41 protein-coding genes and 1 tRNA gene (1 of these 42 running past the window's edge) are annotated in these 57,671 nt (G+C 69.9%); 26 read left to right on the plus strand and 16 right to left on the minus strand.

All coding sequences use genetic code 11. From position 1 onward, the window contains the following. Together ASC65_RS15805 and ASC65_RS15810 are read left to right on the plus strand one after the other, a co-directional pair. Positions 1–944, plus strand: the 3' portion of a protein-coding gene (locus ASC65_RS15805) for a cupin-like domain-containing protein (RefSeq protein WP_056455448.1). It extends 79 nt beyond the left edge of the window; 944 of the gene's 1,023 nt are visible here — the last part of the coding sequence; its start codon lies beyond the left edge, outside the window; the stop codon is at positions 942–944. After that, complete coding sequence (locus tag ASC65_RS15810) at positions 941–1,906, plus strand: glycoside hydrolase family 5 protein (RefSeq protein ID WP_082526100.1); 966 nt, start codon at positions 941–943, stop codon at positions 1,904–1,906. Before ASC65_RS15805 ends, ASC65_RS15810 begins: the two co-directional genes overlap by 4 nt. Here the strand turns inward: ASC65_RS15810 and ASC65_RS15815 are convergent. The 3 genes from ASC65_RS15815 to ASC65_RS15825 all read right to left on the minus strand — a co-directional run bounded on the left by ASC65_RS15815 (position 1,903) and on the right by ASC65_RS15825 (position 6,863). After that, the gene (locus ASC65_RS15815; protein WP_056455450.1) at positions 1,903–3,153 is read right to left on the minus strand and encodes an MFS transporter; all 1,251 of its coding nucleotides are present in this window, start codon (positions 3,151–3,153) and stop codon (positions 1,903–1,905) included. The genes ASC65_RS15810 and ASC65_RS15815 overlap by 4 nt on opposite strands. A gap of 53 nt (positions 3,154–3,206) precedes the next feature. Then, positions 3,207–5,714: a glycoside hydrolase family 3 protein gene (locus tag ASC65_RS15820; RefSeq protein ID WP_056455452.1), complete on the minus strand. Its 2,508-nt coding sequence runs from the start codon at positions 5,712–5,714 to the stop codon at positions 3,207–3,209. 87 nt (positions 5,715–5,801) lie between these two features. Next, complete coding sequence (locus ASC65_RS15825; protein WP_056455454.1) at positions 5,802–6,863, minus strand: LacI family DNA-binding transcriptional regulator; 1,062 nt, start codon at positions 6,861–6,863, stop codon at positions 5,802–5,804. A gap of 108 nt (positions 6,864–6,971) precedes the next feature. Between ASC65_RS15825 and ASC65_RS15830 the strand changes: the two genes are divergently transcribed. From ASC65_RS15830 to ASC65_RS15865, 8 genes are read left to right on the plus strand one after another with little or no spacing between them, the layout of a single operon-like run. Beyond that, positions 6,972–9,260: a bifunctional salicylyl-CoA 5-hydroxylase/oxidoreductase gene (locus tag ASC65_RS15830; protein ID WP_056455455.1), complete on the plus strand. Its 2,289-nt coding sequence runs from the start codon at positions 6,972–6,974 to the stop codon at positions 9,258–9,260. Next, complete coding sequence (locus tag ASC65_RS15835; protein WP_056455457.1) at positions 9,257–10,021, plus strand: SDR family NAD(P)-dependent oxidoreductase; 765 nt, start codon at positions 9,257–9,259, stop codon at positions 10,019–10,021. Before ASC65_RS15830 ends, ASC65_RS15835 begins: the two co-directional genes overlap by 4 nt. Then, positions 10,018–10,512 carry a MarR family winged helix-turn-helix transcriptional regulator gene (locus ASC65_RS15840; RefSeq protein ID WP_056455459.1) on the plus strand — a complete coding sequence of 165 codons (495 nt, stop codon included), beginning with the start codon at positions 10,018–10,020 and terminating at the stop codon, positions 10,510–10,512. Before ASC65_RS15835 ends, ASC65_RS15840 begins: the two co-directional genes overlap by 4 nt. Further along, on the plus strand, positions 10,512–11,324 hold the full coding sequence (locus ASC65_RS15845) for an enoyl-CoA hydratase family protein (RefSeq protein WP_056455461.1): 813 nt from the start codon (positions 10,512–10,514) through the stop codon (positions 11,322–11,324). Before ASC65_RS15840 ends, ASC65_RS15845 begins: the two co-directional genes overlap by 1 nt. Positions 11,325–11,327: 3 nt before the next feature. Beyond that, positions 11,328–12,497, plus strand: coding sequence for an acyl-CoA dehydrogenase family protein (locus ASC65_RS15850; protein WP_056455463.1), 1,170 nt, complete (start codon positions 11,328–11,330; stop codon positions 12,495–12,497). Continuing rightward, positions 12,497–14,095: an AMP-binding protein gene (locus ASC65_RS15855; RefSeq protein WP_056455465.1), complete on the plus strand. Its 1,599-nt coding sequence runs from the start codon at positions 12,497–12,499 to the stop codon at positions 14,093–14,095. Before ASC65_RS15850 ends, ASC65_RS15855 begins: the two co-directional genes overlap by 1 nt. Next, positions 14,092–14,514: an acyl-CoA thioesterase gene (locus ASC65_RS15860; protein WP_056455467.1), complete on the plus strand. Its 423-nt coding sequence runs from the start codon at positions 14,092–14,094 to the stop codon at positions 14,512–14,514. The genes ASC65_RS15855 and ASC65_RS15860 overlap by 4 nt, the downstream gene beginning before the upstream one ends. Further along, positions 14,511–14,912: a RidA family protein gene (locus ASC65_RS15865; RefSeq protein ID WP_056455469.1), complete on the plus strand. Its 402-nt coding sequence runs from the start codon at positions 14,511–14,513 to the stop codon at positions 14,910–14,912. Before ASC65_RS15860 ends, ASC65_RS15865 begins: the two co-directional genes overlap by 4 nt. On the opposite strand, the gene ASC65_RS15870 is transcribed toward ASC65_RS15865, so the two are convergent. Beyond that, entirely contained in the window at positions 14,909–16,390 is a 1,482-nt protein-coding gene (locus tag ASC65_RS15870) for a histidine kinase (RefSeq protein WP_162245688.1), read from the minus strand. The two genes, ASC65_RS15865 and ASC65_RS15870, sit on opposite strands and share 4 nt — an antisense overlap. A 204-nt stretch (positions 16,391–16,594) precedes the next feature. Here ASC65_RS15870 and ASC65_RS15875 point away from each other — a divergent pair, with 204 nt between their 5' ends. The 3 genes from ASC65_RS15875 to ASC65_RS15885 all read left to right on the plus strand — a co-directional run bounded on the left by ASC65_RS15875 (position 16,595) and on the right by ASC65_RS15885 (position 20,105). Continuing rightward, the gene (locus tag ASC65_RS15875) at positions 16,595–17,230 is read left to right on the plus strand and encodes a response regulator (RefSeq protein WP_056455473.1); all 636 of its coding nucleotides are present in this window, start codon (positions 16,595–16,597) and stop codon (positions 17,228–17,230) included. A gap of 79 nt (positions 17,231–17,309) precedes the next feature. Further along, a complete protein-coding gene (locus ASC65_RS15880; protein ID WP_056455475.1) occupies positions 17,310–18,707 on the plus strand; it encodes a DUF1254 domain-containing protein in 1,398 nt (465 codons plus the stop codon). Between the two features lie 411 nt (positions 18,708–19,118). After that, on the plus strand, positions 19,119–20,105 hold the full coding sequence (locus ASC65_RS15885; RefSeq protein WP_082526102.1) for a formylglycine-generating enzyme family protein: 987 nt from the start codon (positions 19,119–19,121) through the stop codon (positions 20,103–20,105). Here the strand turns inward: ASC65_RS15885 and ASC65_RS15890 are convergent. Continuing rightward, entirely contained in the window at positions 20,095–20,484 is a 390-nt protein-coding gene (locus ASC65_RS15890; protein WP_056455477.1) for a DUF1622 domain-containing protein, read from the minus strand. The two genes, ASC65_RS15885 and ASC65_RS15890, sit on opposite strands and share 11 nt — an antisense overlap. Before the next feature lie 318 nt (positions 20,485–20,802). Between ASC65_RS15890 and ASC65_RS15895 the strand changes: the two genes are divergently transcribed. The 7 genes from ASC65_RS15895 to ASC65_RS15925 all read left to right on the plus strand — a co-directional run bounded on the left by ASC65_RS15895 (position 20,803) and on the right by ASC65_RS15925 (position 27,617). Further along, on the plus strand, positions 20,803–22,341 hold the full coding sequence (locus ASC65_RS15895) for an arylsulfatase (protein WP_056455479.1): 1,539 nt from the start codon (positions 20,803–20,805) through the stop codon (positions 22,339–22,341). 210 nt (positions 22,342–22,551) lie between these two features. Further along, a complete protein-coding gene (locus tag ASC65_RS15900) occupies positions 22,552–23,487 on the plus strand; it encodes an HAD family hydrolase (RefSeq protein ID WP_200939860.1) in 936 nt (311 codons plus the stop codon). 384 nt (positions 23,488–23,871) lie between these two features. Further along, complete coding sequence (locus ASC65_RS15905; protein ID WP_082526103.1) at positions 23,872–24,477, plus strand: DUF4136 domain-containing protein; 606 nt, start codon at positions 23,872–23,874, stop codon at positions 24,475–24,477. A gap of 131 nt (positions 24,478–24,608) precedes the next feature. Beyond that, positions 24,609–25,193: a DUF4136 domain-containing protein gene (locus tag ASC65_RS15910; RefSeq protein WP_056455485.1), complete on the plus strand. Its 585-nt coding sequence runs from the start codon at positions 24,609–24,611 to the stop codon at positions 25,191–25,193. An 11-nt stretch (positions 25,194–25,204) separates the two neighbouring features. After that, a complete protein-coding gene (locus ASC65_RS15915; protein WP_056455487.1) occupies positions 25,205–26,008 on the plus strand; it encodes a DUF2092 domain-containing protein in 804 nt (267 codons plus the stop codon). A gap of 10 nt (positions 26,009–26,018) precedes the next feature. Beyond that, complete coding sequence (locus tag ASC65_RS17265) at positions 26,019–26,792, plus strand: hypothetical protein (protein WP_056455489.1); 774 nt, start codon at positions 26,019–26,021, stop codon at positions 26,790–26,792. A gap of 60 nt (positions 26,793–26,852) precedes the next feature. Further along, the gene (locus ASC65_RS15925) at positions 26,853–27,617 is read left to right on the plus strand and encodes a hypothetical protein (RefSeq protein WP_156459714.1); all 765 of its coding nucleotides are present in this window, start codon (positions 26,853–26,855) and stop codon (positions 27,615–27,617) included. Between the two features lie 6 nt (positions 27,618–27,623). Here ASC65_RS15925 and ASC65_RS15930 read toward each other — a convergent pair whose 3' ends face one another. Next, positions 27,624–28,544 (minus strand): Na+-dependent transporter, encoded by a 921-nt coding sequence (locus tag ASC65_RS15930; protein ID WP_156459715.1) that lies wholly within the window; start codon positions 28,542–28,544, stop codon positions 27,624–27,626. Between the two features lie 119 nt (positions 28,545–28,663). Then, a complete protein-coding gene (locus ASC65_RS15935) occupies positions 28,664–41,311 on the minus strand; it encodes an autotransporter outer membrane beta-barrel domain-containing protein (protein ID WP_056455493.1) in 12,648 nt (4,215 codons plus the stop codon). Between the two features lie 256 nt (positions 41,312–41,567). Here ASC65_RS15935 and cysD point away from each other — a divergent pair, with 256 nt between their 5' ends. Beyond that, the gene (gene cysD / locus ASC65_RS15940) at positions 41,568–42,482 is read left to right on the plus strand and encodes a sulfate adenylyltransferase subunit CysD (protein WP_235561522.1); all 915 of its coding nucleotides are present in this window, start codon (positions 41,568–41,570) and stop codon (positions 42,480–42,482) included. Further along, positions 42,482–44,293, plus strand: coding sequence for an adenylyl-sulfate kinase (gene cysC, locus ASC65_RS15945; protein ID WP_056455495.1), 1,812 nt, complete (start codon positions 42,482–42,484; stop codon positions 44,291–44,293). Before cysD ends, cysC begins: the two co-directional genes overlap by 1 nt. Here the strand turns inward: cysC and ASC65_RS15950 are convergent. The 4 genes from ASC65_RS15950 to ASC65_RS15965 are packed head-to-tail and all read right to left on the minus strand — an operon-like array spanning position 44,290 to position 47,769. Further along, positions 44,290–44,553 carry a SemiSWEET family sugar transporter gene (locus tag ASC65_RS15950; protein WP_056455497.1) on the minus strand — a complete coding sequence of 88 codons (264 nt, stop codon included), beginning with the start codon at positions 44,551–44,553 and terminating at the stop codon, positions 44,290–44,292. The two genes, cysC and ASC65_RS15950, sit on opposite strands and share 4 nt — an antisense overlap. After that, the gene (locus ASC65_RS15955) at positions 44,550–45,023 is read right to left on the minus strand and encodes a low affinity iron permease family protein (RefSeq protein WP_056455499.1); all 474 of its coding nucleotides are present in this window, start codon (positions 45,021–45,023) and stop codon (positions 44,550–44,552) included. Before ASC65_RS15955 ends, ASC65_RS15950 begins: the two co-directional genes overlap by 4 nt. A 38-nt stretch (positions 45,024–45,061) precedes the next feature. Beyond that, positions 45,062–45,634 (minus strand): sortase domain-containing protein, encoded by a 573-nt coding sequence (locus ASC65_RS15960; RefSeq protein ID WP_056455501.1) that lies wholly within the window; start codon positions 45,632–45,634, stop codon positions 45,062–45,064. Continuing rightward, positions 45,631–47,769 carry a marine proteobacterial sortase target protein gene (locus ASC65_RS15965; protein ID WP_200939861.1) on the minus strand — a complete coding sequence of 713 codons (2,139 nt, stop codon included), beginning with the start codon at positions 47,767–47,769 and terminating at the stop codon, positions 45,631–45,633. Before ASC65_RS15965 ends, ASC65_RS15960 begins: the two co-directional genes overlap by 4 nt. A 175-nt stretch (positions 47,770–47,944) precedes the next feature. Here ASC65_RS15965 and ASC65_RS15970 point away from each other — a divergent pair, with 175 nt between their 5' ends. Next, entirely contained in the window at positions 47,945–48,679 is a 735-nt protein-coding gene (locus ASC65_RS15970) for a helix-turn-helix domain-containing protein (protein ID WP_056455502.1), read from the plus strand. On the opposite strand, the gene ASC65_RS15975 is transcribed toward ASC65_RS15970, so the two are convergent. Both ASC65_RS15975 and ASC65_RS15980 read right to left on the minus strand, forming a co-directional pair. Continuing rightward, entirely contained in the window at positions 48,676–50,322 is a 1,647-nt protein-coding gene (locus tag ASC65_RS15975; protein ID WP_235561523.1) for an amidase, read from the minus strand. The two genes, ASC65_RS15970 and ASC65_RS15975, sit on opposite strands and share 4 nt — an antisense overlap. A gap of 204 nt (positions 50,323–50,526) precedes the next feature. Then, positions 50,527–52,794 carry a S9 family peptidase gene (locus tag ASC65_RS15980; RefSeq protein ID WP_056455504.1) on the minus strand — a complete coding sequence of 756 codons (2,268 nt, stop codon included), beginning with the start codon at positions 52,792–52,794 and terminating at the stop codon, positions 50,527–50,529. Positions 52,795–52,954: 160 nt separating this feature from the next. Here ASC65_RS15980 and ASC65_RS15985 point away from each other — a divergent pair, with 160 nt between their 5' ends. Then, entirely contained in the window at positions 52,955–53,770 is an 816-nt protein-coding gene (locus tag ASC65_RS15985) for a ferredoxin--NADP reductase (protein ID WP_056455506.1), read from the plus strand. After that, positions 53,742–54,107 (plus strand): chorismate mutase, encoded by a 366-nt coding sequence (locus ASC65_RS15990; RefSeq protein WP_056455508.1) that lies wholly within the window; start codon positions 53,742–53,744, stop codon positions 54,105–54,107. The genes ASC65_RS15985 and ASC65_RS15990 overlap by 29 nt, the downstream gene beginning before the upstream one ends. Here ASC65_RS15990 and ASC65_RS15995 read toward each other — a convergent pair. Next, entirely contained in the window at positions 54,104–54,457 is a 354-nt protein-coding gene (locus ASC65_RS15995; protein ID WP_056455510.1) for an Hpt domain-containing protein, read from the minus strand. The two genes, ASC65_RS15990 and ASC65_RS15995, sit on opposite strands and share 4 nt — an antisense overlap. Next, positions 54,457–55,872: an amino acid permease gene (locus ASC65_RS16000; protein WP_056455512.1), complete on the minus strand. Its 1,416-nt coding sequence runs from the start codon at positions 55,870–55,872 to the stop codon at positions 54,457–54,459. The genes ASC65_RS15995 and ASC65_RS16000 overlap by 1 nt, the downstream gene beginning before the upstream one ends. Positions 55,873–56,045: 173 nt before the next feature. Here ASC65_RS16000 and ASC65_RS16005 point away from each other — a divergent pair. Beyond that, positions 56,046–56,121, plus strand: a tRNA-Lys gene (locus tag ASC65_RS16005). On the opposite strand, the gene ASC65_RS16940 is transcribed toward ASC65_RS16005, so the two are convergent. Next, positions 56,107–57,639 (minus strand): MFS transporter, encoded by a 1,533-nt coding sequence (locus ASC65_RS16940; protein WP_082526108.1) that lies wholly within the window; start codon positions 57,637–57,639, stop codon positions 56,107–56,109. The genes ASC65_RS16005 and ASC65_RS16940 overlap by 15 nt on opposite strands. Between the last annotated feature and the right edge of the window lie 32 nt (positions 57,640–57,671).

The raw sequence follows: 57,671 nt of genomic DNA on the forward strand, positions 1-57,671 counted from the left end.
TCGCCCGACCCGTGATCCTGCGCGGGCTGGTCCGGGACTGGCCGGTGGTGAAGGCGGGGCGCGCCTCCCCCGACGCTCTCGTCGGCTACATGACGCGGTTTGATCGCAGCGTCCCGGTCAGCGCCATGATGGGCGCGCCCGGCATCGGAGGACGCTTCCACTACAATGACGATCTGAGCGGCTTCAACTTTCGCAGGACCTCCGTGCGGTTGGCGGCGGGGCTGGACCTGCTGCTCGAATATGCGGGCCAGGACCGTCCTCCTTCACTGGCCATCCAATCTGTCCCGGTGCGCGAGAATCTGCCCGGTTTCGAAGCCGAGAACCCGCTTGCGCTGCTGGGTGGCGCGGTCGAGCCTCGGGTCTGGATCGGCAACGCCGTCACAGTCGCGGCGCACCACGATCCGTCCGAGAACATCGCCTGCGTCGTCGCCGGCCGTCGGCGCTTCACCCTGTTCCCGCCCGAGCAGCTGCCGAACCTCTACATGGGTCCATTCGAGCTGACCCCGGCTGGCCCGGCGGTCAGCATGGTCGACTTCGAGGCGCCGGATCACGACCGCTTCCCCCGCTTCCGCGAGGCCATGGCGGCGTCCGTAACCGCCGACCTGGAGCCGGGAGACGCCCTCTACATTCCCTACCTCTGGTGGCACCACGTCGAGTCGCTGGAGCCGATGAACATGCTGGTCAACTACTGGTGGGCGCCGCCGGATCACGGCCGCGGCCGGCCGCTCGACGCCCTGATGCATGCCATCCTGGCTGTCCGCGACCTGCCCCCGCCGCATCGCGCGGCCTGGAAGACTCTGTTCGACCACTACGTCTTCGAGGCCGACGGCCCCGCCGCCGAGCACTTGCCCGCCGGGCGACGAGGGGTCCAGGGCGCCTTCGACAACGCCATGATCCGCTCAATCCGCGCGGCCTTGGCCCGCACCCTGGGACGCCCCTCATGAAGCGCCTGCTGCTCATCGCCGTCGCCCTGCTCACCGTCGCCGCAACCGCCGTCCGCGCCGAGACGCCGGTGGAGAGGCACGGCCAACTGCGCGTCGAAGGCGGTCGCGTCATCGACCAGCACGGCGCCCCTGTGACCCTGCGGGGCATGTCCCTGTTCTGGAGCCAGTGGGCGCCGAAATTCTACAATGCCGAAACGGTCGACTGGCTCGCCGATGACTGGCAGGTCACCGTCGTCCGCGCGGCGATCGCCGTCCCGTCGGGCGGCTATCTCGAACATCCCGAGCGCGAGACGGCCAAGGCCGAGGCGGTGATCGAGGCTGCCATCGATGCAGGGATCTACGTCATCGTCGACTGGCACGCCCACGAGCCGGAACCCGAGGCGGCGGCGCGCTTCTTCGCCCACATCGCCGCCAAATACGGCGACCGGCCCAACGTCATCTACGAGACCTGGAACGAGCCGCTGGACACGCACGGCTGGGCCGAGGTGGTGAAGCCCTTCCACCTGGCCGTCATCCTCCGGATTCGCGCCCTCGATCCAGACAATCTGATCGTCGCTGGAACACCCACCTGGTCGCAGGACGTCGATATCGCCGCGGCTGATCCCCTGCCCTTCTCGAACCTGGCCTACACCCTGCATTTCTATGCCGGCTCCCACCGACAGGAGCTCCGCGACAAGGCCGAGCGCGCCATGGACCTGGGCGCGGCCTTGTTCGTCACCGAATGGGGCACGACGCCGGCGACTGGCGACGGGCCGATGGACCTGGCCGAGACCCGGCTGTGGTGGGACTTCATGGAGGCGCGTGGTCTGAGCCACCTGAACTGGTCGATCACCGACAAGGCCGAGGGCTCGGCGGCGCTGGAGCCTGGCGCGTCCGGGCGTGGCGGTTGGGGGGAAAACCAGCTGACGCCGTCCGGCCGACTGCTGCGCGACCGGCTGCGCGAAATGAACCTGACGCCCTAGGCGACCCGGCGGATCCTGAGCACGACCAGTCCGCCGGCCGCAGCGAAGGCGGTCGAGACGGCGAAGACCCAGGCCAGGTCCCGACCCAGAACCGTAAGCACCACGAGGCCGATCAGCGGCGCGATCACCTGGGGCACGGTGATTGCGATGTTCATCAGGCCGAGATCGCGTCCCGTCGCAGCTGGATCGGGCAGCACCTCGGCGACCAGGGCGATGTCAACGGTCGAGAACAGACCCAACCCTGCCCCGAAGACAATCTGGGCCAGCATGGGCGTCGGCCACTGCGGGGCCAGGGCCATGAGGGCCGCCCCCAGCGCCATGACCAGGCCGCCGGCGGTGACCAGCAGCCGGCGCTTGCCCACCCGGTCCGACAGCAGCCCGCCCGCCAGGCCGGCGACCAGGGAGGCCACTGTCGCCGAGGCCATCAGCCACCCCAAGATGGTCTCGGGGGACCCGGGCGCAGGACGCCCGCCGAAGTCGATCGAACCCTGCACATAGAACAGCAGATAGATGACGTTCAGGGTGATGGTGACCTGCACCAGCATCCGCGACACGAAGGCGATGAGGAAGTCGTGGTCCAGCAGAGCCGCGAGCGACAGCTGGGCCTTCGGCCGCGACGCCTGAACGGGCGCGACCGGCTCGCGACAGACCAGGGCGAAGGGCAGGATCATCAACGGCACGGCCAGGGCGGCCACGGCGAAGCGAGCGCCCAGGTCCGTCACCAGCATGGCTACGACGAAGGCCGAGAACAGGTTGGACGCCGGCAGCGCCAATCCTTGCAGCGCCGAAACCAGGCCCTTCTGACGCCCCGGCACCACATCGGGCAGGACCGCATTCAGGGGGGCGAACATGACGTTGATCGCCACCTGCAACACGATCATGGCGAGGATCAATCCCAGGCGATCAGCCGCGGCGTAGACCAGGCCGTGCCCGACCGCGACGGCCAGGGCGCCCCCCACGATCCAGGGACGACGACGGCCGAAACGACCACGGGTGGCATCGCTCAGCGCCCCAACCGCCAGATTGGCGATCGCCGCCGCCAAGGCGCCCCAGAGAGTGACCTGGCTCAGCAGGACCGCCTTGCCCGCTGGGTCGACTGCTTCGGCCTTCAGCGGCAGCAGCACATTCAGCAGGGGCATGAAGCTGATGAAGGCCCCGACCTGGGCCAGGGTGTAGGTCGCCACGAAGCCGGCGCCGACCGCGCGGCCCGGCGGCTCGTGAATCCTGACGTCTTCGATCACCCCCATGTCCAAGGTGTCGCCGGAGCGACGCCTTGGTGCAAGCGTTCAGACGACCCGGCTCAGGTCGCCGGGCAGACGGCGTCGCCCTCGTTCGAGGCCAACTCGATTTCAGACACCGAGACGGTGAAGGCGCCGCTCGACTCAAGCTCGAACGGCCGCTCGACCGCCGCCAGGTCCGCGCCGCGCGCGCCGAAGCACGACAGGCGCACCTTGAGCGTCCGCCACTCTCCAATCGGCGCGGTGCGGAAAGCGTCAGTCAGGTCGACGGCGCCGCGACCGCCACCCTGCCCGGAGGCCAGGGTCACCCGTCCCTGAGGCGAGGCGTCGACGCGGTAGCGGAAGGCTAGGGCCATTTCGCCGTTCGACTGGCGCGACAGGTCGACTGGTCCCCCCCAGATCAGGGCCCGCTGCCCTTCCCCGCCGGTGAAGGCGAAGCGCCGGGCACTCTCCTGCGCCAAGTCGTCGACGACCGTCAGGGTCACGCCGCCGCGCGGGCTGGCGACCGACTTCTCGGCCCCGACCCGGGTCTGGCCGCCGGAATCTTCCAGCGCCAGGGACCACGGCGACACGATGCGGCCGTCGATGAAGTAGGCGGTCAGGCTGGAGGCGGCTCCCGCGACGCCACTATCCTCCGACAGCGCCCCGACCGCGGCGGGACGGGCGTAGCTCAGGCCGTAGCCATAGGCGAACTGCGGGTCATAGCCAGGCTGGCCGCGGTTCAGCGGCGCCCCGGCCGCGTCTTTCGGCCAAGAGAAGCCGAGCTTCCCAGAAAAGTCATGGCGCGGACGGCCCTGCCCGTCGCTGATCAGGACATCGGCCAGGCCGCCGCCCTCCGATCCCGGCAGCCAAGCCGCGACGAAGGCGTCCGAGGCGTTGATCTCGGGATTGGTCCACATCGGCCGCCCGGACAGGAAGACCGACACCGTCGGGACGCCCGCAGCCTGCAGCCGCTTGAGAACGGCCAGCGGCTCCTCCGGCTTGAAGTCCAGGTCTTCGATGTCGCCCTGGAACTCGGCGTAGGGCGTCTCGCCGAAAACGACGATGGCCACGTCCGGCTTATCTTCGAAGGTCCCGTCGGCGCTGAGCGTCGCCGTGCCGCCGCCGGCGCGCACCGCCTCCTCGATGCCGCCCCAGATCGACTGGGCGTTGGGGAAGTCGGCGTTGGTGTTGCCCACGCCCTGCCAGGTCAGGGTCCAGCCGCCGGCGGCCTGGCCGATGTCGTCAGCGGCCGTCCCGGCCACCAGCACGCGGGCGCCCGGGCGGATCGGCAGCACGCCGTCCTCGTTCTTGATCAGCACCAGCGACTTGCGCACCGCCTCGCGGGCCAGGGCGCGGTGCTCGGGCGAGCCCAGCACCTCCAGCCGCCCCTCGACCGGACGCTCTTCGCGGAACACGCCGGTCTTCACCTTGGCGCGCAGGATGCGGCGAACAGCTTCGTCGAGCCGCGCTTCGGAGATCTCGCCCGAACGCGCCTGGGCCAGGGTGTTGTCGTACAGCGCCTTCCAGCTGTCCGGCGCCATGAACATGTCGATGCCGGCGTTGAAGGCTTGGGGGCAGCTCTCGTTCGAGCAGCCCGGAATCTGGCCGTGTGCGTTCCAGTCCGAGACCACGAAGCCGTCAAAACCCAGCGGCCCGTGCAGCACGTCGCGCAGGATGGTCTCGTTGGCCGAATGTTTGACTCCGTTCCAGCTCGAGAAGCTGGCCATGATCGACAGCACCCCGGCGTCGATCGCCTGGGTGTAGCCGCTCAGGTGGATGTTCACGAGGTCCTGTTCCGAGCCGATGAAATCGCCTTGGTCGCGACCCCGATCGGTGCCGCCGTCGGCCAGATAGTGTTTGGCGGAGCCGGCGATACGGCCCGGAGCCATCGGCTCGGTCGTCAGCGCGCCCTGCAGGCCCAGGGTCATTGGCCCGGCGTAGCTGCGGGCCACCTCAGGGTCCTCGGCGTAGCCCTCATAGGCGCGGCCCCACCGATCGTCGCGAGGCACAGCCAAGGTCGGGCCGAAGGTCCAGTCGGCGCCGGTGGCCGCCACCTCCAACGCCGTCGCCTCACCGATGCGGCGGATCAGGTCGGGGTCGCGCGCCGCGCCCAGGCCGACGTTGTGCGGGAACAGGGTCGCCCCGACGATATTGTTGTGGCCGTGCACGGCGTCGATGCCGAAGATCAGCGGCACGGCGGTCCCGCCGCGCTTCGCGTTCGCTTCGCGATAGGCCCGCGCCAGGTCGACCCAGGCCTGGGCCGCGGCCCGCTCATCTCCACCCGGCGAGGAGTTCCCCCCGGCGAGGATCGAGCCCAGCGGATAGGTCAGCAGGTCCTGGGGCGTGACTGAGGAGATATCGCCCTGGATCACCTGGCCGACCTTCTCCTCCAGCGTCATCCGGCTCATCAGTTCTGTGACGAAGGCCTCGGTGCGCGCGTCGCTCATCGCGTCGGGCGAAGCGGCGTGCGGCCAATTGGTCGGATGCGCCCGCGCAGCGTCAGCGACGGGGACATCGGCGGGGGCCTGGGCCCAGGCGGGGCTGCTGATGGCGAGCGCCAGGGCGATCAGTGAGACGGGGCTTCGCATCGGGGACCTCAGGGGCGGACCGCGACGACAGCGCCGCGAAGATTTAAACCAGTCGGAAGCGAACTGTCCTCGGCGCTGACAGCGCTGTCAAGCATCCCGAGGAGGCGGGGCGGTCGAGCCCCGCACGATCAGGGAATAGGGGGTGACGACGTCGGTTCGCTCCCCCTCGGAGCCCATGGCGGCGCGCAGCATCGGCACCAGCCGACGCGCCGCGGCGGCGGCCATCTCGGCCACGGGCTGGCGGACCGTGGTCAGCGGCGGCGTGCTGAAAACGGCGCTGGGCGTATCGTCGAAACCGGCGACCGACAGGTCCTCCGGCGTCTTCAGCCCGACGCTCGCCGCCGCCTGCAGCACGCCCAGGGCCATATCGTCGTTGGCCGCGAAGATGGCGGTCGGACGCACCGCCGCGCCGAGCAGTTCGCCGGCCGCGCGCAGGCCCGATTCGAAGGTGAAGTCGCCTTCCGCCACCGCCTCGGCCGACGGCGCGAGCCCGTGGTCGCGCAGCGCCTTTTCGAACCCCTCGCGCCGCAGCTTGCTGGCCGCGTAGGGCCGTGGACCCGAGACGTGCGCCAATCGCTGGTGGCCGAGACCGATCAGGTGGGTCGTGACGTCATAAGCGGCCTGCCGCTCATCCATGCGTACGCAGATGCCGCGGCCGAGATCCTGCTCGGGGCTGATGCGGGCGAAGGCCACCCCGGCCTCCTCCAGCACGTCCAGAACCACGGGGTGGTCCGAGTTCGGCGGCGTCAGCAGCACCCCGTCCGGCCGTATCGCCGACAGCAGGGAGGACAAATCGCGCCGCAGGTTGGCCGAGCCGTGATCCACCAGCTCCACCATCAAATGATAGTCGGCCTGGCGGCACTCCATCAGCGCCCCAAGCTCCAGCCGACTGAGGTAGTCGTTGCCGCGCCCGCTGCGCCAGTGCTCGATGGTCAGCTCGGCGTCGACCAGGGCGGCGATGATCGAGGACGAGGAGCCGGCCAGAGATCGCGCCGACAGGCTGCGCCGATAGCCGAGCTCGGCGACGGCGGCGTTGACCTTGTCACGCAGGATCGGGCTGACGTTGGGCTCGCCATTGACGACGCGCGACACGGACTTGATCGATACGCCGGCGCGCGCCGCCACGTCATAGATCGTCACCCCGGCCATGCTCGCCTGCCTTTCCTGACCCTGTCCTGACAGGCGCGGCGCACGATGGCAACCGCCCCGCTTATGCCCCCGCTGGACTTGAGTTCTGGATTATTTTAGGCTTGAAATATGTCATCGCGGGAAGCTGTTCAGAGCATCGCCGTCGTGGGCGCCGGACCCGGCGGCCTGTACCTCGCCATATCGCTGAAGCTGCGCGACCCGTCGCTGTCCGTGACGGTCTACGAGCGCAACAAGGCGGACGACACTTTCGGCTGGGGCGTAGTCTTCTCCGACCAGACCCTGGCCAATCTGAAGGCCAACGATCCCGAGACCGCGGCGATCATCGAAGCCGCCTTCGTCCACTGGGACGACATCGACGTCCACATCCACGGCCAAACCATCCGCTCCGGCGGCCATGGCTTCGCCGGCGTCGGCCGCAAGCGGCTGCTGAACATCCTCCAGGACCGCGCCCGCTCGCTCGGGGTCGAACTGCAGTTCGAGGCCGAGATCGAGGACGCCCGCGCCCTCCCCGCCGACATCGTCGTCGCCGCCGACGGCCTGAACAGCCGGGTGCGCAGCGGCGATCCGGAAACCTTCGGCGTCGATGTCGACGTGCGCTCGAACAAATACATCTGGCTGGGCACGACCCAGGCCTTCGACGCCTTCACCTTCGCCTTCGTCGAGACGCCGCACGGCTGGATTTGGGCCCACGCCTACCAGTTCGAGCCGGGCGCCTCGACCTTCATCGTCGAATGCACCGAGGCCACCTGGCGCGGTCTCGGCTTCGACGAGATGGATACCGACCAGACCTGCCGCACGGCCGAGGCCCTGTTCGCCGACTGGCTCGGCGGCCATGCGCTGATGAGCAATGCGCGCCACCTGCGCGGCTCGGCCTGGCTGAACTTCCCGCGCGTGGCCTGCGCCAACTGGCGCGACGGCAAGGTCGTCCTGCTCGGCGACGCCGCCCACACCGCCCATTTCTCGATCGGCTCGGGCACCAAGCTGGCCTTCGAGGACGCCATCCGCCTGGCCGACGCCCTGACCGGCGATGGCGACCTCGAGCGCTACGAGGCCGAGCGTCGCATCGAGGTCCTCAAGCTGCAAAGCGCCGCGAGGAATTCGACCGAATGGTTTGAAAACCTTGAGCGTTACGTGGGTCTCGCCCCCATTCAGTTCGCCTACAGCCTGCTGACCCGCAGCCAGCGAGTCAGCCACGAGAACCTGCGCCTGCGCGACAACGCCTTCCTCACCGGCGTCGAGAAATGGTTCGCCGAGGCCGCCGGCGCGCCGCCGTCCAAGGCTCCGCCGCCGCCGATGTTCGCGCCCCTTCGCCTGCGTGGCCTGACCCTCCCGAACCGCGTCGTGGTCTCGCCCATGTGCATGTACTCGGCCGAGGACGGCACGGTCGGCGACTTTCACCTGGTGCATCTGGGCGGGCGCGCCCTCGGCGGCGCGGGCCTGGTCTTCACCGAGATGACCGACGTCTCGGCCGACGGCCGCATCACCCACGGCTGCGCCGGCATGTACCGGCTCGAGCACCGCGACGCCTGGAAGCGGATCGTCGACTTCGTCCACATCCAAGGTTCGCGCATCGCCATTCAGCTGGCCCACGCAGGCCGCAAGGGATCGGTCGAGCGGCCTTGGGGCGAGCGCGCCGATCAACCATTGATTCAGGACGGCTGGCCGCTGATCGCCCCCTCTCCCATCCCCTGGACCGAGGACGATCAGGCGCCCCGCGAGATGACCCGCGCCGACATGGACCGCGTTATCGCCGACTTCGTGCAGGCCACGCGCTGGGCCGATGAGGCGGGCTTCGATCTGGTCGAGCTCCACTGCGCTCACGGCTATCTGCTGTCGTCCTTCCTGACCCCGGTCTCGAACCACCGCACGGACGAATACGGCGGCCCGATCGAGAACCGCCTGCGCTTCCCGCTGGAAGTCTTCCGCGCCATGCGCGCCGTCTGGCCGGACGACAAGCCGATGTCCGTCCGCCTATCCGCGACCGACTGGGTTGACGAGGGCCTGAGCCCCGACGAGTCCGTCGTCATCGCCCGCGCCTTCGCCGAGGCCGGCTGCGACCTGATCGACGTCTCCGCCGGCCAGACCACCCCGAACGGCACGCCGGTTTACGGCCGCATGTTCCAGACCCCGCTCAGCGACCGCATCCGCAACGAGGCGGGCGTGGTCACCATGGCGGTCGGCAACATCTACGAGACCGACCACGTCAACAGCATCCTGGCCGCGGGCCGCGCCGACCTGTGCGCCCTGGCCCGGCCGCATCTGGCCGACCCGAACTGGAGCCTGCGGGCCGCCGCCGAACTCGGCTGGCGCGGCATCCAGCCTCCGATCCAGTACCGCGCCGGCTTCGCCCAGCTGGCCCGCAATCTCGAGAAGCAACAGCAGGCGGGACCGGTATGAAGACGCTCGAAGGCCGCCATGCCGTGGTCACCGGCGCGGGCGGCGGCATCGGCCGCGCCACCGCCGAACTGCTCGCCCTGGCCGGCGCGCAGGTCACGCTGATCGGACGCCATGTCGGACGCCTGAACGAGACTGCCGACCGCGTCGGCGACGCGGCTTTCGCGGCTCCCGGCGACGTCACCGACCCGGACGCCCTGTCGGCCGCCATCGACGCCGGTCGCGACCACTTCGGACCGATCGACATCCTGGTGAACAACGCCGGCGGGGCTATCTCAGCCCCCTTCCAGAAGACAGGCGCCGCCGACCTGCGCGCCATGTTGGCCCTCAACCTGGAGGCCCCCGCCGAAGCGATCCGCCTGGTGCTGGACGGCATGCTGGCGCGGCGTCACGGCCGCATCGTCAACGTCGCCTCTATCGCCGGGCTCAAGGGCCACGCCTACACGACGGCCTATTCGGCGTCGAAGCACGGCATCGTCGGCTTGACCCGCTCCCTGGCCATGGAGGTCGCCGCCAAGGGGGTCACCGTCAACGCCGTCTGCCCGGGCTTCACCGACACCGACATGGTCGCCCGGTCGGTCGAGACCATCGTCGGCAAGACCGGCCGCAGCGAGGAAGACGCCCGCGCCGCCCTCGCTAGCGGCAACCCGCAGGGCCGGCTGATCACGGCGGACGAGGTGGCAGAGACGATCGTCTGGCTGTGCGGCGACGGCGCCTCGGGGGTCAACGGGGCCGCCATCACCATCGCCGGGGGAGAGGCATGACGCCCGGCGCGCTTCCCGACAGGCTGGGCGGCGCACCCGATGGCAAGCGGGCCCTACGGCTGTGGCTGCGCCTGCTGACCTGCTCCACAGCCATCGAACAGCGCATCTCCCAGCGGCTGCGCGACGAGTTCGGCTCCACCCTGCCCCGCTTCGACATGCTGTCGGCCCTGGACCGGGCCGGCGAGGCCGGCCTGACCATGGGCGAGGTGTCGCGCATGCTGATGGTATCCAACGGCAACGTCACCGGCCTGGCCCAGCGGCTGAAGGCCGACGGCCTGATCGAGCACATCCCCGGCGCCGACCGCCGCGTCCAGCGCGTCCGCCTGACCGCCGAAGGGCGGACGCGGTTTGACGCCATGGCCCGGGCCCACGAACGTTGGATCGAGGGCCTGTTCGCGGGCCTCTCCGACGGCGAGGCCGAGCAACTGACCACCCTGCTGGACGGCGCCAAGCGCTCGATCCACTCCGCCGCTCAAGAGGAGAGCCACTGATGAAGGCGCGCGATTACCGGGCCGAGCATTTCCTGTGGTCGGTCGACGACGACGGCGTCGCGACCCTGACGCTGAACCGGCCCGAGCGGAAGAACCCGCTGACCTTCGAGTCCTATGCCGAGATGCGCGACCTGTTTCGCGACCTCGTCCACGCCGACGACTGCAAGGTCGTGGTGGTCACCGGCGCCGGCGGCAACTTCTCCTCGGGCGGCGACGTGCACGAGATCATCGGCCCGCTGACCGAGATGGAGATGCCGGCCCTGCTGCGCTTCACGCGGATGACGGGCGATCTGGTCAAGGCCATGCGGGGGTGCCCACAGCCGGTCATCGCAGCGCTGGACGGCGTCTGCGTCGGAGCGGGAGCGATCATGGCCATGGCCTCGGACCTGCGCATCGCGACGCCAAAGACGAAGACCGCCTTCCTGTTCACCCGCGTCGGCCTGGCCGGCTGCGACATGGGCGCCTGCGCCATCCTGCCCCGCCAGATCGGCCAGGGCCGCGCGTCCGAGCTGCTGTTCACCGGCCGGGTCATGACCGCCGACGAGGGCGAGCGCTGGGGCTTCCACAACCGCCTGGTCGAGCCGGACGCCCTGATGGACACCGCGCTGGAGATGGCGCGCGCGCTGGCCAAGGGGCCGACCTTCGCCCACGGCATGACGAAGAACCAGCTCAACATCGAGTGGGACATGAGCCTGGACGCCGCCATCGAGTCCGAGGCCCAGGCCCAGGCCATCTGCATGAAGACGCACGACTTCCGCCGCGCCTACGAAGCCTTTGCGGCCAAGCGCGAGCCGGTGTTCGAGGGGAACTGAGCCATGGCTGACCGCAGCTTCCTCGACTGGCCCTTCTTCGAAGACCGTCACCGCGCCTTCGCAGCCGACATCGAGGCCTGGGCCGAGGCGGAGCATGAGGCGCTGCACGTGCACGGCGACCATGACCTCGACGGCGATTGCCGGTCGATCCTCAAGGCGCTGGCGGCCGGCGGCTGGCTGAGGAACGCAGTGCCTGACCCTGACGGCAAGCTCGATGTCCGCACCCTGTGCCTGACGCGCGAGACCTTGGCCCGCCGTTCGGGGTTGGCCGACTTCGTCTTCGCCATGCAGGGGCTGGGCTCGGGCCCGATCAGCCTGTTCGGCGCGCCCGAGCAGAAAGCCCGCTGGCTGCCGGGCGTGGCCGCCGGCGAGACCATCGCCGCCTTCGCCCTGTCCGAGCCCGAGGCCGGCTCGGACGTCGCCGCCCTTGCCATGACCGCCCGGCGCGATGGGGACAGCTGGGTGCTGGACGGGACCAAGACCTTCATTTCCAACGGCGGCCTCGCTGACCGCTACACCGTCTTCGCCCGCACCGGCGAGGGCGAAGGGGCCAAGGGCCTCAGCGCCTTCGTGGTCGATGCGGATACGCCCGGCTTCGAGGTCGTTGAGCGCATCCCGCTGATGGCCGCCCACCCGCTGGCCACCCTGCGCTTCAGCAACTGCCGCATCGATGGCGACCGGCTGCTCGGGCAGCCAGGCGAGGGCTTCCGCATCGCCATGGCGACGCTCGACGTGTTCCGCTCGACGGTGGCCGCCGCGGCGCTGGGCTTCTCGCGCCGGGCCTTCGACGAGGCGGCGAACCGCGCCGTGAACCGCCAGCTGTTCGGCGCCCCGATGAGCGACCTGCAGCTGGTCCAGGCCTCACTGGCCGACATGGCCCTGAAGATCGACGCCTCGGCCCTGCTGATCTACCGCGCCGCCTGGCTCAAGGATCAGGGCGCGCCGCGGGTCACACGCGAGGCGGCCATGGCCAAGCTCTACGCCACCGACGAGGCCCAAGCCGTAATCGACGCCGCGGTGCAGATCTTCGGCGGCCTGGGCGTCGTCTCGGGCAATCCGGTCGAGCGACTCTACCGCGAAATCCGGGCCCTGCGGATCTACGAGGGCGCGTCCGAGGTGCAGAAGATCGTCATCGCCCGCCAGGCGCTGGGCGCAATGCAGGGCGGGCGCTGATGGGCAAGAGCGCGCATCAAGACCGGTTCGTCCTCGACCATCTGCCGCCCGCAGACCAGCAGCCGGAGCTGATCTTCACCCTGCCGGAGCTGGCCTATCCGGAGCAGCTCAACGCAGGAGTCGAACTGCTCCGCCGAGCCATCAAGGCCGCCGGTCCTGACGCGCGCGCCCTGATCGACTTCGACCTCGAGATCAGCTGGGCCCGCGTGGACGCCATCTCGGACCGAATGGCCCGCGTGCTTGTCGAGGACCTCGGACTGATCCCGGGCGCCCGGGTGCTGCTGCATGGACCGAACTCGAGCTGGACCGTCCTGGCCTGGTTCGCGATCCTCAAGGCCGGCGGCGTGGTCGTCGCCACCATGCCTATGTTGCGCGCCGCCGAACTGGCCATCGTCATCGACAAGGCCCAGGTCAGCCACGCCCTGGTCTATGAGACGCTGGTCGGCGCCGTCGACGAGGCGAAAGCCAACGCGCCGTCGCTGACGAAGGTCATGAACTCCGCCGCACTCAAGGCGGCCGCGATGACCAAGCCGACCGGGTTCGCGGCCGCCGACACGGCCGCCGACGACCCGGCGCTGATCGCCTTCACCTCCGGCACTACCGGAAAGCCCAAGGGCTGCGTCCACGGCCATCGCGACATCCTCGCCATGGCCGACACCTTCGCTCGCCATACGCTCGACCTGGCGCCCGGCGACGTGGTCGTCGGCACCCCGCCGATCGCCTTCACCTTCGGCTTGGGCGGCCTTGTGGTCTTCCCGGCCAGCGCCGGCGCAGCCACCGCCTTCGCGCCGCGCGCGGGCTTCGACGCCCTGGCCGAGACCATCGCCCGCACCCGCGCCACGGCCCTGTTCACCGCTCCGACCGGCTACCGCGCGCTGCTCAAGCTGGCGGGCGAGCACGACCTCACGTCGCTGCGCACCTGCGTCTCGGCCGGCGAGGCCCTGCCCGCCGCCACGTCCGATGCCTGGCGCGAAGCGACCGGCGTGCGCATCATTGACGGCATCGGCTCGACCGAGATGATCCATATCTTCATCTCCGCCCGCGGCGACGACATCCGCCCCGGCGCGACCGGCAAGGCCGTGCCCGGCTATGAGGCGCGGATCATCGACGAGACGGGCCATCCCCTGCCCCCGGGCTCGACCGGACGGCTGGCGGTGCGCGGTCCGACCGGCTGTCGCTATCTCGATGACAAGCGCCAGGCCGCGTACGTCCAGAACGGCTGGAACCTGACCGGCGATGTCTATCGCCTGGATGAGGACGGCTATTTCTGGTTCGTGGCCCGGGCCGACGACATGATCATCTCGTCCGGCTACAACATCGGCGCGCCCGAGGTGGAGAACGCCCTGCTGCGCCATCCCGCCGTCGCCGAGGCCGCCGTCATCGGGGTCCCGGACGAGGAGCGGGGCCAGATCGTGAAGGCCTTCGTCGTGTTGAACGGGGAGCACGCGCCTTCCAGCGAACTGCGCACCGCCCTGCAGGAGCACGTAAAGGCGGTCATCGCGCCCTATAAATACCCGCGCGCCCTCGATTTCGTGGACGCCCTGCCCAAGACCCAGACCGGCAAGCTGCAGCGCTTCCGGCTCAAGGCGGACGCATGAGCGGCCAGGTTTTCTCCGTCGAGCGGCGGGTCCGCTTCGCTGATTGCGACGCGGCGGGGATCGTCTTCTTCCCGCGCTATTTCGAAATGCTGAACGGGGTGGTCGAGGACTGGTTTGCAGGCCCGCTCGACCTGTCGTTCGCCGAACTGCACCTGCGTCGCCACGCCAGCGTGCCGACCGCCGCAATCGAGGCCTGCTTCGTCGCTCCGTCGCGACTGGAGGACGACCTGACCTTCACCCTGGCCGTGACCCGGCTGGGCGGGGCCTCCTGCACTCTGCGCCACCGCATCACGTCCGGCGAGGCGCTGCGTTTCGAGGCGACGCAGACCATCGTCCATGTCGGCGCCTCGCTGAAGCCCGAACCCTGGCCCGAGGCCTTACGAGCCCGCATCGCCCCCTTCCTGGAGTCCGCCCCATGAACCGCGTCCTGCTGCCGGAAGGTTGGCCCCGGCCCAAGGGTTACTCGAACGGGATCGCGGCGCGGGGCGAGACGATCTTCGTCGCCGGCCAGATCGGCTGGACCCCGGACGGCGCCTTCCCGGCGGGCGGATTCGCCGCCCAGTTCCGGCAGACGCTGGTCAACACCCTGGCCGTCCTGGCTGAGGCCGGCGCCGGGCCGGAGCATGTCGTGCGCATGACCTGGTACGTGGTCGACAAGGCCGAGTATCTGGCCAGCCTTCGCGAGATCGGCGCGGCCTGGCGCGAACTGATTGGCCCCCACTATCCTGCCATGGCCGTGGTCGAGGTGAAGGGCCTGATCGAGGACGCCGCCCGAGTGGAGATCGAGACTACCGCCGTGATCGAAACGACCGCCTAGGCGCCGACCTCGGAGGCGCTCGCCTCGGCGTGGCGGGGCTGATCGGGCAGGGTCGCCCGGATCCGCAAGCCTCGCTCGGCCGACGTGATTTCAAGATCGCCGCCGAGATGCTCCATCCGCGCCTTCATGCCGGCGATGCCAACGCCACCCGTGCTGTCGGCGAGCAGGCCGTGGATGTCTTCGTCCGACAGGCCGACGCCATCGTCCCGGATCTCTAGGGTGGTCGCGTCGCAAGCCGCGATCAGGCTGACCTCGACGGACCGAGCGACTGCATGCTGGTGGACGTTCATCAGCGCTTCCTGCGCGATCCGGAACAGGGTCAGCTCGGCCGCCGGCCGTAGGTCGCTCAGGTCCTCGTCGATGTCCAGGCGGGTATCGAGGCCGGTCCTCCGGCCAAACCCTGAGACGAACTTCCGGAGGGTTCCGGCCAGTCCCAGGCGCTCCAGATCCGGCGGGTGCAGAAGGTAGGAAAAGGTCCGCACCTCACTATGGGCCGCGGTGAGGGCTTCACGGATGTCCCGCACCGCCTCGGCCGGCATCTCGGACCGGGGGTCGCGTTGCAGCCGCGACAGGGACAGATCGATGGCCACCAGATGCTGGGCCATTGAGTCGTGCAGTTCCCGGGCGATGCGACGGCGCTCCTCGGCCTCGGCCTTCAACAGCGCCGCAGACATCTCGCCGAGTGACTCGGCCAGCTGGCGTTGCTCCGTGACGTCGAAGGCGAACCCCAGGATCTGCCGGACCGCACCCCGGACCGACCGGGTCAGCACCTGCTCGCGCACCTCGATCCAGCGCCAACCGCCATCCCTGTGCCGCATGCGCGCGCTCGCGCGGACGATGTCGCCGTCAGGGGCCGAGGCCAGACGGCGCCGATGCATCATGAACTCAGGGATATCCATGGGATGGATCAGGCTGCGCCCCTCGGGTCGACCAACCTCACCGTCGGCGGGGCTGTAGCCCAGCAGCACCGACAGGTTGAACGGCATCCACGGCGCCCGGTCGTAGACATACGCTGCGCCGGCGTTGATCCGGTTCAGATGGTCGATCAGGGCGCGCCGACGGGTTCCGCCCGCCGGTCCTTCCTCTGAGGTCGTCTGAACCTCGATCAACACGCCGCGACGGGGCGTCGCGACCGGATGGATGGCCAGCGACAGCCGCCGGGTCCGACTGACGTCCAGATGGATCGGCACCACCGTCTCAACGCGCTGTCCATTCGCCAGCGCCCGACGGATCGCCTGGTCGAACGGCAGGTGCGTCTCCCGGGACAAAACGTCCCCGATTCGGCGCCCGATGATCGAATCAGCATGAATCCCGAGGTCGGCGAGAAAACTTCCGCTCACTCGAGTGAACCGCGGACCCTCCTCGCCATCGACCGCGAGGGCCACCCGGAGGCTTGAATTGTTGATCCAGTCAAAGACCGAACCAAGCGGAGCCATAACAAGTTTATGGTCAAGCTTCTCGCCATATTCCTCAGGCATATCATGCCATGAGACAGGTTCTTCGAAAGCTTTGCTGATTTCCGGTCCCACAAGCCACCCATCAGATCGACCAGCATGCGACCACATGCTTAACTGCAGCCAAGTCATGCAATACGATTTCTATCGTATCAGTTGTTTACCCCATATACTACCTAGGTAGTACAGTGTAGATCGAGTACCGGAGGACCACACGGAGGGCTGGGTATGCTGCGCGTCCTGATCGCTGACGACCATGAAATCGTGCGCCATGGAGTGCGCGACGTGGTTGCCAACCACTTGGGGTGGGAGGTCTGCGGCGAGTGCAGCGACGGAGCGGAGGTCCTCGCCCTGACCCGGGAGCGCCGGCCCAACGTCATCGTCCTCGACGTCTCCCTGCCCGGCCTCAACGGCATCGCCGTCACCCGCCAGATCCGCCAGACCTTCCCGGCGACCGAAGTCCTGCTGTTCACCATGCATGACGACGACGAGACCGTATCCGGGGGACTCGCCGCCGGAGCCCGGGGCTATCTGCTAAAATCAGAGGGCGACGCCCAGTTGGTGGCCGCCATCTCGGCCCTGGGCGCCCACCGTCCCTATTTCTCGCCCGCGGTGGCCGAGATGCTGCTCGAGTCCGCCGTCCACGAGCGCAAGAAGTCGCGCCTTGAGAGCTTCACCCTTCGCGAACTCGAGGTCGCCCAACTGATCGCCGAAGGCGAAAGCAACAAGCAGATCGCCCGCAAGCTGGGCATCAGCATCAAGACCGTCGAGAGCCACCGCGCGGCCGCCATGCGCAAGGCCAGGGTCCGGACCGCGGCCGAATTCGTCCGCTTCGCCATCAAGCACAACCTGATCCAGGCCTGACCTCGCCGGGCTATTCAGGGTTCGACCGGATTGCCGAGCACCGCTTTCCGGCGATCATGAATCGGCTGGAGGGACGGCTATGACCGACCAATACCCCGTGCCGACTGTCGACGAAGCCTGGCGCACGGCGCTGGACGCCTGCGTGGCGGGTTTTCCCCTATTGGTGCTCGACGCCGCACGACGCGCGCACCCCGCCGGGCCGAACCAGTTCGTCCACGCCCGGGCCGGTGAAACCCTGATCGGCCTCTGCGCCCCCAACCCGCACGTCGTCTATTCAAGTGCATGGCTCGACCTGCGCGACGGCCCGGTGATCGTCAGCCTGCCCGACCTTCGCGCCCGGCATTTCGCCATGCCGATGATCGACGCCTGGGGCTCCATCTTCACCTCCATGGGCGTCCGCCGACGCGGCGAGGCGGCCCAGCACCTGGTCGTGGTCGGCCCCCACTGGAGCGGCGCCGCCACCGACGATGTCCCCGTCGTCCGCGCCCCCACGAATGCCGTCTGGCTGCTGGGGAGAACCCTGACCGACGCGTTCGACGACGGGCTGGAAGGGCCTTGGCACGAGTTCTACCTCACCCTGAAGGGACGCCGCACGCCTGCGCCGCCCGCGCCCCCGATAGAGCCCGAAGCCCGGCCGGCCTGGCCGGCGGCCGAGTTCCTGCAGCTGGACGCCGAGGACTTCCTGAGCCGCATGGCCGACCTGATGGACGTCCACCCGGCCCCGCCGACACGATGGCCCCTCGCCCAGCGGCTGGCTCGCATCGGGGTGAACCGCGGCGCGCCGGTCGACCTGTCGCGGCTGCCCCGGGAAATCTCGGACGCCGTCCGGGCGGGTGTGGCCGAGGCTCTCGCGCGTATCGACGCGGCCGCCTGGCCCCAGTCCGCGCCGACGAACGGCTGGTCCGCCCTGGCGCGGCCCGGCGACGGCCGCCTCGAGCCGCTCGCCCGCGCCGCCATCGCCCGGCGAGGCTTCGGCTTCAACCTGCAAGAGGATGTGACCTACTTCCTCGCCTGTCAGGACGTCGACGGCGCGCCGCTGGACGGACGGACCGACTATCGTCTGCGCTTCGAGCCGCAGCGCCTGCCGCCGGTCGGCGCGTGCTGGTCCCTGGCCGCCTATCGACCCGACGGCTCCCTGGCGACCCCGGAAGGCCCCCGCGCCGGCCTGTCCAGCCGCGAGCCGCTCCGTTTTGACCTCGACGGCTCCCTGGAACTGCATATCCAGCGCCGCAAGCCCGCCGGACCGCGCGTCATGAACTGGCTGCCGACGCCGGACGGTCCCTTCCATCTGGTGCTGCGCGCCTGTTGGCCGGGACGAGCGGTCCTCGACGGCCGCTGGTCTCCCCCGCCGATCGTTCGCAGCGCCGCCGAACGTCCGGCGTGGCGTGATCAGGCCGGGACTAGGCCTTCCCCGTCAGGCGGAAACCCGGCCTCTCTCCGGGATAGGCCTGATTCCTCGGCAGCCTGCCATCCGTAGACTGTACGTGCATGGGCGGCGGGTTCGCCCCCCGACCACCTGCCACATGCAGGGCGCTGCTCATGTGCGGGGCCGCCTTCACCGCCGTCGGGCCTTCCAACGACCCGGGGTGAAGGCGGCCCGGCTACATCCCGTATCAATCCGGGTCACCCCCTCGAAGCGAATCGCCTTTCCCGTCAGGGTTTCGCCCGATCGAAGGCCCACGGCATGGGCGTATCTTGCTGGTCCGCCCCTTTGGATCGCGGCATCCTCCTCCTGATCCCGTGTGTTCCGGTGCGAACCTTTACGGCCCCGCAGTCCGCTGCGGGGCCGCTCTGTTTCACCCGCCAGATACGCATCTCAGGGTTCCGCCTGATGTCCGCCCCGACCGCCACCTGCTCAAGTGCGAGCCTCATCCGGGAGGCGGACAGAATGACCACCCAGGCGCCCGATCTACAGGACCCCCAACCCGCCTCGCCGCGGCCGACCCCGACGCGCCGCGGCATGGTCTGGATCGATGGTGGAACCTTCCGCATGGGTTCGGACGAACACTACGCGGAGGAGGCGCCGAGCAAGCGGGTCACCGTCGATGGCTTCTGGATCGACAGCCGCCCTGTCACCAACGCCCAGTTCGCCTCCTTCGTGCGCGCCACGGGCTGGAAAACGGTCGCCGAGCGACCCGTGGACCCGGCCCTCTATCCGGACGCTGATCCGGCCCTGCTCCAGCCCGCTTCGATCGTCTTCATGCCGCCCGAGCGCGACCACCCTCTGCGCGAGGGCGAGTGGTGGCAATACATTCACGGCGCGGACTGGCGCCATCCGACGGGCCCCGGCAGCAGCATCGACGGACTGGAGACCCACCCTGTCGTCCACGTCGCCTGGGAGGACGTCACCGCCTATGCCGTCTGGGCCGGAGCCGACCTGCCGACCGAGGCCGAGTGGGAGTTCGCCTCGCGCGGGGGGCTGGACGGCGCCGCCTTCGCCTGGGGTGATGAACTGCTGCTGGAAGGCTGGCAGCACATGGCCAACGTCTGGCAAGGGATGTTCCCGATCGAGAACCGGCGCGAGGACGGCTGGCTGCGGACCTCGCCGGTCGGGTCCTATCCTCCGAACGGCTACGGCCTGTACGACATGATCGGCAATACCTGGGAATGGACCAAGGACTGGTGGTCGCTCGCCGCCCCGGGCGCGGTCCCGGCCAGTCCCTGCTGCACGATCAAGAACCCGCACGGCGGCTCGTCCGAGCAGAGCTACGAACCCGGCATGGAGCATCTGAAGATCGCCCGACGGGTGCTCAAGGGCGGGTCGCACCTGTGCGCTCCCAACTACTGCCGCCGCTATCGCCCGGCGGCCCGCCACGCCCAGGCCGAGGACTCCTCGGCCTCGCACATCGGCTTCCGGGTGGTGGTCAGGGGCTGACCGTCTCGCCTGGCTCGGGGGCCCCGCCTGCGCCGTCCTTGACCTGCATTTCGCGGAAGGCGTCGATGTCGCGTTCGAGGAACAGGTTCAGCAGGGTCCGGATGGTCGCGATCGCCGCCAGCTGACCGATCTCTTCCCACGACGGCGCCACCGCGGTGTCGGCGATGTCCGCCGCCAGGGCGAACTCCAGGGCCAGGACGATCGAGGCGGCGAAGCGCAGCCAGATCGCCTTCCGCAGCGGCATGTCGGTCTCAAAGCGCCGCCAGTGCACAGCCACGCGGTAGGCTGCGGTCGCGGCGGCGCCGGCCAGGATCAGGACGGCGACGAGCGTGCAGCCCAAGGCGACGAAATGGGCGAATTCCTTGATCGCAGCTTCCATGGCTTCCTCCCTGAGCGAGCCATAAGGCCGTCGACGCACGGGGCGAGCCATCCGGCGCAACCCGGAGTTCGCGGTCCGCCAGCCCCAAGGCCGGATCGGATCAACCGGTCGGAACGGTCACAATCGCGCCCGCGGGGCCCCGCCGCCGTCATTGAGCGAGCTGGACCTTAGCCAGCGTCCCCGTCGACTGGCGCATGGCGTTCGCCGATCCGCCACAGCTCTGGTGACGGGGCATTCGGGCGGCGCGGGTCAGGGGTTTACCTGATCCCGCGCTGTCGTAGCGGCCGCTAGCGTTCCGCAACCCAAGGGAGAGCAGCCATGCCGAACGGTAAACCGAACATCCTGGTCATCTGGGGCGACGACATCGGTCAGTCGAACCTGAGTTGCTACAGCCACGGCCTCATGGGCTACCAGACGCCCAATATCGACCGCATCGCCAAGGAAGGCATGCTCTTCACGGACAGCTACAGCGAGCAGTCCTGCACCGCCGGCCGGTCATCCTTCATCACGGGCCAAAGCGTCTACCGGACGGGCCTGTCGAAGGTCGGCATTCCGGGCGCGCCCGTGGGCATGCCCGACGGCGTGGTGACCATCGCCGATCTGCTGAAAGAGCAGGGCTACGCCACCGGCCAATTCGGCAAGAACCATCTCGGCGACCTGAACCACATGCTGCCGACCGTGCACGGGTTCGATGAGTTCTTCGGCAACCTCTATCACCTGAACGCCCAGGAAGATCCGGAGGACCCAGACTATCCCTCGCCGGAAGAATTCCCGGAATTCGCTGCCGCCTTCAGCCCGCGCGGGGTGCTGCATTCCTTCGCCAGCGACACCGACGACCCCACCGAGGAGAAGCGCTGGGGTCGGGTCGGCAAGCAGAAGATCACGGACACCGGACCGCTGAACACGAAGCGCATGGAGACGTGCGATGACGAGTTTGCGGAGAAGGCCAGCGACTTCATCAGGCGCGCCCACAAGAACGACACCCCCTTCTTCGTCTGGGCGAACTTCAGCCACATGCATCTCTATACCCACACCAAGCCGGAGAGCGTGGGCCAGGCCGGGCGGTGGCAGTCGCGCTACCACGACACCATGATCGATCATGACAAGAACGTCGGCACCCTGCTGGACCTGATCGACGAACTGGGTCTGGCCGAGGACACCATCGTCATCTACTCGACCGACAACGGACCGCACCGCAACTCATGGCCGGATGGCGGGACCACGCCATTCCGCAGCGAGAAGAACACCAACTGGGAAGGCGCCTTCCGCATTCCCGAGGTCATCCGCTGGACCGGGAAGATCAAGCCAGGCTCTATCGCCAACGGCATCGTGCATCACCATGACTGGCTGCCAACCTTCCTCTCCGCCGCCGGCGCGCCTGACGTCGTCGACAAGCTGAAGAAGGGCTACAAAGCCAACGGCAAGACGTTCAAGAACCACATCGACGGGTTCGACCTGCTGCCCTACCTGACTGGCGAGGTGGAGAAGAGCCCCCGCAACTTCTTCTTCTACTTCAGCGACGACGGCGACGTGCTGGGCATCCGGTTCGACAACTGGAAGATCGTCTTCATGGAGCAGCGCTGCAAAGGCACGCTCCAAGTGTGGGCCGAACCCTTCACCCGCCTGCGGACGCCCAAGCTCTTTAACCTGCGCACCGACCCCTATGAGTACGCGGACATCACCTCGAACACCTACTACGAGTGGTTCATGCGGCACGCCTATTTCATTATGGCAGGCCAGGCCATCGCTGGAAAATTCGTCGAGACGTTCAAGGAATTCCCCCCGGTTCAGAAGCCGGGCAGCTTCACCATCGACGACGCCATGGCGAAGATCTCCGAGTCCGCCAGCGCCGACTAACGTCCCGTCTTGTTCAAACGGCTTGGAAGCCGGTGGTGAATCACCACCGGCTTCTGTTGTTTTGCGGACCTAATCAGGCGCCATGGCCTCCGGCATAGGGTACTCACCCGATGCCGCCGAGCTCCGCGGCGTGGTGTTTGGGGGCAACCGCAATCGGTCCCGCCGGCGATTCGCTCGATGACACCCCTCCCCTCCTGGCGCCCAGGCGTCGTGCGCGATGCGATCCTCGACTTCGTCGAGGCGGTGTCGAAGCCCGGCCCCAACTTCGTTCCGGAGGCCGAACGCATCGCCGTCTTCGACAATGACGGCACGCTGTGGTGTGAGCAGCCCGTCCAGGTGCAGGTCCAGTTCAGCCAGGATCAGGTCGAACGGATGGCCAAGGCCAACCCCGCCCTGCGCGACCGCCAGCCCTACAAGGCGTTCCTGGAGCGCGACGTTCCCACCATCCATGCGCTCGGCAAGAAGGGCGTCTTCGAGGTGGCGTTCGCGGTCCATTCCGGCATGACGGTCGACGACTTCGGTCATAGCGCCGCCGACTGGTTGGCGCGGGCCAAGCACCCCAAGTTCGGGCGCAACTTCACTGAACTCGTCTATCAGCCGCAACTGGAGCTGATGGACTATCTGCGCGCCAACGGCTTCCAGACGTGGATCGTCTCGGGCGGGGGCGCCGACTTCATCCGCGCGTTCGCCGAGGACCGCTATGGCGTGCCGCCGTCGCAGGTGATCGGCAGCACCGTCCGCACCCAGGTGCAGGAGAACGGACGCAGCCTGGACCTGTTCAAGCTGGCCCAATTGGACAGTTTCGACGACCGCGAGGTGAAGGTCGAGAACATCGGCCTGCACATCGGCCGGCGGCCGATCTTCGCCTTCGGCAATTCAGACGGCGATCTGGCGATGCTGCGCTACACCCTCTCAGGCTCCGGTCGTCGACTGGCCCTGCTGCTGCATCACGACGACGACGTGCGCGAGGTCGCCTACGATCGAAACTTCCGCCTCAGCCCCCTCGCCGAAGCGCTGGACCACGCCGACGCCTACGGCGTCCGCGTCGTCAGCATGGCAAAGGACTGGGACGCCGTCTTCCCGATGGAGGACGCCGGCCATCTGCAGGCGGCGGGGGGTCAAAAGGCTTCCGAAACCCGGAAATAGACCGCCTCGCCATCCCGACCATAGGCGACGTCGACCCCCACGTTGACCCGGTGGGGCCTGGGGCCGGGCTGAGCCGAATGCGGCACGTCCGGAAGGTCCGTCGGCGCAGCGGGGATCTCCTGCTCCCCCGCCGAGCCGGCGCAGGCGAAAGCTCCTGCCGCCGTCACGACTACAAAACTCGGCGGCACGGGCTGCCAGAACGCTACTCGTGCAAGCATGGGTGGTTCTTGGACGGGACCCCATCGGGTGATCACCCGACCCCGCCCGACGACCGTCCGGAGCCCCGAGGGGTCAGGGCGCGCCTCGGCGGCGGTCAGGTCTTCACCCGATTACCCTCAGGCCATCGCGGGTTGAAAACACCCGCAGTCTCGCGAGGAGAGCACGATGTCCTATTCCACTGTTCGCGCGGCGGCCGCAGCAGTCGCCGTCAGCCTTTTAACACTCACGGCCTGCGGCACGCCCGCGGGCGACGTCTCCGTGCTCCAGTCCAGCACGCGGGCGGTGGTTCCGGGCTCAACCTATGCCTGGGCTCCATTCGACCCCTCGGTCCGAAGCGCGGCGGACGTCCGGGTGGCCAACGACATCATCCAGCAACGGATCACCTCGGCCTTCGACGCAGCCATGCAGGCCCGAGGCTTCCGCTTGGTGTCCGATCCGCGTCAGGCGACGCTGCTGACGTCCTACCATGTCGGTCTTGAGAACCGGACCGAGGTCCGCGCCGACAATTTCGGCGCCCCGATGGGCGCCTGCGGCTTCCGGGGCTGCATGGGTGGATGGGGCTGGTATGGCGCGCCGACCCTGAACGTCGACACCATCAACTACACCCACGGTACGGTCATCTTCGACATCGTCGACCGCGCGTCTGGCGAGCTCGCCTGGCGCTCGATGTCGCAGCAGCGCGTGGACAGCGGCGACGCCGACCAGGCCCGCCTCAACGCCATCGCCGACGACATGTTGCGGTCACTGCCGCGCAACACGCCGACCAACTGAGTCCGATCCCGTACAGACTGCACGCCCCGCGTCGGTCCGTACGGAGGGCGCCCTCGGGGTTTCGCCCGATGGTCGCCCGGAAGGTCGGGTCGATAATGCCCCGTCCCGACACCGGGACGAAAGGAGCCGCTATGAAAGGGCCCGCGCTCGTCGTTTTCGCCGTCGGAATGCTGCTCGGCCTGGCCGCTTGCGAGACCACGGGCCCGAACCTGACGGTGACCCAGAACAGTGCGATCGCCCCCGGATCCACCTACGCCTGGAAGCCGATCGAGAGCGTCCGGGAACGGGGGGTCAATCCAGCGGTCGCCAACGATCTCGTGCAGCAGCGCATCCAGACCGCCATCGAGGCCGGCCTCGACGCAAAGGGCTTCCGACAGGTCTCGGATCCAGGTCAGGCGACCCTGCTGGTCGCGTACTTCATCGGTCTAACCCCGCACTCGGATGTCCGGGCCGCCTACACAGGACCGGTCGGGCCGGCCGCCTGCGGCTTCAGCGGCTGCGTCCCCGGCTGGGGCGTATACGGCTATCCGGCCCTGGAAGGCATGACCGTCAACTACACCGACGGGACGGTCATCCTCGACCTCACCGACCAGTCCTCGAACCAGCTCGCTTGGCGCGCGGTTTCCAAGCAGCGCGTCGATAGCACTTCAATCGCCCAATCCACCCTGAACGCCATCTTCGCCGAGATGATGACCAGCCTCCCCGGCGCACGATGAGGAACCCTGTCATGCATGCTTCCCTTCCCGCCTTGGCTTTCGCCTTCGCCCTCGGGGCCGCTCCGACGGTCGCCTCGCCCCAGGCCACGCCGGCGACCGCAACTCCGTCCCAGGTCGATCCGGCCGCGGCGTCAGCTCCGACCAACCCGGTCTCGCCCGACGCGGTTCAGGCCCTGCACCGCATGGGCGCCTACCTGGGCACGCTCGTGAGTTTCGAGATCACCGCCGAGACCAGCCGCGAGTTGATGCTGGGCGCAGACCAGAAATTCGACCTGGACGGCGTCGCCACCTATCGGGTCCGTCGACCCAACGCCCTCTTCGTCGAGAACACCACCCCGCGCAAACAGCGGCGCTTCATTTACGACGGCCAGCATTTCACCGTCTACGCGCCGAGCCGCAGCTACTACGCGACCGTCGACGCGCCGCCGACGATCGGCGAGTTGCTCAACCTCGCGGCCGAACGCTACGGCGTCGAACTTCCCCTTGAGGACCTGTTCCATTGGGGCGATCCCGCAAACCTGCCCCAGAATCTGGAGTTCGCCGCTCACGTCGGCACGGCGATGATCAACGGCGTCCAGACCGACCAGTATATCTTCCGCCAGCCAGAGATGGACTGGCAGATCTGGATCCAGCAGGGCTCCGAGCCCCTGCCCCGCAAGATCGCGATCATCGACCGCACCGATCCGACTCTGCCGAAATTTTCAGCGACGCTCGACTGGAACCTGTCGCCCACCTTCGACGCCCGCACTTTCGCCTTCGCGCCGGACGCCGACGACAAGGCCATCCAGTTCAGGGAAGCCCAGGAAGCCCAATAAGGAGCTAGCCATGAAACTCTCGAAAGCGGGGCTCGCCACCCTTTTCGCCAGCATCACCTTCCTCGTCGCGGCGCCGGCCATCGAAGCGGCGAACGCCCAGGTCCGCGGAGGCGGGCGCGGCGGCGGCATTAGCCGCGGCGGCGGGGGGGGCGGCGGCGGCTTCAGCCGCGGCGGCGGCGGCGGCCGCGCCAGTGCAGCCCGGCCGAGCGGCGGCAGCCGCGCCAGCGCGGCGACCCGACCGAGCGGCGGCGGCCGCGCCAGCGCGGCGACCCGCCCAAGCGGCGGCGCCGGCGCGGCTACCCGGCCGAGCGCCGGCGGCGCAACGAGCCGGCCTGGGGCCGGTGGCGCCGGCGCGGCGACCCGCCCCAGCGGCGGCGACCGCACCAACATCAGCGGGGGTGATCGGATCAACACCGGCGACCGCGGCGGAAACCGCGTCAACACCGGGGACCGTGAGATCAACCGCGGAGATCGCGAGACCAACATCGACCGTGGCGATATCAACATCGACAACGACATCGACATCGATGGCGATCACGGCTGGGACTGGGATGACGGCTGGGGCGACCATCCGCTCGCCGCCGGCATCGCCTTCGGCACCGCGGCGGCCTGGACCTCCGCGGTCGTCGGCTCGATGTTCTACAGCATGCCGCCCGGGTGCTCGCCGTACTACACCTCGTACTACTATTGCGACGGGCACTATTATGCTCCGCAATATCAAGGAGATACGGTGGTCTACGTCGTGGTCGACGACCCGGCGAAGAGCGTGACTGTGGTCCAGTAGGGCGGCATGGGGTCGATGACGCGCGTTCAACCTCGGCTTGCCGGGGCGGTGGGATGGCGGTTGGCCTGCGCGCTGCTCGTCGGCCCCGGCGTCGCGGCGGCGCAGGAGAGCGAGGAGGAACTGGCCAAGAAGCTGTCCAATCCCGTCTCCAGCATGATCAGCGTGCCGCTGCAGTGGAACTACGACTGCTGCTACGGCCCGAACGACGGGCAACGGCTGACCCTCAACGTCCAGCCGGTCGTGCCCTTCAGGCTCAGCGACGACTGGAACCTGATCGTCCGCACCATCATGCCGATCGTCTACCAGGGCAGTCCGGCGCCCGGGGTCGGGGCCCAGTCCGGGGTGTCGGACATCACCCAGAGCTTCTTCTTCGCGCCCGAGGCCAAGGACGGCCTGACCTGGGCGGTGGGTCCCGTTTTCCTGTGGCCGGTGGGGACGGAGGAGCTAGGGACGCAGAAGTGGGGCGCGGGGCCGACGGCGCTGGTTCTCAAGCAGGACGGCCCGGCCTCGTTCGGGCTCCTCGCCAACCACATCTGGTCCTATGCCGGCGATGAGGACCGGGACGACGTCAACCAGACGTTCCTGCAGCCCTTCTACAGTTACACCACGAAGTCGGCGACGACTTACGGGCTGAACCTGGAGTCGACCTACAACTGGGAAACCAAGACCTGGAGCATCCCGCTGAACATGACCATCACCAAGGTCTACAAGTTCGGCGAACAGCGGGTCTCCATCGGCGCCGGCGCCCGGGTCCATCTCGAAGACGAACCGGGCGCGCCGGAATGGGGCCTGCGCGCGATCGCGACCTTCCTGTTTCCGGACTGAGCCGCGTCAGGGCGCGGCCGGCGCGCCATGCGCCGGCGCTGAACGTTTCAGCCAGACTCCGTAGAGCGCGCCGACCACGAGGCCCACCAGGAGGTAGAGCAGGACGGCGGCCTGAACCTCCTTGCCGACGAAATTGGCGCCGGCCAGGGCAATGGCGATCCCGGGGTGGCGGACGGATGCGGCGACCGCCAGGGTCGCGCGGTTGAGCCGTTCCGGCCCGCCCAGCATGTGGCCGGCGGCGATACAGATCACGGTGACGACGGCCATGGCCAGCAGGGTTCCGTTGCCGATCAGGGCCTCGAGCGCGGGCCAGATGGCCACGAGGATCGGCAGGAAGGCGAGCAGGACCAGCAACATGCTGAGCTTGTAGATGAGGGGTGCGGCCTTGTCGGCGATGGCGGGGGCGAAGCGGCGCACCAGCAGGCCGAGCGCGAGCGGGAGAAGCACGCCGGTGAGGATGGTCATGATCAGCTTGGTCATGGGCACCTTGTCCTCAGGTCGCCCGAACAGGGCGCTCGCGACTTCGAACACGAGGGGGACGGAGATCACCGTCAGCAGCGCCATGGCCACATAGACCCCGTAGGCGTACTCCTTGGAGCCGCCCATCTTCAGCTCCTTGCCGGGCACCAGCGGGGGCACGGGCGCGACCGCCATCAACATGATCCCGGCCTTCACCGCCGGGGTCAGCGGCAAGGCCCAGATCAGCAGGCCGGCCGCGATCGGCGGAATGACCAGCACGGCCAGAACGGCCCGCGCCAGAAGCGCCGGCCGTCGGAACACGTAGAGCAGTTCCCCGCGTCCGGAGTTGAGCCCGACCACGAACACCAGTCCCGCCAGACTGACCGTCAGCAGGATGGGAATGAGAGCCTTGATCGCCTCCATGACGGCGTCCCTCTGCAGCGACGCGCGCCAACACGGACGCGCCAAGGCGCGATCATGGGGAAAAGCGACGATGCGCCTATCCGGGCGAACCCTTGGGGGCCGTCTCGCAGCGCCTAGGTCGAGGAGGCGAAGCGGGCCCCGGAGGTCGTCCGGGGCCCGTCTGATCAGAAGCGCATACGGAGGTTCAGGCCGGCGGTGCGATTGTCGAAGGTCTCGCCGGATTCCGCCTCATAGGTGAACCGGAACTCGAAGCCCGCCGCCGTCGCCACCCGCAGGTCCGCGCCCAGCACCAGGGCCTCTTGATTGAGGCTGGTGCCGATCATGGCGGGGATGGCGTCCGGATTGGAGCCCAGCAGACGGTACGGCATCCGGATCTCGTCCTGCGAGCGGAAGACGCCGCCGGCGGTGACCTGGAACGTCGCCTCGGCTTCCTGGCTGTCGGCGAGGATGAAGCCAAAACCGAGCTCAGGATTGGCCGTCGCGTAGACCTCGGTGTCCGCAAGCGCCTCGACGCCGAGGCCTTCCAGCCCCTCTTCCGAGAAGTTGCCCTGACGCAAAGCCGTCGCCGACAGGTTCAGGGCCGGGCGGACGAACAGGTTTCCGCTGACCGCCGTGTAGGCGATGTGCGCATTGGTCTGGAAGTAGCCGCTCTCCGGCTCCGAGGTCCCGACAAGCGGCTCGAAGACGTTGACCGAGCGGGCAGTCTCCAGCTGTTGCCAGCCACCCGAGATCGACACGCCGTACTCCAGGCCGTCCCAATCGGTGCGTTCGATGCCGAGGCTGCCGTGGAAGCCCTTGCCGTCCGAACGGGATCGATCGGCCACGTCGACGCGGCTGATCTTGTCGAAGCCAACCGCGGCGGCCACGGTCCAGTTCTCGGCGAACGGCCGCTCGAAGCCCATCCGCAGGCGGGTTTCCTGAGCCCCGACCTGGAAGTTCTCGAACGTCCCCGGCCGATCGAACGCCGTGCCCTCGACCCGCGCCCACACGCACTGTTCGCGCTTGCGGAAGGCCGGCGGCGCACAGTTGAACAGCTGGCCCGCGAAGTCCTCAGCGGCGGTCAGCTGCGTGGCCATCGGGACCATCAGCGGTTCGGGATTCAGCTCGCGGAAGATCTGGGCGTAGAGCGCTTCGTCTCCGGCCTGAAGGTTGCCGATCAGGGCCATCAGCCGGCCGATGCCGCCTGAGTCGCCCGCCAGGATGGCGAAGTCCATGTGACGGCCGAGCTGGCGCTCGTTGTAGTTCAGGAACGGCTGGCCGAAGTCGCTGACGAAGGACAGGTGCACCCCGTTGGCGTCGGCGCGGACGCTGTAGTCCATCGCCAGGGTGTCTTCGATCTCCAGGCCGTTGTCGACGCCGATGCCGGCGCCGGGGGTCGCGAACAGCGTCCGCTCCTCGGCGTTCTCCAGCCAGGTCAGGATGACCTCGCCGGTTCCGTCAACGGTCGCATTCCCCGTAACGTTCACGATGTCCGAGGCATACGGGCCGAAGGCGATGTCGAACGCCAGGTGGCCGTTCGACGTCTGGATGTAGTCGCCGTCCAGCGCCACCGAGTTGATGACCCGCGCGCCGTACAACAGGTTGGTGGTCGGATCGCCCTCGTTGTCCAGGTCGTCGAAGACGTCCCCGGCCGCCAGATCGATCGGCAGACGCGACGCGCTGAGACCCATCAGGAAGTCGCCGGCGTTGGTGAAGGTCCCGGTGCTGCCGGCTCCGTCACGCAGGTCGATCGTGCTGAAGGCCATGAAGGTCCCGTCGACGTTGTTGTCGAAGGCGTTGTGACCCGAGCCGAGATCGATATTGCCGATCACGGCGCCGTTGTTCTGGACTTCGTCATCGCCGGTGGTGGTGTCGATGGCCAGGCCCGAGACCGCCGAGATCGAACCCGAGGTCTGGATCAGGTTCAGCGAACCGCCGTCAAAGCGGACGCCGGCGCCCGTTCCCGTGCCGCCGCGGATCATGTCCTGCGAGATCAGGCTGATCGCGCCGCGGCCCGTCGACCCGAGGCTCTGGGCGAAGACGCCCGTCGAGTTCGTACCGGCCGCGAAGATCACCCCGCCGACGGCGAGGTCGATGTTTCCGCCGGCGCCGACGCCGCCGGCCGAGGAAGCCAGGCCGCCTTCGACCCAGCCGCCGCCGCCGCCCAGGCTTTGAGCGACCAGACCGTAGGCGTTGTCGCCCAGCACGATGATGCTGTCGTCCTGGACGAAGCTGATGTCGCCGCCGTCGCCGACATTGTCGCCGCTGACGGTGACATTGGCGTCGAAGTCGCCGAACACCGCGCCGCCGCCGCCGCCGATCGACTGCAGGAAGACGCCGTGCGAGTGGTCGCCGACCGTGACGATGTCGCCGTCATGGACGACGTCGATGTCGCCGCCGTGCCCTTCGGCGCCGACGGCTCCGCCGATCGCGACGTTCACTGTCGACACGCCATGCACCCGCAGCTCGCCGCCGCCGCCGCCGATCGACTGGGCGATCAGGCCGGTGGCGTAGTCGCCGAAGGTCTGGATCCCGCCCGAGAAGAGGCCGGAAATATCACCGCCGTCGAGCCCGGAGCCGCCGTTCGCGCCCAGCACCGCGCCGAGCGTGGCGCCGGTCGCGCCGTCGCCCGCCAGGATGACGCTGGCCGAGCCGCCGCCGCCGCCGATGCTCTGCAGGATCGCGCCGGGCGACAGGTCGCCGCCGGTGGTGATGGCGCCGGTGTTGACGCGGGACACGTCGCCCCCGGTTTCATCAGTTCCGTTCGTGCCGCCGAGCGTGACGTCGAGGGCCCCGATCAGGGCGCCGGTCGGAATATCCAGATCGATCAGGCCGATGCCGCCGCCGCCGCCGATCGACTGCACCATGACCGCAGGCGCGTTCAGCCCGGCCGTCAGCATGGAGCCGACATGGGCGCTGGCGACGTCGCCGCCGTGGTTGCCCACGCCGTCCGCGCCGCCGAGGACCAGGGCGAACGGGATGGCGACCGGATCGCCCGGAGCCGCCGACGGATCGACGCCCGGCGCCGCCAGCGGCGACACTTCGGGACCGCCCGCAGTCTTGGTCGCAGCCAGGGCCGGGAGCACTTCCGGAGCCGGGGCCGGAGGCGGAGCCAAGGGCGAGATGGTCGCCTTCATGATCACCTGGCCGCCACCGCCGCCGATCGCCTGGGTCAGGCTGCCGATGCCGTTGCGGCCGCCCACCTGCAGAGTGCCGGTGGTGTTGATGGTGACGTCGCCCGACGTCATGTTCACCGCGTTCTCGGCGCCGAGACGGCCGAGGACCATCGGATCCGGGACGACGGTGTCGCCGTGTAGATCGATGAACGGCGAGCCGTTCAGGCCGACGATGCCGCTGAAGTCGAAGGTCAGCGTGCCGCCGCCGCCGTTGATGCTCTGGGCGATGATCGCCTGCGAGCCCTCGCCGAGGACGGTGATGTCGCCCGAATGGTTGACCGTCACATGACCGCCGGCGCCGCCGGAGCCGCCCCCGAAATTGCCGACCAGGGCCGAAATGGCGTGCGACAGGATCATGGTCCCGACGTCGGAGGTCAGGCCGAAGCCCATCTGGGCGTTGCCGCCGCCGCCGCCGATCGACTGGGCCAGGATGCCGTGGGCGTTGGTCCCGCGGGTGACGATATTGCCGGTGTTGGTGACCGTCACCGCGCCGCCGTCGCCGCCGTCGCCGCCGACGCCGCCGACGGTGATCAGCGGGGCGTGGGTCAGCATCTGGGTGGTCGGGGCGATCATGACGTTGGCCGCGAAGGCCGCGCCGCCGTTGCCGCCGCCGCCGCCGATCGACTGGGCCAGGATGCCGTGTGCGCCCGCGCCGGTCGTGTCGATCAGGCCCGCGTTGAGGACATCGACCGTGCCGCCGGTGTTGCCGGTGCCGCCCGCGCCGCCGACGTTGAGGCCGATCAGGAAGCTGTCGCGGCCAGTGACCATGCCGGTCAGCGACAGGACGCTGGAGCCGTTGCCGCCGCCGCCGCCCAGCGACTGGGCGAAGATGCCGTAGCCGCCCTCGCCGCGCGTGACGATCTCGCCGGTGTGGTCGTCGCCGGCCACCGGCCGGTTGATAACGGAGACATTGCCGCCGACGCCGCCGTCGCCGCCGGAGCCGCCGATGTTGGCGACGAAGCGGTGGGTCTGGTTGTCCGTGCCCGCGTAGCCGAGCTGCACATCGAGGACCAGGCCGGCGTCGCCGCCGCCCCCGCCGATGCTGTTGGCGCTGATGCCCGTGGCGAAGCGGCCCTCGGTGAAGATCAGGCCTTCGTTGAGGACGTCGACCGCGCCGCCGGCGCCGCCGGTTCCGCCTGCACCGCCGATGTTGAAGTCGATGTCGTCGCTTCCGCGGTACTGCAGGGCCGCATTGAGGACCATGCCGCCCACGCCGCCGCCGCCGCCGATCGATTGACCGCGGATGCCGTGCGAGTATTCGCCCTCGGTGCCGATGACGCCGAAGTTGGAGACGTCGACCGCGCCGCCGACCGCGCCGGTCCCGCCTGAGCCGCCGACGCTGACCGACAGGGTGCGCATGGTCGTCGTCGGGGGCGGGCCGCCGACCTGGAAGGCCAGGGTGCGGGCAACGCCGCCCATGCCGCCGCCGCCGCCGATCGCCTGGGCCAGGATGCCGTCGGCGCGGTGGCCGGTGGTCACGATGGTGGCGTCGCTGGTGACGGTGACGTCGCCCGAGACGGCGCCCGTGCCGCCCGTGCCGCCGACGGTGACCGTCGCGGCGCCGGCGTTGCGGACGATGGTGTTGGCGGCCGAGCCGCCGCGGCCGCCGCCGCCGCCGATCGATTGGGCGAAGACGCCGCGCGCCTCATAGCCCGCCGTCTCGATACGACCGCTGACGTCCACATTGACGTCGCCGGCGGTCGCGCCGACGCCGCCGGCCAGACCGACCGAGACGCCCGCGCTGTAGGATTCGGCCTGCGGCGTGTTGGCCCCGCTGGTGCCCGATACGGAGACGGTTGTGGCGCTGCTGGCGCCGCCGCCGCCGCCGATCGACTGGGCCAGAACGCCGTCGGCGGTCTCGCCTTCGGTCACGATCGTGCCGTCGGCGACCACGGTCACATCGCCCGCCGCGCCGCCCGTGCCGCCGTTGCGGCCGACGGTGATGCCCACAGAGTGATTGGCCAGGATGCCCAGGGCGAGGTCGAGGACGGTGTCGCCGCCGCCGCCGCCGACCGACTGGGCGTGAATGCCCGCCGAGTCGCGGCCTTCGGTCATGATGACGCCGTGGTGCTCGACCGAGACGTCGGCGCCCGAGCCGCCGGCGCCCGTGGCCCCGCCGACAGCGAGGTTCAGGGCGGTGGCGTTGCGCAGCACGCCGAAGCCGATGTTGAAGTTGGCGTCGCCGCCGCCGCCGCCCAGCGACTGGGCGAAGATGCCGTCGCTGTCGATGCCGGTGGTCTGGATATCGCCGTTGTGGCGCACGGTGACGTCATCGCCGCTGCCCGCGCCGGCGCCCGAACCGCCGACGGCGATCAGGGCCGCCATCGGGTTGTTGCCCGGCGAGTGGGTGGTCAGGGCGAAGACGGCGTTGACGCCGGCTCGGCCGCCGCCGCCGCCGATCGACTGGGCGATCAGGCCCGCGGCGTTGTTGCCTTCCGTGCTGATGAGGTGGGGCGTGCCGACCTCGGCCGCGCCGCTGCCGGTGTAGCCGCGGACCACGTCGACCGTGCCGCCGTGACCGCCGGAACCGCCCGATCCGCCGACGCCGATCGCCGCCGGTTGGCCGAAGGGCGCGACCACGCCGGTGGCGTTGACGCCGCCGACGCCGCCGCCGCCGCCGACCGACTGGACCAGGATGCCGGCCGCCGGCATGTCCGGAGAGCCCTCCAGCGGGATGCTGGTCGCCTGGGCGTCGAGGAAGATGTTGCCGTTGCTGTGCAGCGAGACCGCGCCCGCGTCCGCGCCGTCGCCGCCCGTGCCGCCGACACCCACGCCGATTGCGATGCCGCGCGACCGGTTGTCGGAGCCGCCTTCGCCCAGGTGGACGTCAGCCGTGACGTTCAGGCCGCCCGAGCCGCCGCCGCCGGCGATCGATTGGACCAGCACGCCGATGGCGCCGCCGCCCTCGACCACGACCTGGCCGTTCTGGATGGCCGTGACGTCGCCGCTGGCGTTGCCGGCGCCGCCGAAGCCGCCCATGCCGAAGGTCAGCGAGGGCTCTTCGCCGGCGGGATCGGCGCTGACGCCGCCCGAGATGTTGATGGCGCCGGCGCCGCCGCCGCCGCCGATCGACTGGACCATCAGGCCCCGCGACAGGGCGCCGGCCGCGAACAGATCCGCGTCGACGTCGGCGTAGACGTTCCGGCCCAGGCCGCCGCCGCCGCCGAAGCCGCCGATGCCGGCGGTCAGGACGCCGTCCATGGCGATGCCGCCCGAGACGTTGATGCCGCCGTTGCCGCCGCCGCCGCCGATCGACTGCACGGCGACCGCTGAGCGGCTGTCGCCGATGGCCGAGACCTGGACGCGCGAGGCGTCCGGCGAGCCGAGGGTCAGGCTGACGGCGCCGGCGTCGCCGCCCGCGCCGCCGAAGCCGCCGACGCCCAGGGTCACCGAGCGCGCCGCCTGGCTGCCCGGAGGCGTCAGGGAAATCTGGCCGGAGACGTTGAGGCCGCCGTTGCCGCCGCCGCCGCCGATCGACTGCACGACCACGCCGTTGGAGCCGCCGTCGCGAACGCGGTGGGCCGGGATGTAGGTGTCGTCCCAGGAGCCAGGCAGGATGCCGGTATTGGTCTCGGCCGGGGTCCAGTAGTCGATCTCGAGGCCGCGGGCCCAGACGTTGCCGGTCACCGTGGCGTTCACGTCGCCGGCGTCGCCGCCGCCGCCGCCGAAGCCGCCCAGGCCGAAGGCGAGTCCGCCGGCCGTGCCGCTGGTGCTGGCCGCGATGCCGCCGGTGACGTTGATCGCCCCGTTGCCGCCGCCGCCCGCCAGGCTCTGCACGATCAGGCCGTCGGAGTTGGCGCCGTCGGTGTCGATGTCGCCGGTGTAGCTGAAGTTGACCGCGCCCGAATTGCCGCCCAGGCCGCCGAAGCCGCCGATGCCGATGCCGACCGTGCCCGCCGTGCCGGAGCTGAGCGCCACATTGCCGGAGACGTTGAGGCCGCCGTTGCCGCCGCCGCCGCCCAGGCTCTGGGCGGTGACGCCGTCGGCATTGGCGCCGCGGGTGATGTAGTCGCCGGTGACCGACCCGGTCACAGAACCGGCGTCGCCGCCGCCGCCGCCGAAGCCGCCGACGCCGATGCCGATGGTGACGGCGGGGTTGCCGTTGACCGACAGCGACAGGCCGCCCGTGACGTTGAAGCCGCCGTTGCCGCCCGAGCCGCCGAGGCTCTGCAGCATGGCGCCGTAGGAGCCGTCGCCCTGGGTCTGAACGTCGCCGGTCAGGTAGCCGGTCACGTCGCCGGCGTCGCCGCCGCCGCCGCCGAAGCCGCCCAGGCCGAAGCCGAGCGTGCCGTTCATGCCGGCCGAGGCGCTCAGACCGCCGGTGATGTTGAAGCCGCCGTTGCCGCCGCCGCCGCCGACCGACTGGACCAGGGCGCCCCAGGCGTCCACGCCCTGGGTCGAGATGTCGCCGGTGATCGAGGCGTTGACCGTCGAGCCGTCGCCGCCGTCGCCGCCGAAGCCGCCCACGCCGACGCCGATGTTGCCCGTGCCGCCGCCGCTGCCGGCGATGGCCACGCCGCCGGTGATGTTGAAGGCGCCGTTGCCGCCGCCGCCGCCAAGGCTTTGATAAGTCACGCCGGATGAGCGATCGCCCTCGGTCACGACATCGCCGGTGAAGGTCCCGCTGACCGCGCCGCCGTCTCCGCCGCCGCCGCCGTAGCCGCCGACGCCGACCATCAGGTTGCCGGCCGCCGTCTGCGAGCCGCTGACGCCGCCCGAGACGTTGAAGCCGCCATTGCCGCCGCCGCCGCCGACCGACTGGACCAGCACGGCCGCCGAATCCGCGCCGTCGGTGCCGACGTCGCCGTTGATGTTGCCGATCACGACGCCGCCGTCACCGCCCGCGCCGCCCCCGCCGCCGATGCCGACGCCCACGTTGCCGGCCGCCGACTGGGCGCCCGAGATGCCCGCGGTGATGTTGAAGCCGCCGTTGCCGCCGCCGCCGCCGACGCTTTGCGCCAGGATCCCGCGCGCATTGGCGCCGGTGGTCACGGCCGCGATCAGGGTGTCGCCCGGATCGGCCACGCCCGTGTTCTGGTTCAGGGTGACCGCGCCGCCATTGCCGCCGCCGCCGCCCGTGCCGCCGATGCCGATGCCCAGAGTGCCCGCGCCGCTCTGCGCAAAGGCCATGTTACCGGTGACGTTGAAGCCGCCCGAGCCGCCGCCGCCGCCCACGCTCTGGGCGATGACGGCGTCGCTGCCCGCGCCCGAGGTCTGGGCCGCGCCGGTGAAGGTCAGGCTGACCGTGCCGCCCGCGCCGCCGGCGCCGCCTGAACCGCCGACGCCCGCCGACAGCGAGGCCGCGCCGGTCTGGCCGCCGGAGATGGAGCCGGCGACGTTGAAGCCCCCGTTGCCGCCGCCGCCGCCGATGCTCTGGGCTGTGACCGCATCGGATTCGCCGCCCGAGGTCACGACATTGCCGGTCACCGTGGCCGTGACCGAGCCGCCCAGACCGCCGCCGCCGCCCGATCCGCCGACGCCGACGCTCAGGCCGAGGCCGCCGGTCTGGCCGCCGCCGATGCTGCCGGAGACGTTGAAGCCGCCGTTGCCGCCGCCGCCGCCGACGCTCTGCGCCAGGAAGCCGGCCGACTGCTCGCCGGAGGTCAGGATGCCGACCGAGCTGGCCGTAACCGAGCCGCCCGCGCCGCCCGAACCGCCCGAGCCGCCGACGCCGACCGAGATCGCGCCGCCGACCGTGCCGCCGCCGCCGATGCCGCCCGAGACGTTGAAGGCGCCCGAACCGCCGCCGCCGCCGATGCTCTGGATCGTCACGCCGGCCGACTGGTCGCCGCGCGTCTCGACTGCGCCGAGCGCATGGCCGATGACCGTGCCGCCCGCGCCGCCGCCGCCGCCGGCCCCGCCGACGCCGACCGAGACCGCGCCCCCGACCGTGCCGCCGCCGCCGATGCTTCCGGAGACATTGAAGCCGCCGTTGCCGCCGCCGCCGCCGACCGACTGGACGAGCAGGCCGCCGGACTGCTGGCCCAAGGTCAGGATGGTGTCGCCGCTCGAGCCGGTGACATCGCCGCCTGCGCCGCCGCCGCCGCCGGCCCCTCCGACGCCGATGGCCAGGCCGAGGCCGACCGTGCCGCCGCCGCCGACGCTGCCCGAGACATTGAAGCCGCCCGAGCCGCCGCCGCCGCCGATCGACTGGATGGTCACCGCCGTCGAACGGTCGCCGCGCGTCTCGACCGCGTCGCCGACGCTGCCGATGACCGTGCCGCCCGCGCCGCCGGAGCCGCCCGAGCCGCCGACGCCCACCGAGACCGCGCCCCCGGCCGTGCCCGCGATCGAGACCGCGCCCGAGACGCTGAAGCCGCCGTTGCCGCCGCCGCCGCCGACCGACTGGATCAGGGCGCCGCGCGAGTCGTCGCCGGTGGTCAGAATCGTGCCGTCGAAGTGGCTGGTGACCTGACCGCCGATGCCGCCGAGGCCGCCTGAACCGCCGACGCCGACCGAGGCCGAAGCCGAAGCCACGCCCGCGCCAGAGCCGGTGAAGGCGATCGAGAAGCCGCCGTTGCCGCCGCCGCCGCCGACCGACTGCGTCAGGAAGCCGGTCGAGAAGTCGCCCGTGGTCTGGATCGCGCCGCCGGAGTCGACGTCGACCGTACCGCCGACGCCCCCGTTGCCGCCCGAACCGCCCACGGACACGCCGAAGGCCGCCGCGGCGGTCTCGCCGGCCGCGAAGGAGAAGGACATGGCGAAGCCGCCGTTGCCGCCGCCGCCGCCCACCGACTGGGCGAACAGGCCCTCGGAATAGTCGCCGCTAGTCAGAATCGTGGCGTGGCCGTCGAGATTGACCGTGCCGCCGACGCCGCCGCTGCCGCCCGAGCCGCCCACGGCGACGCTGGCGCTGACGCCATAGCCGGCCGAGACTTGGGCTGCGAAGCCCCCGTTGCCGCCGCCGCCGCCGACCGACTGGGCGAAGATGCCGCGCGACCGCAGGCCGTCGGTGGTGATCAAGGGCGCCAGGGTCTGGCTGCCGCCGCCAATTGTCTCGGTGCGTTCGAACAGATTGACGTTGACCGTGCCGCCGTTGCCGCCGAGCCCGCCATTGCCGCCGACCGCCGCGCCCGCAAAGGCGCTGATCGAGACGGTCGAACCGCCGTTGCCGCCGCCGCCGCCGACCGACTGGGCGAAGATGCCGTGCGAGTCGTCGCCGAGGGTCGACAGGTCGTGAGCGTTGTTGATCGTCACAACACCGGAATTGCCGCCGCCGCCGCCCGCGCCGCCGATGGTCAGGAAGACGCCGCCCGAGGAGCCGCCGTCGCCGCCGCCGCCGCCGATCGACTGCGCCTGAATGGCGCTCGACATGTTGCCCAGGATCCCCCCGACACCGGTGGAGATGCGGCCGTTATTGGTGACCGTGACGTTCTGGCCGATGCTCTGGCCCGAGCCGTTGCCGCCCAGGGTCGCCAGACCGCCGCTGTCGCCGCCGGCGCCGCCGCCGCCGCCCACCGACTGGGCGAAGATTCCGCGCGCGAAATTGCCGGCGGTCTCGATGGTCCCGCCGTTGGTCACTGTGACAACGCCGCCGTTGCCGCCGAGGCCGCCGCCGCCGCCCAGGGCGACGACGCCGCCGCTGGCCGAGCCGGAGCCGCCGCCGCCGCCCACCGACTGGGCGAAGATGCCGTCGGAGCCGAGGCCGCTGGTCGAAATCCAGCTGTCGTCACTGGTGGTGACGGTCACGGCGCCCGCATGGCCGGCGCCGCCGCCCGAACCGCCCAGGCTGACCAGGCCGCCGGTGCCCAGGGCGTTGCCGCCGCCGCCGCCCAGCGACTGGGCGAAGACCCCGCGCGAGCCCGCGCCGGTCGTGGTCACCGTTGCGCCGGAGTTGACAGTGACGTCGCCGCCCAGGCCGCCGCTGGCGCCCGTCGAGCCCAGGCTCACGATCAGGGAGCCGGTGATGCCGCCGTTGCCGCCGCCGCCGCCGATCGACTGGGCGAAGACGCCGTGGGACGAGATGCCCGTGGTCGTCACGAAGGAGTTGTCCGCCGCGAAGATCTGGGCCGCGCCGCCGTTGCCGCCGGTGCCGCCGCCCGAACCGAGCGCGACCAGGCCGAGGCCGAGGCCGCCGTTGCCGCCGCCGCCGCCGATCGACTGCGAGAACAAGCCGTGCGAGGCGTCGCCCTCGGTCCGCACCTGCGAATTGGCCATGGCGCGTACGATCGCCGTGCCGCCGTTGCCGCCCGGGGCGCCGTCGTCGGAGAAGGTCACCAGACCCACGGCGTTGCCGGCGTCGCCGCCGATGCCGCCCAGGCTCTGGGCCGTCACGCCGTAGGAGGCGTCGCCCAGGGTGGTGACGATGCCGTAGTTGATCGCCTCGGCGTGTCCGCCCTGACCGCCGCGGTTGCCCGCGCCGCCGTCGCCGAACAGGCCGTAGCTGCCGCCGCCGCTGCCGGCGCCGCCGCCCAGCGACTGGGCGAACACGCCGTGCGAGCCGCCGCCCTGGGTGGTGATGGTGCTGTAGTTGGTCGCCGTAGCCGTGCCGCCGCTGCTGCCCGAACCGCCCGAGCCGCCGCTCGAGAAGACGAAGCCCGAACCGCCCTCGCCGCCGATGCCGGCCCGGCTCTGGGCGACGACGCCGTGCGCCTGGTCGCCGCTGGTGGCGATCGTCCCGTAGCGCGAGACGACCGTGACCTGCCCGCCCGCGCCGCCGTTGCCGCCCGAAGCGCCCGAGGCCCCCAGATAGCCGTCGCCGCCGTCGCCGCCGTCGCCGCCGATGCTGACGCCCATCAGACCCGAGACGCCGTTCGAGGTCGTGCTGATGCCCAGGCCCGAATTACCCATGTCGACGGTGAAGGGCGCCACGGTCTGACCGTCGCCGCCCGAGTCGGCCGAGACGAACAGGGCGCCGTCGCTGCCGCCGCCGCCGCCGTCGCCGCGCCGGATGTCATGGAAATAGCCGCTGTCGCCCGGACCCGAGGGCATCACGATCGAGCCGCCCGGAGGGGCGCTGGGGGCGGTAGTGATGGCCGACACCCGGTTGATGGTCGAGACGACGCTCGCCGAGTTGGTGACGGTCAGGCTGACCACATGGCCATCGCCGTCCAGGCTGACCGCCGTGACCGTGTAGATGCCGCCCGCCGGATTGGCGAACACGTCGCCGACGGCGTTGGCCAGCAGAATGACGTTGTTCTGGCTGGTGCGCACCGCGACCGGGCTGAGCACCTCGACCACCGTCTCATTGGCGTTGGTCACGGGATTGAAGATCGTCCCCCCGACCGGAACGGCCGGGAGAATGGCCTGCGGGCCGGTCGGGAGCGTGCCGGCGACCGCGGTCGGGGAAACGGGGTCGGCTTCGGAGGCGGCCGCGGCCATCGGTGCGGCGAGGGCGGCGCCGGCGGTGATGATCAGGGCGATGCGGCGCAGGTTGCGGCTGAGGCGACGATTGGCGGCGACGTCGCTGCGACGCTCACGCCCGCGCTTCTCGACGCTGGCCAGGCTGTGGCGCAGCGTCAGCAGAGCGTCGGCCAAGACTTTGGCGTCCGCGTCGTGACGCCGGGCGTCGAGGATGGCGACCAGTTCGTCCAGGTCGGCGATCAGCGCATCGGCCTGCGCCTTCTTCAGGCGGCTGGCGTCAAAGGTCTGGGCCAGTTGTTCGATGAGGGCCGCGGCCCGGACAAATTTCGACGTACCGCGCGTAATGCTCGACATGGCTCACCCCCAACAACAAGCGGTTGCGTAGGCGGATGTCATCCGGCCTCGCAATCCCTTTCGCCCGTGAGCTGAAATGCGGATTTCTCCGCGGCCCCACGCGCCCCACCTAACGTTGATCTCCTAAAACGGGACAGGTCAAGGTCAAGCTTGGGGACGACTGCGAAAGCGGCGCCGTTGCGTCCGCCATGCCCCACTTGATCCGACGGCGGACCTCCGTCAGGGTCCGCACGCCCTCAATCGGACCTCAGTCTCCTTGCCCCAGCCCTCGCCGGACGACCGCTATCTGGACCAGCTGGAAGCCGAGGCCATCCAGATCATGCGCGAGGTGGCGGCCCAGTGCGCCCGCCCCGTCATGCTGTACTCGGCAGGCAAGGACTCGGCGGTGATGCTGCACCTGGCGCGCAAGGCCTTCTTCCCGGCCGTCCCGCCCTTCCCGCTCCTGCACGTCGACACCGCCTGGAAGTTCCAGGAGATGTACGCCTACCGCGACCGCGCCGCCGTCGAGGCGGGCATGGACCTGCTGGTCTATCGCAATCCGGAAGCCGAGGCGGCCGGGATCAACCCCTTCGACCACGGCGCGCGCGTCCACACGGATCTCTGGAAGACGCAGGGGCTGAAACAGGCGCTGGACCTGTACGGCTTCGACGCGGCCTTCGGCGGCGCCCGCCGCGACGAAGAGAAAAGCCGCGCCAAGGAGCGCGTCTTCTCCTTCCGCACCCGCACTCACCAGTGGGATCCCAAGGCCCAACGGCCCGAGCTCTGGCAGCTCTATAACGCTCGCGTGCACAAGGGAGAGTCCGTCCGCGTCTTCCCCCTGTCCAACTGGACCGAGATGGACGTCTGGCGTTACGTCCAGCGCGAGGGGATCGAGGTGGTGTCGCTCTACTTCGCGGCCCAGCGGCCCGTGGTCGAGCGCGACGGGGCGCTGATCATGGTCGACGACGCCCGCATGCCCCTGGCTCCCGGCGAGACGCCCCAGATGCGGCAGGTCCGCTTCCGCACCCTCGGTTGCTATCCCCTGACCGGCGCGGTCGAGAGCGAAGCCGCCGACCTGGCCGCCATGATCGAGGAGATGCGCCTTTCGGACGCCTCCGAGCGACAGGGCCGCACCATCGACCATGACCCGGCGGCCTCCATGGAGCTGAAGAAGCGCGAGGGCTATTTCTGATGGCCCGCGATCTGGTCCGCCTGATCACCTGCGGCTCGGTCGACGACGGCAAGTCGACCCTGATCGGCCGCCTGCTGCACGACACCGGCTCGGTCCCCGCCGACCAGCTGGCCGCCATCCGCACCGTCACGGGCGAGCCCGACTTCTCGCGCCTGTTCGACGGGCTGGCCGCCGAGCGCGAGCAGGGCATCACCATCGACGTGGCCTATCGCCATTTCGAGACCGCCGGCCGCCGCTTCATGCTGGCCGACACCCCGGGCCACCCGCAGTACACGCGCAACATGGTCACCGCCGCCTCGACGGCCGACGTGGCCGTGGTGCTGGTCGACGCCCGCAAGGGCCTGCTGCCCCAGACCCGCCGTCACTCCTATCTGGTCAGCCTGCTGGGCGTCCGCCGCGTGCTTCTGGCCGTCAACAAGATGGACCTGGTCGACTGGTCGCAGGAGCTGTTCGACGAGATCGCCGAAGACTACCGCGCCCTCGCCGCCGAGCTCGGCCTCCAGGCGGTCGTGGCCGTGCCTCTGTCCGGCCTGACCGGCGCCAATGTCGTCCAGCGTGGCGACGAAGCCCCTTGGTACGCCGGTCCGACCCTGCTGGAATGGCTGGAGACCGTCGGCCTCAGCGAGGACGACGACGGCCCGTTCCGCATGGCGGTCCAGTGGGTCAACCGCCCCGACGCCGAGTTCCGCGGCTATGCCGGCCGCATCGCCGCCGGCCGGGTCCGCCCCGGCGATCGGGTCAAGGTCCTGCCCTCGGGCCGGGCGGCCACGGTCGAGCGCATCGTCACCCTGGACGGCGACCTGGCCGAAGCGGGCGCGGACCAGTCGGTCACCCTGACCCTGGCCGAGCACGTCGACGTGTCGCGCGGCGATGTCCTGGCGTCCGCCGTCGACGCCCCCGAGGCCGCCGACCAGTTCGAGATCCAGGTCGTCTGGATGTCCGAGACCCCGCTCCTGCCCGGGCGCGCCTATGTGGTCCGGCTAGGGACCGCCTCCGTCACCGGCCAGGTCACCGACATCCGCCACCGCGTCAATGTCGAGAGCATGGAGCATCAGGCGGCCCGGACGCTGGAGCTCAACGACATCGGCGTCTGCCACCTGCACCTCGATGCGCCCCTGGTGTTCGAGCCCTATGAGCGGAGCCGCGACCTCGGCGGCCTGATCCTGATCGACCGCCAGACCAATGAGACGGTCGGCGCCGGCCTGATCCGCTTCGCCCTGCGCCGCTCCGCCAACATCCAGTGGCAGGCCCTAGACATCACCCGCGCCGAACGCGCCGGCCAGAAGCGCCAGAAGCCGCTGGTGCTGTGGTTCACCGGCCTGTCGGGGGCCGGCAAGTCGACCATCGCCAACCTGGTCGACAAGCGGCTCTACGCCGAGGGCCGCCACACCTACATGCTGGACGGCGACAACGTCCGCCACGGGCTGAACCGCGATCTCGGCTTCACCGACGCGGACCGGGTCGAGAACATCCGCCGGGTCACCGAGGTGGCCCGTCTGATGGCCGACGCGGGGCTTATCGTGCTGGTGTCCGCCATCTCGCCCTTCGCCGCCGAGCGCCGCATCGCCCGCGAGCGGATGGAGCCGGGCGAGTTCGTCGAGATCTTCGTCGACGCGCCGCTGGACGTCGTTGAAGGCCGCGACGTGAAAGGGCTCTACGCCAAGGCCCGTTCGGGCGCCCTGACCAATTTCACCGGCATCGACAGCCCCTATGAGCGGCCCGAGAATGCGGACATCCACATCGACGCCGCCGCCCTGACGCCCGAACTGGCCTGCGAGCGGATCATCGAGGCCATCCGCGACCGCCTCTAGACGTCCCGGAAGCGCCACTTCATGGCCAGGACGCCCGACGCCATGACCAGGGCGCAGGCGTTGGCCGCCACGATCGGCCAGGCCTTCGTCATCACCCCATAGGCCGTCCACAGCACGAAGCAGGTCACTGTCAGGGAATAGGTCTTCAGCGATACGGACGAAGCGTCGCGGGTCTTCCAGATCTTGATCATCTGGGGCGCGAAGCTGGTGATCGAGCAAAGGGCGGCGGCGGAGCCGACGACGTTGGCGGCCAGGCTCATGCGCCGGCCGCCTTGCGCCCGTTCTTGGCCCCCGCGCCCCTGTGCGAGCGCTTGGCGGCGGCGCTGCGCTTGCGGTCTTGGGCCCGGGTGGCGACCACCGGCGGCCCCTCGCCCTTGATTACGATGGCGCGGGCCTCGACCTTTTCCAGGATTACCGCCAGCTCCTTGTCGCTGAGCCGCTCAATGCCGATGAAGCGTTCGTCGGCGTTGCGCACGGCGTGGAGCAGCTCGTCCAGCTTGGCTTGTACGGCCGCTCCATCGCGGTTCTGGGTATTCTGGATCAGGAACACCATCAGAAAGGTGACGATCGTCGTGCCTGTGTTGATGATCAGCTGCCAGGTCGCGCTGAAACCGAATAGCGGCCCGGTCACGGCCCAGGCCAGCACCACCGCCACGCACAGGAAGAAGGTCCACGGCCGGCCTGCGATCCGGGCGGTGATATTGGCGAAACGCAGGAACATCTGGTCCATGGCGCCCGTAACAGGCACGCATGGCGAAGGTTGCAGGCTCAGCTCATCCGCTCGGCGTAGGTCACCCAGCGCCAGGGGCCGCGCGTCTGGCCGTCGAAGGGCCAGCAAGTGCTCAGCACGATGCTCTCACGGCTGTACGGATTGACCCCGAAGGCGTCATCCCGGACCACCTTCCCGCCGGTGACCCAATACTCCATCCGCACGCCCCCTACCGTCTCGACGACGATGGTGTCGCCCTGCCGCACCAGCTCGAGGAAGCGGAAATGGGTGTCCCGGTGGGCGGCGAAGACCGCCGTTCCCCGTCCGCCCAGCTCTGCGCCGCCCGGCATCAGCGTCGGACCGAAGGCCATGGCCTCGCCGGAGCCGCCGGACAGCACCACCTGCCGGACGCCCAGCCGGGGCACCTCGATCACTGCGATCGGCGCGGCGTCGGCCCAGGGCCAGGCCTTGACCGGCTCGCCCCGCTCCCGACTCTCGGCCCAGGCGCGGTCGAGCAGCCACTGGGCCGCCGCGGCCTTGACGGGGACCGAAGTCCCCGCCGCCGCCACCGCCAATCCGGCGATCAGGACCGCGGCGAAGGGAAGACGGCCCCAGGCCCCCCGCCCGCTCACGCCTGCCTCCGACGCTGGAACGGGCGGCGCTGGAGCCACAGACCGCCGGCGCCGAACAGGGCCAGCCAGAGGCCGAGCCAGGCCGAGGTCCCCCAGTTAGCCGCCGTCTGGGGCAGCTCGAGCAGTTCGGCCGCATCCTCAGGCTTGGCGCTGGCCGCCCGGTCGCCGACCGGACCGCCGAACAGGCCTTCGAAGTCCCAGCCCGTGGGCAGGTTCAGCGGCAGATCCTCCTCGCGGAGCCGCGCGCCGTCCGGTCGGGCCGGAGTCTTGTCGACCGCCACCAGGCTGGTCTCGCGGGTGACCAGGGAATACTGCAGCCCGAGCTTGGCGATCGCCTCCGTCGCAGCCGTGCCGTCGCTGTCGCCAAGGCGGTCCTCGACCTCGATGTCGGTGATCCGCCGCTTGGCCCACAGCCGCGCCACGCCGGGCGCCTCGACAGCCTCGGACAGGTCGACCGTGCGGGTCCAGCGCCGCCCGTCAGTGACGCCGGTCACCGTCAGCTGGCCGCTGACCCGACGCGTCTTGGCCAGGACCACGAGCGGCTCGCCATCATAGAGGTCGGGCAATATCGCCGGGGTGAACTCGGCGCCGCCGCTCGCGGCCACCGTCAGCTCGGTCGCCACGGGTCGCGTCAGGCGGTCGAGGAAGATCCGCATCCGCGCCGCGACCTCGGAGGTGTCGCTGATATTGACGTAGGTCCCGCGGCCGACCTCGGCCATGCGGTTCATCAGGAAGGTGTTCGGAGCCGAGCCTATGCCGATCATGAACACCCGACTGCGCCCGCGATCGGACCCCAGGGCCGCCAGCATCTCATCCTCGTTGCCGATCGAGCCGTCGGTCATGAAGACCACCTGCCGCACGCGCCCCGCATCCGTCGGCGTATCGTCGACCAGGGCCTCATGCAGGGCCGGCAGCATTTCGGTGCCGCCCTGGGCTTCCAGGGTGTCGGCGTAGCGCTGAGCCAGGGCGACCTGCTCCCGCGTCGCCGGCACGGGCCGCTCGAATAGCTCGGTCATGCTGTCGTCGAAGCGGATGACGTTGAAGCGGTCGGCCGGGGTCAGGCTCTGCAGCGCCAGCTTCAGGCTGGCCTTGGCCTGGTCCATCGACTCGCCGCTCATCGAGCCGCTGTTGTCGATGACGAAGACCAGTTCGCGCGGCGGGACCGGCCGACGGCGGTCCGGCGCCGGCGGGCTGACCACCGCCATCAGATAGCGGTCCCGGCCCATCGACTCGCGGAACAGGCCGACCGACGGCTGGGTCTCAGCCGAGCGCCAGCGCAGCTCGAAATCGCGGTCGGCCGGAACCGGTCCGCCCGCCAGGGTGACGACCCGCTCCGCGGCGCCGTCCTCGACCATGTCGACGCGGTGATACGGGCTGACCACTCCGGTCGGGATGAAGCCCGGGCGCAGACGCACCTGGATCGAAACCGGATTGAGCATCCCCTGCCCCGGCGCGGCCACAGGGGCAGTGATCGCCGCGGCATCCGCCTTGCCCGCCGCCGACACGGCCGTTCGCGCCGGGATGTAACGCTCACCGGTCACCAACGGCAGGCGGATCGAGTACTCGCCGTTCACCCGCCGCACCGGGGCCTGGAACTCGATCTCGATCAGAACCGTCTCGCCCGGGCCGATGTTGGCCACCTTGTTGGTGAACATGTTGGGACGCTGCTGCTCGACCAGTCCGGCCCGCTGCCCCTCGGCCTTGGCGGTCTCGTAGATCTGGCGGGCCTCCTCGCGGCGGTGGATCTCGCCGACGATGACCCGCTGCCCGACCACCATCTTCAGGCTGTCGACCGCCCCGTCCTCGGGCAGGGGATAGAGGTAGGTCGCCTCGACCCATTCGGTCCCGGTGTTGCGGAAGGCCTGGACGACCTTCACGCGCGCCGTCTGGCCGGTGACGTCGACCTGCATGTCCGTCCCGAGGCGTACGGCGTTCAGCGTCGTCCCGCGGCTGGTGCGCAGTTGCAGTGCGCCGGAGGCCGGGTCTTCCGGCGGCGGCGTTTCGGTGGCGCGGACCATGGTCGCCGCGCCGATGGCCAGGGCGGCCAGGCCTATGACCAGGGACCTCATCGTCACGAGTCCCGGCGAGCGGTTCAGCCCCGCTCGGGGCGGACGGGATTCAGGCAGGCGGTTCACGGTGTTTGCTCCCTTGAGGAGCCTGCCAATTAGACCCGCGCGCGTGCGCACAGCCACGCGAAATCCATGCATTTTCCCGCCGCAAACCACCGCGATGTGAGGGGCGTTACGGACGCCTTGACGGCTTGTGCGGAAATGTGCGCACTCAGCTTCTGGTTAGGGACTGAATCGCGCCATGGACGACCCCGAGGCCGAAGAGATCGCACGCCGCGTCCGCGAGGAATTGGCGCGTCGCCGCATCTCCCGTCAGGCCCTCGCCGACATGGCCAAGGTCAGCATCTCGACCCTCGAAAAGGCCCTGTCCGGCAAGCGCGCCTTCACCCTCGCGACGGTCATCCGGCTGGAGGAGGCGCTCGGCGCGCCGCTGCGCCCGCGCCCGGCTCCCCCGCCGGTGCTCGATGCGGTCACCGCCTCACCCGAGGGCCTGGGCGGCTACGCCCGCGGCTCGGTGCGCTGGCTGGAAGGACGCTACCTGACCCTGCGGCCGTCCTTCGGCTCGCCTGGCGACATCTACGCCTATCTGACGACCATCGAATGGGACGCTGCCCGCTCGCACCTGGTGTTCGCCGAGTCCGAGCGGCTGGACAGCGCCTTCGCCCAAACCGGAAGCGTCTCCCTGCCCAGCCAGTCCGGCACCGTCTATCTGGTCACCAATGTCGAGGGTCAGTACCGCCTGGCCATCCTCAGCCGCCCCACCATCAAGCGGGCGCTGTACGGCATCCTCAGCACCCTGCTGATCGGCCATGGCTCGCAGCTGGTGCCTGCCGCCGTTCCGCTGGCCATGATCCGCCTCGGCGCCGACGCCGACTGCGCCTTCGGCCGAGTCTCGCCGGACCACCCCGACTACGGCCGCTATCGCGCCGAGCTCGAATTCATCGTCGCCGAGGACTTCGCGCGCTTCCCTCGCTAATGCGCGGACGGCGCGTACGGGGCCAGCAAAGGCTCGACGACCAAAAGATGGTCGAGCGACTGCAGGTACTCTGGATCACGCCGCGCCTGGGTCAGCTGCTCGAAGGCGTAGCCGAGCGACAGCACCTTGGCGTCCTCCCACTTGCCGGCGATGAAGCTCATCCCGACCGGCAGGCCCTCGACGAAGCCCATAGGCACGGTCAGGTGCGGATAGCCGGCGATCGCCGGCATGGTGCTGGCCGCGCCCGCATAGTGGTCGCCGTTGACGATGTCCGTGGTCCAGGCGGGTCCCGTCGTCGGTGCGATCAGGGCGACGACATTGTGTTCGCGCATCAGCTTGTCGATCCCCTCCGGCCCCGCCAGCCGCAGCGAGGTGGCCCGCGCCTGAATATACGCCGGATCGTTCAGCCCCTTGGTCGCCTCCGCCTGGATGAACAGCTCCTGCCCGAACAGGGCCATCTCGCGCGGCGTCCGCTCGTTGAAGGCGATGACGTCAGCCAGGGTGCGGGTCTGCACCTGGGTCGGATTGGTCGAGGCCAGGTAGGCGTTCAGGTCGACCTTCAGCTCGGTCAGCAGCACCGTCAGTTCGGCCGAGCCCATGGCGTCCATGTCCGGCCCCTCGGTGAGCTCGACGATGACCGCCCCGGCGTCGCGCATCTTCTGGAGGTTCTCCTCGAAGACCGCGTCGGTCTTGCCCGAATAACCCATCGAGAAGCGCATCACCCCGATACGGGCGCCGCGCAGCGACTGGGCGTCCAGCGCCGCGCGATAGTCGACCTTGCGCGCATCCGCCTCGGCCGTGGCCGGGTCCAGCGGGTCAGAGCCCGCGATGGCGCCCAGCACCAGAGCCGCCTCCTCGACCGTCCGGGTCATCGGCCCGGCCGTGTCCTGCGAATGGCTGATCGGAACGATGTGAGTGCGGCTGACCAGGCCGACCGTCGGCTTGAAGCCGACGATGCCGTTGATCGCCGCCGGGCAGGTAATCGAGCCGTCCGTCTCGGTGCCGATCGCCGCCGGAGCCAGGCCCGCCGCCACCGCCGCCCCGCTGCCCGAGGACGAGCCGCAGGCGTTGCGGTCCAGCGCATGCGGATTGCGGGTCAGCCCCCCGACCGCACTCCAGCCGCTGGTCGAACTGCCCGAGCGGATGTTGGCCCACTCGGACAGGTTGGTCTTGCCGACGACGATCGCCCCGGCGTCGCGCAGCCGGGCCACCAGCGGCGCGTCCCGACCGGGCGAATTGTCGACCAGGGCCAGCGAGCCGGCCGTGGTCGGCATGTCGCGCGTCTCGATGTTGTCCTTGAGGAGGATGGGCATGCCCGAGACGCCGACCTGCTCGGCGATCGGATGCGCAGCGGCCCAGCGCAGCACCGCGTTGACGCTCCGGCGGTCAATCCAGCAGCTGACGCGGATGGCCTCGTCCGTATACTGGCCGCACAGCTCCTCGATCGAACCGGCACCGTGATGGTCGTAGCCCGCCCGAGCGGCGGCGTCGGCCGCGGCCAGCGCATCGGCGGCGGCCTCGTCGACGAGGGTCGCGTCGTCCCAGACGCCCTCGTCCGCATGGACCTCCACGGTCATGCACCCGCCCAGCGACAGCGCCGCCGCTACGGCCAGCGCCGCCAGCCCGATCCCGTTGAACCGCATCCCGTCCCCCTGAGGCTTCAGAACGCCGGAGCCCTCCGCGCCTGCGTCCGTTGTTCGAAAGCGTAGCCGAGCGACAGGATCTTCGCATCCCCCCACTTCCCGCCGTTGAAGCTGATCCCGAGCGGCATGCCGCGGCTCCATCGCCCCCCAGGGGGCCCCAACGAAAACCGGGGTCCCGCTTTCGCAAGACCCCGGTCATTCAGATCAGTCTTCCAGCGCCGCCGGCGAGCGCTCGCCGATGGTGCGGTCGAAGAAGTCGAGGTAGGTCCGCCACTGCTGCAGCTGGCGCTCGTTGCCGCGAACGCCGTGGCGCTGGCCGGGGTAGAGCATCAGTTCGAACGGCTTGGACGAGGCCTGCATCGCGTCGATCACCCGGGTCGAGTTCTCGAGGATGACGTTGTCGTCGGCCATGCCGTGCATCAGCAGCATCCGGCCGGTCATGTTCGGCAGCCGCGGGATGGCGTCCGAGGCGGCGTAGCCTTCCGGGTTCAGCTCCGGCGTCGACATGAAGCGCTCGGTGTAGTGGGTGTCATAGAGGCTCCACTCGGTCGGCGGCGCGCCCACGGCCGCGGCGGCCAGGCCCATCTTCGGCTCGGTGATGGCCATCAGGCTCATGAAGCCGCCGTAGGACCAGCCCATCATCGCCATGCGGTCGGCGTCGACGTACGGCAGCGAGCGCAGGTAGTCGGCCGCCAGCACCTGATCCTCGATCTCCGGCTGGCCCATCTTCAGGTACAGGGCCTGCTTGAAGGCCGCCGAGCGGTCGCCCTCGCCGCGGTTGTCGAGGCGGAAGACGATGTAGCCCTCTTCCGTCAGCAACTGGCTCGTCGCGCCCTGCCAGCCGCGCTTGACGCCGCCGCCCGACGGGCCGCCGTAGACCTGCATGATTACCGGATACTTCTTCGACGGGTCGAAGCCCGGCGGGGTGGTCATCTGCCAGACCAGGGTCTCGCCGTGGCTCTCCAGCGTGCCGAAGGTCGTCTCGCCACGGCGCGACAGATACGGCCAGTAGGGGTGGTTCTGGTCGAGCTTGTTCTGCTCGATCCAGCGCACGAAGGTCCCGTCGGCGCGGTACAGGCCCGACTGCATCGGGGTGTTCAGGTCGGTGTAGTTGCCGACGAACGCCGTGCCGGTCTTGTTCAGCGAGGCCGACCACCAGCCGCCCTCCGGCGTCACCGCCACCGGCGTGGCGGTGCGGCGCAGGCTGGTGCGGAACAGCTGCTGTTCCGTCGGGTTCTCGCGGCCGTCCTTCATCGAGGCGGTGAAGAAGACCTCGCCGGTTCGCTGGTTCACCCCGTTCAGCGACTTGACCGGATACTGGCCGCTGGTGATGGCGCGCAGGCGGCGGCCGTCGCGGTTGTAGAGGTACAGGTGCTTCCAGCCGGTCTCTTCCGAGGACCAGATGAAGTCGCCGTTCTCGAGCGCCTTGAAGTCGTGGTTCAGCGGCACCCAGGCGTTAGAGGTCTGGGTCACGATGACCTTGGAGGCGCCCGTGGTCGGATCGACGCTCAGCAGGTCCAGGGTCTTCTGGTCGCGCGACTGGCGCTGGACGTAGAGGGTGCGGCCGTCGGCCGACCAGTTCACGCGGGCCAGGTAGATGTCGTTGTTCGCGCCCAGGTCGACCTTGACCCGCTGGCCGCTCTGGCGGTCGTGCACATACAGCTCGACCACCGCGTTCGGACGACCGGCGCGCGGGTAGCGCTGCTCGATCGTGCGCGCGCCGCCGCCCGAGATGTCGAGGCGCGGGATGACGTCGACGGTCGACTCGTCAGTGTGCTGCAGGGCGATGAAACGCTCGTCCGGGCTCCACCAGTAGCCGGTGTCCCGGTCCATCTCCTCCTGGGCGATGAACTCGGCGGTGGCCCAGGTCTGCAGGCCGTCGCCGTCGGTTGTGACGGCGGTCTCGCGGTTCGAGGCCAGGTCGTAGACGACCAGGTCCTGGTCGCGGACGAAGGAGACGAAATTGCCCTTGGGCGAGACCTTGGCGTCGATCTCGTCGGCCTCGGTCTCGGTCAGGCGGCGGATCTGACCGCCCTCACGCGACGCCAGGAAGATGTCGCCTTCCAGCGGAGCCAGGATGTAGCGGCCCTGCTCGTCCCAGGAGTATTCGACGACGCCGCGGGCGCTGATGCGCATCCGTTCGCGGCGGGCCTTCTCGGCCTCCGACAGTTCGCCGGCGTCCGGCACCAGGGCGCGGGCGTCGATCAGCTTGAACGGCTCGCCGGCGCCGGTCGGGGCGGCCCAGAGGTCCAGCACGTCGACGTCGTCCGGGCGCGAGCGCAGGAAGGCGACCAGCTCGCCGTCGGGCGACAGGCTGACCCCCTTGGCGACCGGGCCCGACAGCGACGGGTTGGCGAAGACTCGCTCGGGAGTCAGCACGGCCGGGTTGGCGGCGGTCTCTTGCGCCATGGCGGCGGTGAACGGCGACTGGGCCGCGAGGAACAGGGTTGAGGCGAGAAGAATGTTGCGCATGGCGGCGGACGCTAGTGTGGGTTTCGCGCCTCGTCATCCCGCGAAATGCAAAGCTGACCCGCTGCGGGTCACGATGCACGGGCCTGTGGCGCGCGTCCCACAATCGACGCGACACCGCATCCCTTCCGAAACCGCGCCGAGCCCCCTAATAAGCCCGGCAATGACCGACGTCGCCGTCTCCCCCCCTCCGCCCAAGGCCTCGCCCTTCCATGAGCTGGAGGTGCTGTCCGTCCATCACTGGACCGACGCCCTGTTCAGCTTCCGCATCGCGCGGCCGGAGGATTTCCGCTTCCGCTCCGGCGAGTTCGTGATGATCGGCCTGCCCGGGGAAGGCGGCGCCAAGCCCATCCTGCGCGCCTATTCGATCGCCAGCCCGCACTGGGACGAGGAGCTGGAGTTCTTCTCCATCAAGGTGCCCGACGGCCCCCTCACCTCGCGCCTGCAGAAGATCCAGCCCGGCGACACCGTCCTGATGGGCAAGAAGCCGACCGGCACCCTGGTGCTGGACGCCCTGACCGGCGGCGATCGCCTCTGGCTGATCGGCACCGGTACGGGCCTGGCCCCCTGGCTCAGCGTCGCCCGCGATCCTGACACCTACAGCCGCTTCGGCCAGGTCATCGTCTGCCATACGGTGCGCAACGTCGCCGACCTGGCCTACCGCGACTTCTTCACGGCCGGGATCCACGACGATCCGCTGATCGGCGAGGAGGCCAAGGCGCAGTTGCGCTACTATCCGACCGTGACCCGCGAGCGGTTCGAGACGCCGGGCCGGATCACCGACCGCATCAAGTCGGGCGACATCTTCGCCGATCTCGGCCTGCCGATCGGCTTCTCGCCCAACACCGACCGCGTCATGCTGTGCGGCTCGATGGCCATGATCAAGGAAACGGGCGAACTGCTTGAGACCTACGGTCTCAAGGAGGGCTCGAACGCCGAGCCCGGCGACTATGTTCTGGAGCGCGCTTTTGTCGGTTGATGTGAAAAAGGCCCAGACCGTGGTTGCTGTCGATGCTCGCGTGGCCCCGGAAGCCTGCCTGACCATGGCCGAGGTGCGCCACGGCGTGGACGCCCTGGACCGCGCCCTGGTCCAGCTCCTGGCTGAGCGCCAGCGCTACATGGACGCCGCCGCCCGCATCAAGCCGAGCCGCGACGTGGTCCATGACGACGCCCGCATCGAGGATGTGGTGGCCAAGGTGCTGGCCGCCGCCGGGCCCGCCGGTCTCTCGGCCGACATCGCCGAGCCGGTCTGGCGCACCCTGATCGACCGCTGCATCGCCCACGAACTGGGCGTGTGGGACAAGACGCGGGCCTAACCCCGCAGCGACCTCAGCATGATCTCGTGGCGGTAGGCCGCCACGTCGGCCAGGGCCGTGTCCAGTTGATCGCGCACCCGGTCCAGCAGCGGCGGAGCCTCGGCCTTGTCGGCAGCCTCCGCGTCCTGGCAGGCCGCCGCCAGCCCGTCCGCGCCGATCCCCGACGCCGCGCCGCGGATGGTGTGCACGGCGTCGCGCCAGCCCTCCTCGCGCACGTCGAGCAGCGGCGACCACATCGCCGCCTGCTGGCTGAACAGGCCCAGCACCTCGTCGGTGATCGAGTCCTCGCCGCCGGTCATCCGCTCCAGGACGGTGAAGTCGACGGCGCCGGACAGGTCGCGGCGGGCCATCAGCCCGCCTGTTCCTCGCCCTTGGCCAGGCGCGAGTTGCGCGACGACCAGACCAGGTAGACCACCAGGCCGACCGCGTTCCAGGCCAGGAACCACAGCTGGGTGCGGGCCTGCAGGCTCAGGAAGAAGATCACGCAGCCGATCATGCAGATCGCGCCGACCAGCCACCACAGCGGGGCCTTGAACACGCGCGGCCGGTTCGGATCACGGACGCGCAGCACGACCAGGCTCAGACCGACGGCGAAGAAGGCCGCCAGCGTGCCGGCGTTGGCCAGCGAGGCCAGCTCGTCCAGGCGCATCACCCCGGCCAGGGCGGCGACGACGATGGCGGTGAACACCGTCACCACCGCCGGCACGCCGCGGCTCGAGACTTTGGCCAGCGAGCGCGGCAGCAGGCCGTCGCGGGCCATGCCCAGGAAGATGCGGCTCTGGCCGAACAGGAAGGCCAGCAGCACGGTCGGCAGGGCGATGACCGCGCTGGCCGCCAGCCACTGCGCCGCCGTCCCCTGTCCCAGCTCGCGCAGGATCAGCGCGAGGGGCTCGGGGCTGGCCGCAAAGCTCTCGACCGGCCGGGCGCCGATCGCGGCCGCGGCCACGATCAGATACAGGGCCGTGCACACCAGCATGGAGCCGACGATGCCGATCGACAGGTCGCGGCCCGGGTTCTTGGTCTCCTCGGCCGCCGTCGAGATGGCGTCGAAGCCGTAGAAGGCGAAGAAGATGATCGCCGCCGCGGCCATCACCCCCGTCTGCACGAAGGGCGCGCCGAAACCGTTGGGCATGAAGGGCGTGAAGTGGGCCTGGTTGAAGTGCGGCAGGGCGATGGCCACGAAGCCGATCAGGGCGACGATCTTGATCACCACCAGAATGGCGTTCAGCGTGGCGCTCTCGCGCGTGCCCAGCAGCAGCAGGCCGGTCACCACGGCGATGATGGCCACGGCCGGCAGGTTGACGACCCCGCCCGCCACATGCGGTCCGACCGTCAGCGCCGTCGGCAGGTCGACGCCCAGCCCGGTCAGGAAGCCCACCGCATAGCCCGACCAGCCCACGGCCACGGCCGAGACGACCAGGGAGTATTCGAGGATCAGGCTCCAGCCGACGATCCAGGCGATGAGCTCGCCCAGCACGGCGTAGGAGTAGGTGTAGGCGCTGCCCGCCGCCGGCATCATCGTCGACAGTTCGGCATAGGCCAGCGCCGCGCAGGCGCACACCAGACCGGCCAGGGCGAAGCTGATCATCACCGCCGGCCCGGCCAGACCGGCGCCGACGCCGATCAGGGTCAGGATGCCCGTGCCGACGATGGCGCCGACGCCCAGGGCCATCAGGTGCGGCCAGCTCAAAGTCTTCTTCAGCGCCGGTCCGTCGTGCGGGGCCAGCATGGCGTCGATCGATCGCCGGCGGTTCCAGAAGGCCATGGTCGCGTCTCCCCCGCCGCGCTTCGGCGGCTGATTCCAGGGCGACCCTATCGCCTCCTGCGACAAACCGAAACGGACACGGAAAAGCCGCTTGCCATCGCCGGACGTCGCCGCTATGTCCCGCCCCTCGCCGACGCCGGTCCCGCCGACGCCGCCGACACGACGATGAGTTCGGGTGATTAGCTCAGTTGGTAGAGCAGCTGACTCTTAATCAGCGGGTCGTAGGTTCGAACCCTACATCACCCACCATCGTCCTTCCCTGATTTCCCCGCCTTCCGCCGCCTTCCGCCGCCTCCGCGGCTTGCGGCTCGCCGCCTGCCCCTCCGCCAGCGTCGCCGACAGCTCGACCGGTGCGCTCGAGCCCGCGGTGGCGCCGCCGAAGCGGGATGAGGCGCGCTCGATGATCACCTGCATCAGGTCGCGTCGGTCGATCTCACCCTCCTGCTTGATGACCGACAGCCGGTGCAGCGAATACAGGCCGCACAGGGCCGAGAGGGCGAAGTAGAAGTCCCACCCGTTCAGGCTCAGGCCCAGCACCTCGCCCTGGTAGTGCGGCCCAGTCCACTCCAGCGACAGGCCGAACTCGCGCACGGCGAAGAAGTGGGCGCCCAGACCGCCCAGGATCGGAGCGATGCCGCCCATGACCGACGAGATCAGGCCGTTGGCCGAGAGATAGGCGGCCGCCTCGCCCTTGGGCGACATCTGCTGGGCGATGGCCCCCGAGGCCAGGGACACCCCCGCCGTGGTCACCCCGAGGAGGATGTGCAGCAGCGCCAGATAGACGAGGGTCACCGTCTGGGAGGCGAACTGCGACGCCCCGATCATGCCGAGCACGCACAGCAGGAAGGACGGCGCCGCCAGGTTCAGCACCGACTTGAAGCCATAGCGGTCGGCCAGCAGGCCCCAGCGCTTCAGCGCCCAGACATTGGCCATTTGGCTGAGGATGGTCAGGGCCATCATCACCGTCACGCTGAAGCCCAGTTGCTTGAGGATGAAGACGGTGAAGAAGGGCTGGGCTAGGTTGACCGCGAAATTCCAGCTGGCCGTGAAGCGGATCAGCGAGCGGAAGTCGGGATCGCGCAACGGCCCGGAGAGCAGCGCCCTGAGCCGGCGGGGCTCGGCGGTCTCGGGCATCATCGGCTCGACCGCCTGCGACAGGCTGGTCGCGCTGAGCAGCTGGGCGACGAAGGCCAGCAGATAAAGGCCGCCGAACACCACCGCCCGTCCCCCGGCGCCCTCCGGCACGGCGTCCAGCGTGGCCGCCGCGATCAGCCCCATGCCCACGCTGGCCACCATGCCGAGACGGGATCTCCGGGCGAAGAAGCGACCGCGGATGTCGTCGGGGACGAGGTCACGCGTCCAGGCGTTCCAGGCGCAACCGGCGAAGGCCCCGGCGCAGCAGTAGAGGGCGACGGCGGCGATCATCCCGAACTGCGCCTCCCGCCCGCTGCCCGCCGCGAAAGCCAGCGCCGCCAGGGCCGCGGGGGCCATCGACGACACCAGGCTGCCGACCACGGCGATGGCCTTGCGCCGACGCAAGCGCTCGACCAGCAGCACGCCCGGCGCCTGCAGCAACTGGGCCCAGAAGACGATCGCCGCCAACAGGCCGATCTGCGCCTCATTGGCCCCGTTGTGCAGGGCGAAGGCGGTGAGGATCACCCCCATCATCACCGCGTCGCAGGTCGAGGAGCAGACGACCTCCAGCGTCAGGGTGCGCAAGCCCCGCTTCAGGGCCGCAGGGTCGATGTCGGCTTGGGGTTCAAACATGGGACAGCACCGCCATCCCGGCGCCCGCGCGG

The sequence above is a fragment of the Brevundimonas sp. Root1279 genome (assembly GCF_001425945.1).
In the GTDB taxonomy this organism is placed as follows: Bacteria; Pseudomonadota; Alphaproteobacteria; order Caulobacterales; family Caulobacteraceae; genus Brevundimonas.

What these genes read in the sequence shown, in the direction of transcription:
- ASC65_RS15810 (WP_082526100.1), top strand. Translation starts at nt 941, where the DNA reads ATGAAGCGCCTGCTGCTCATCGCCGTCGCCCTGCTCACCGTCGCCGCA.
- ASC65_RS15815 (WP_056455450.1), bottom strand. Translation starts at nt 3,153, where the DNA reads ATGGGGGTGATCGAAGACGTCAGGATTCACGAGCCGCCGGGCCGCGCG.
- ASC65_RS15820 (WP_056455452.1), bottom strand. Translation starts at nt 5,714, where the DNA reads ATGCGAAGCCCCGTCTCACTGATCGCCCTGGCGCTCGCCATCAGCAGC.
- ASC65_RS15825 (WP_056455454.1), bottom strand. Translation starts at nt 6,863, where the DNA reads ATGGCCGGGGTGACGATCTATGACGTGGCGGCGCGCGCCGGCGTATCG.
- ASC65_RS15830 (WP_056455455.1), top strand. Translation starts at nt 6,972, where the DNA reads ATGTCATCGCGGGAAGCTGTTCAGAGCATCGCCGTCGTGGGCGCCGGA.
- ASC65_RS15835 (WP_056455457.1), top strand. Translation starts at nt 9,257, where the DNA reads ATGAAGACGCTCGAAGGCCGCCATGCCGTGGTCACCGGCGCGGGCGGC.
- ASC65_RS15840 (WP_056455459.1), top strand. Translation starts at nt 10,018, where the DNA reads ATGACGCCCGGCGCGCTTCCCGACAGGCTGGGCGGCGCACCCGATGGC.
- ASC65_RS15845 (WP_056455461.1), top strand. Translation starts at nt 10,512, where the DNA reads ATGAAGGCGCGCGATTACCGGGCCGAGCATTTCCTGTGGTCGGTCGAC.
- ASC65_RS15850 (WP_056455463.1), top strand. Translation starts at nt 11,328, where the DNA reads ATGGCTGACCGCAGCTTCCTCGACTGGCCCTTCTTCGAAGACCGTCAC.
- ASC65_RS15855 (WP_056455465.1), top strand. Translation starts at nt 12,497, where the DNA reads ATGGGCAAGAGCGCGCATCAAGACCGGTTCGTCCTCGACCATCTGCCG.
- ASC65_RS15860 (WP_056455467.1), top strand. Translation starts at nt 14,092, where the DNA reads ATGAGCGGCCAGGTTTTCTCCGTCGAGCGGCGGGTCCGCTTCGCTGAT.
- ASC65_RS15865 (WP_056455469.1), top strand. Translation starts at nt 14,511, where the DNA reads ATGAACCGCGTCCTGCTGCCGGAAGGTTGGCCCCGGCCCAAGGGTTAC.
- ASC65_RS15870 (WP_162245688.1), bottom strand. Translation starts at nt 16,390, where the DNA reads ATGCCTGAGGAATATGGCGAGAAGCTTGACCATAAACTTGTTATGGCT.
- ASC65_RS15875 (WP_056455473.1), top strand. Translation starts at nt 16,595, where the DNA reads ATGCTGCGCGTCCTGATCGCTGACGACCATGAAATCGTGCGCCATGGA.
- ASC65_RS15880 (WP_056455475.1), top strand. Translation starts at nt 17,310, where the DNA reads ATGACCGACCAATACCCCGTGCCGACTGTCGACGAAGCCTGGCGCACG.
- ASC65_RS15885 (WP_082526102.1), top strand. Translation starts at nt 19,119, where the DNA reads ATGACCACCCAGGCGCCCGATCTACAGGACCCCCAACCCGCCTCGCCG.
- ASC65_RS15890 (WP_056455477.1), bottom strand. Translation starts at nt 20,484, where the DNA reads ATGGAAGCTGCGATCAAGGAATTCGCCCATTTCGTCGCCTTGGGCTGC.
- ASC65_RS15895 (WP_056455479.1), top strand. Translation starts at nt 20,803, where the DNA reads ATGCCGAACGGTAAACCGAACATCCTGGTCATCTGGGGCGACGACATC.
- ASC65_RS15905 (WP_082526103.1), top strand. Translation starts at nt 23,872, where the DNA reads ATGTCCTATTCCACTGTTCGCGCGGCGGCCGCAGCAGTCGCCGTCAGC.
- ASC65_RS15910 (WP_056455485.1), top strand. Translation starts at nt 24,609, where the DNA reads ATGAAAGGGCCCGCGCTCGTCGTTTTCGCCGTCGGAATGCTGCTCGGC.
- ASC65_RS15915 (WP_056455487.1), top strand. Translation starts at nt 25,205, where the DNA reads ATGCATGCTTCCCTTCCCGCCTTGGCTTTCGCCTTCGCCCTCGGGGCC.
- ASC65_RS17265 (WP_056455489.1), top strand. Translation starts at nt 26,019, where the DNA reads ATGAAACTCTCGAAAGCGGGGCTCGCCACCCTTTTCGCCAGCATCACC.
- ASC65_RS15935 (WP_056455493.1), bottom strand. Translation starts at nt 41,311, where the DNA reads ATGTCGAGCATTACGCGCGGTACGTCGAAATTTGTCCGGGCCGCGGCC.
- cysC (WP_056455495.1), top strand. Translation starts at nt 42,482, where the DNA reads ATGGCCCGCGATCTGGTCCGCCTGATCACCTGCGGCTCGGTCGACGAC.
- ASC65_RS15950 (WP_056455497.1), bottom strand. Translation starts at nt 44,553, where the DNA reads ATGAGCCTGGCCGCCAACGTCGTCGGCTCCGCCGCCGCCCTTTGCTCG.
- ASC65_RS15955 (WP_056455499.1), bottom strand. Translation starts at nt 45,023, where the DNA reads ATGGACCAGATGTTCCTGCGTTTCGCCAATATCACCGCCCGGATCGCA.
- ASC65_RS15970 (WP_056455502.1), top strand. Translation starts at nt 47,945, where the DNA reads ATGGACGACCCCGAGGCCGAAGAGATCGCACGCCGCGTCCGCGAGGAA.
- ASC65_RS15975 (WP_235561523.1), bottom strand. Translation starts at nt 50,322, where the DNA reads ATGCGGTTCAACGGGATCGGGCTGGCGGCGCTGGCCGTAGCGGCGGCG.
- ASC65_RS15980 (WP_056455504.1), bottom strand. Translation starts at nt 52,794, where the DNA reads ATGCGCAACATTCTTCTCGCCTCAACCCTGTTCCTCGCGGCCCAGTCG.
- ASC65_RS15985 (WP_056455506.1), top strand. Translation starts at nt 52,955, where the DNA reads ATGACCGACGTCGCCGTCTCCCCCCCTCCGCCCAAGGCCTCGCCCTTC.
- ASC65_RS15990 (WP_056455508.1), top strand. Translation starts at nt 53,742, where the DNA reads ATGTTCTGGAGCGCGCTTTTGTCGGTTGATGTGAAAAAGGCCCAGACC.
- ASC65_RS15995 (WP_056455510.1), bottom strand. Translation starts at nt 54,457, where the DNA reads ATGGCCCGCCGCGACCTGTCCGGCGCCGTCGACTTCACCGTCCTGGAG.
- ASC65_RS16000 (WP_056455512.1), bottom strand. Translation starts at nt 55,872, where the DNA reads ATGGCCTTCTGGAACCGCCGGCGATCGATCGACGCCATGCTGGCCCCG.
- ASC65_RS16940 (WP_082526108.1), bottom strand. Translation starts at nt 57,639, where the DNA reads ATGTTTGAACCCCAAGCCGACATCGACCCTGCGGCCCTGAAGCGGGGC.